This window comes from Sphingomonas sp. NIC1, assembly GCF_001638925.1.
GTDB classification, from domain to species: Bacteria; Pseudomonadota; Alphaproteobacteria; order Sphingomonadales; family Sphingomonadaceae; genus Sphingomonas; species Sphingomonas aquatilis.
This window is the reverse complement of record NZ_CP015521.1, coordinates 173,015-229,017: the sequence shown is the minus strand read 5'-3', so window position 1 is coordinate 229,017 and position 56,003 is coordinate 173,015. Positions and strand designations below refer to the sequence as shown.

The 56,003-nt window shown below is 67.6% G+C and carries 55 protein-coding genes (1 of these 55 cut by a window edge); 34 read left to right on the top strand and 21 right to left on the bottom strand.

What is annotated here, in order from left to right; all coding sequences use genetic code 11:
* Positions 1-86 precede the first annotated feature (86 nt).
* The 24 genes from A7E77_RS01190 to A7E77_RS17840 all read left to right on the top strand — a co-directional run bounded on the left by A7E77_RS01190 (position 87) and on the right by A7E77_RS17840 (position 22,475).
* The gene (locus tag A7E77_RS01190) at positions 87-1,097 is read left to right on the top strand and encodes a L,D-transpeptidase family protein (protein ID WP_063685320.1); all 1,011 of its coding nucleotides are present in this window, start codon (positions 87-89) and stop codon (positions 1,095-1,097) included.
* Between the two features lie 151 nt (positions 1,098-1,248).
* Complete coding sequence (locus A7E77_RS01185) at positions 1,249-1,848, top strand: M23 family metallopeptidase (protein WP_063685318.1); 600 nt, start codon at positions 1,249-1,251, stop codon at positions 1,846-1,848.
* A gap of 63 nt (positions 1,849-1,911) precedes the next feature.
* A complete protein-coding gene (gene efp / locus A7E77_RS01180) occupies positions 1,912-2,475 on the top strand; it encodes an elongation factor P (RefSeq protein ID WP_017979186.1) in 564 nt (187 codons plus the stop codon).
* A 148-nt stretch (positions 2,476-2,623) separates the two neighbouring features.
* A complete protein-coding gene (locus A7E77_RS01175; RefSeq protein WP_063685316.1) occupies positions 2,624-3,436 on the top strand; it encodes an inositol monophosphatase family protein in 813 nt (270 codons plus the stop codon).
* A gap of 223 nt (positions 3,437-3,659) precedes the next feature.
* Positions 3,660-4,034: an NADH-quinone oxidoreductase subunit A gene (locus A7E77_RS01170; RefSeq protein ID WP_017979184.1), complete on the top strand. Its 375-nt coding sequence runs from the start codon at positions 3,660-3,662 to the stop codon at positions 4,032-4,034.
* A gap of 5 nt (positions 4,035-4,039) precedes the next feature.
* Positions 4,040-4,591, top strand: coding sequence for a NuoB/complex I 20 kDa subunit family protein (locus A7E77_RS01165; protein ID WP_017979183.1), 552 nt, complete (start codon positions 4,040-4,042; stop codon positions 4,589-4,591).
* Positions 4,588-5,430, top strand: a complete 843-nt coding sequence (locus A7E77_RS01160; protein WP_063685314.1) for an NADH-quinone oxidoreductase subunit C — start codon at positions 4,588-4,590, stop codon at positions 5,428-5,430. Before A7E77_RS01165 ends, A7E77_RS01160 begins: the two co-directional genes overlap by 4 nt.
* A 20-nt stretch (positions 5,431-5,450) precedes the next feature.
* A complete protein-coding gene (locus tag A7E77_RS01155) occupies positions 5,451-6,662 on the top strand; it encodes an NADH-quinone oxidoreductase subunit D (protein ID WP_172436197.1) in 1,212 nt (403 codons plus the stop codon).
* The gene (locus A7E77_RS01150; RefSeq protein ID WP_063685312.1) at positions 6,659-6,997 is read left to right on the top strand and encodes a nuclear transport factor 2 family protein; all 339 of its coding nucleotides are present in this window, start codon (positions 6,659-6,661) and stop codon (positions 6,995-6,997) included. Before A7E77_RS01155 ends, A7E77_RS01150 begins: the two co-directional genes overlap by 4 nt.
* The gene (locus tag A7E77_RS01145; protein ID WP_043059727.1) at positions 6,997-7,665 is read left to right on the top strand and encodes a complex I 24 kDa subunit family protein; all 669 of its coding nucleotides are present in this window, start codon (positions 6,997-6,999) and stop codon (positions 7,663-7,665) included. Before A7E77_RS01150 ends, A7E77_RS01145 begins: the two co-directional genes overlap by 1 nt.
* A complete protein-coding gene (gene nuoF / locus A7E77_RS01140; RefSeq protein WP_043059758.1) occupies positions 7,665-8,969 on the top strand; it encodes an NADH-quinone oxidoreductase subunit NuoF in 1,305 nt (434 codons plus the stop codon). The genes A7E77_RS01145 and nuoF overlap by 1 nt, the downstream gene beginning before the upstream one ends.
* Positions 8,969-10,972, top strand: a complete 2,004-nt coding sequence (nuoG, locus tag A7E77_RS01135; protein ID WP_063685310.1) for an NADH-quinone oxidoreductase subunit NuoG — start codon at positions 8,969-8,971, stop codon at positions 10,970-10,972. The genes nuoF and nuoG overlap by 1 nt, the downstream gene beginning before the upstream one ends.
* On the top strand, positions 10,969-12,018 hold the full coding sequence (gene nuoH, locus A7E77_RS01130; protein WP_017979176.1) for an NADH-quinone oxidoreductase subunit NuoH: 1,050 nt from the start codon (positions 10,969-10,971) through the stop codon (positions 12,016-12,018). The genes nuoG and nuoH overlap by 4 nt, the downstream gene beginning before the upstream one ends.
* 94 nt (positions 12,019-12,112) lie before the next feature.
* Positions 12,113-12,601 carry an NADH-quinone oxidoreductase subunit NuoI gene (nuoI, locus tag A7E77_RS01125; RefSeq protein WP_172436196.1) on the top strand — a complete coding sequence of 163 codons (489 nt, stop codon included), beginning with the start codon at positions 12,113-12,115 and terminating at the stop codon, positions 12,599-12,601.
* Between the two features lie 43 nt (positions 12,602-12,644).
* Complete coding sequence (locus A7E77_RS01120) at positions 12,645-13,256, top strand: NADH-quinone oxidoreductase subunit J (RefSeq protein WP_063685308.1); 612 nt, start codon at positions 12,645-12,647, stop codon at positions 13,254-13,256.
* On the top strand, positions 13,253-13,558 hold the full coding sequence (gene nuoK, locus A7E77_RS01115) for an NADH-quinone oxidoreductase subunit NuoK (protein WP_017979172.1): 306 nt from the start codon (positions 13,253-13,255) through the stop codon (positions 13,556-13,558). The genes A7E77_RS01120 and nuoK overlap by 4 nt, the downstream gene beginning before the upstream one ends.
* Before the next feature lie 5 nt (positions 13,559-13,563).
* Positions 13,564-15,705, top strand: coding sequence for an NADH-quinone oxidoreductase subunit L (gene nuoL, locus A7E77_RS01110; RefSeq protein ID WP_063685306.1), 2,142 nt, complete (start codon positions 13,564-13,566; stop codon positions 15,703-15,705).
* Entirely contained in the window at positions 15,702-17,249 is a 1,548-nt protein-coding gene (locus A7E77_RS01105; protein ID WP_063685304.1) for an NADH-quinone oxidoreductase subunit M, read from the top strand. The genes nuoL and A7E77_RS01105 overlap by 4 nt, the downstream gene beginning before the upstream one ends.
* Positions 17,249-18,703 carry an NADH-quinone oxidoreductase subunit NuoN gene (gene nuoN / locus A7E77_RS01100; RefSeq protein WP_063685302.1) on the top strand — a complete coding sequence of 485 codons (1,455 nt, stop codon included), beginning with the start codon at positions 17,249-17,251 and terminating at the stop codon, positions 18,701-18,703. Before A7E77_RS01105 ends, nuoN begins: the two co-directional genes overlap by 1 nt.
* 41 nt (positions 18,704-18,744) lie before the next feature.
* The gene (locus A7E77_RS01095) at positions 18,745-19,407 is read left to right on the top strand and encodes a biotin--[acetyl-CoA-carboxylase] ligase (protein ID WP_063685300.1); all 663 of its coding nucleotides are present in this window, start codon (positions 18,745-18,747) and stop codon (positions 19,405-19,407) included.
* A 10-nt stretch (positions 19,408-19,417) separates the two neighbouring features.
* Positions 19,418-20,212 carry a type III pantothenate kinase gene (locus A7E77_RS01090; protein WP_063685298.1) on the top strand — a complete coding sequence of 265 codons (795 nt, stop codon included), beginning with the start codon at positions 19,418-19,420 and terminating at the stop codon, positions 20,210-20,212.
* Between the two features lie 57 nt (positions 20,213-20,269).
* Positions 20,270-21,922 carry a ribonuclease J gene (locus A7E77_RS01085; RefSeq protein ID WP_063685296.1) on the top strand — a complete coding sequence of 551 codons (1,653 nt, stop codon included), beginning with the start codon at positions 20,270-20,272 and terminating at the stop codon, positions 21,920-21,922.
* Between the two features lie 4 nt (positions 21,923-21,926).
* The gene (locus tag A7E77_RS01080) at positions 21,927-22,211 is read left to right on the top strand and encodes a DUF1467 family protein (protein ID WP_017979165.1); all 285 of its coding nucleotides are present in this window, start codon (positions 21,927-21,929) and stop codon (positions 22,209-22,211) included.
* A gap of 111 nt (positions 22,212-22,322) precedes the next feature.
* Complete coding sequence (locus A7E77_RS17840) at positions 22,323-22,475, top strand: hypothetical protein (protein WP_017979164.1); 153 nt, start codon at positions 22,323-22,325, stop codon at positions 22,473-22,475.
* 4 nt (positions 22,476-22,479) lie between these two features.
* Here A7E77_RS17840 and A7E77_RS01075 read toward each other — a convergent pair whose 3' ends face one another.
* Entirely contained in the window at positions 22,480-24,792 is a 2,313-nt protein-coding gene (locus tag A7E77_RS01075; protein WP_063685294.1) for a hypothetical protein, read from the bottom strand.
* 100 nt (positions 24,793-24,892) lie between these two features.
* Here A7E77_RS01075 and A7E77_RS01070 point away from each other — a divergent pair, with 100 nt between their 5' ends.
* From A7E77_RS01070 to A7E77_RS01055, 4 genes are read left to right on the top strand one after another with little or no spacing between them, the layout of a single operon-like run.
* The gene (locus A7E77_RS01070; protein ID WP_017979162.1) at positions 24,893-25,183 is read left to right on the top strand and encodes an Hpt domain-containing protein; all 291 of its coding nucleotides are present in this window, start codon (positions 24,893-24,895) and stop codon (positions 25,181-25,183) included.
* Between the two features lie 48 nt (positions 25,184-25,231).
* Positions 25,232-26,413: a hypothetical protein gene (locus A7E77_RS01065; protein ID WP_063685292.1), complete on the top strand. Its 1,182-nt coding sequence runs from the start codon at positions 25,232-25,234 to the stop codon at positions 26,411-26,413.
* 36 nt (positions 26,414-26,449) lie between these two features.
* Complete coding sequence (locus A7E77_RS01060; protein WP_063685290.1) at positions 26,450-27,550, top strand: hypothetical protein; 1,101 nt, start codon at positions 26,450-26,452, stop codon at positions 27,548-27,550.
* Positions 27,547-28,893, top strand: a complete 1,347-nt coding sequence (locus A7E77_RS01055) for a sensor histidine kinase (protein WP_063685288.1) — start codon at positions 27,547-27,549, stop codon at positions 28,891-28,893. Before A7E77_RS01060 ends, A7E77_RS01055 begins: the two co-directional genes overlap by 4 nt.
* A 28-nt stretch (positions 28,894-28,921) precedes the next feature.
* On the opposite strand, the gene A7E77_RS01050 is transcribed toward A7E77_RS01055, so the two are convergent.
* Genes A7E77_RS01050 through gltX form a run of 3 tightly spaced genes read right to left on the bottom strand, consistent with a single transcriptional unit; the run spans position 28,922 to position 31,843 of the window.
* Positions 28,922-29,125 (bottom strand): hypothetical protein, encoded by a 204-nt coding sequence (locus A7E77_RS01050; RefSeq protein WP_017979158.1) that lies wholly within the window; start codon positions 29,123-29,125, stop codon positions 28,922-28,924.
* Positions 29,125-30,408, bottom strand: a complete 1,284-nt coding sequence (locus A7E77_RS01045) for a citrate synthase (protein WP_017979157.1) — start codon at positions 30,406-30,408, stop codon at positions 29,125-29,127. The genes A7E77_RS01050 and A7E77_RS01045 overlap by 1 nt, the downstream gene beginning before the upstream one ends.
* Before the next feature lie 16 nt (positions 30,409-30,424).
* On the bottom strand, positions 30,425-31,843 hold the full coding sequence (gltX, locus tag A7E77_RS01040) for a glutamate--tRNA ligase (RefSeq protein WP_063685286.1): 1,419 nt from the start codon (positions 31,841-31,843) through the stop codon (positions 30,425-30,427).
* 80 nt (positions 31,844-31,923) lie between these two features.
* Here gltX and A7E77_RS01035 point away from each other — a divergent pair, with 80 nt between their 5' ends.
* Entirely contained in the window at positions 31,924-34,044 is a 2,121-nt protein-coding gene (locus A7E77_RS01035; protein ID WP_226341798.1) for a ComEC/Rec2 family competence protein, read from the top strand.
* Positions 34,045-34,315: 271 nt separating this feature from the next.
* Here A7E77_RS01035 and lexA read toward each other — a convergent pair whose 3' ends face one another.
* From lexA to A7E77_RS01005, 6 genes are read right to left on the bottom strand one after another with little or no spacing between them, the layout of a single operon-like run.
* Positions 34,316-35,008, bottom strand: a complete 693-nt coding sequence (lexA, locus tag A7E77_RS01030) for a transcriptional repressor LexA (RefSeq protein WP_063685282.1) — start codon at positions 35,006-35,008, stop codon at positions 34,316-34,318.
* A 58-nt stretch (positions 35,009-35,066) separates the two neighbouring features.
* Positions 35,067-36,248 (bottom strand): molybdopterin molybdotransferase MoeA, encoded by a 1,182-nt coding sequence (locus A7E77_RS01025; protein WP_063685280.1) that lies wholly within the window; start codon positions 36,246-36,248, stop codon positions 35,067-35,069.
* A 4-nt stretch (positions 36,249-36,252) separates the two neighbouring features.
* On the bottom strand, positions 36,253-36,720 hold the full coding sequence (gene moaC / locus A7E77_RS01020; protein WP_063685278.1) for a cyclic pyranopterin monophosphate synthase MoaC: 468 nt from the start codon (positions 36,718-36,720) through the stop codon (positions 36,253-36,255).
* Positions 36,717-37,493 carry an indole-3-glycerol phosphate synthase TrpC gene (trpC, locus tag A7E77_RS01015; protein ID WP_063685276.1) on the bottom strand — a complete coding sequence of 259 codons (777 nt, stop codon included), beginning with the start codon at positions 37,491-37,493 and terminating at the stop codon, positions 36,717-36,719. The genes moaC and trpC overlap by 4 nt, the downstream gene beginning before the upstream one ends.
* The gene (trpD, locus tag A7E77_RS01010; RefSeq protein ID WP_063685274.1) at positions 37,490-38,485 is read right to left on the bottom strand and encodes an anthranilate phosphoribosyltransferase; all 996 of its coding nucleotides are present in this window, start codon (positions 38,483-38,485) and stop codon (positions 37,490-37,492) included. Before trpD ends, trpC begins: the two co-directional genes overlap by 4 nt.
* Positions 38,482-39,066, bottom strand: coding sequence for an anthranilate synthase component II (locus A7E77_RS01005; RefSeq protein ID WP_063685273.1), 585 nt, complete (start codon positions 39,064-39,066; stop codon positions 38,482-38,484). Before A7E77_RS01005 ends, trpD begins: the two co-directional genes overlap by 4 nt.
* 163 nt (positions 39,067-39,229) lie before the next feature.
* Here A7E77_RS01005 and A7E77_RS01000 point away from each other — a divergent pair, with 163 nt between their 5' ends.
* Positions 39,230-39,661 (top strand): hypothetical protein, encoded by a 432-nt coding sequence (locus tag A7E77_RS01000; protein ID WP_017979148.1) that lies wholly within the window; start codon positions 39,230-39,232, stop codon positions 39,659-39,661.
* 150 nt (positions 39,662-39,811) lie between these two features.
* Here the strand turns inward: A7E77_RS01000 and trpE are convergent, their stop codons facing one another.
* Both trpE and A7E77_RS00990 read right to left on the bottom strand, forming a co-directional pair.
* The gene (trpE, locus tag A7E77_RS00995; RefSeq protein ID WP_063685271.1) at positions 39,812-41,314 is read right to left on the bottom strand and encodes an anthranilate synthase component I; all 1,503 of its coding nucleotides are present in this window, start codon (positions 41,312-41,314) and stop codon (positions 39,812-39,814) included.
* Between the two features lies 1 nt (position 41,315).
* Complete coding sequence (locus tag A7E77_RS00990; protein WP_063685269.1) at positions 41,316-43,256, bottom strand: peptidylprolyl isomerase; 1,941 nt, start codon at positions 43,254-43,256, stop codon at positions 41,316-41,318.
* A 128-nt stretch (positions 43,257-43,384) separates the two neighbouring features.
* Between A7E77_RS00990 and tpiA the strand changes: the two genes are divergently transcribed.
* The 3 genes from tpiA (at position 43,385) to A7E77_RS00975 (ending at position 45,429) form a co-directional block, all read left to right on the top strand.
* Complete coding sequence (gene tpiA / locus A7E77_RS00985; RefSeq protein ID WP_063685267.1) at positions 43,385-44,131, top strand: triose-phosphate isomerase; 747 nt, start codon at positions 43,385-43,387, stop codon at positions 44,129-44,131.
* A gap of 59 nt (positions 44,132-44,190) precedes the next feature.
* The gene (locus tag A7E77_RS18440; protein ID WP_063685265.1) at positions 44,191-44,952 is read left to right on the top strand and encodes an energy transducer TonB; all 762 of its coding nucleotides are present in this window, start codon (positions 44,191-44,193) and stop codon (positions 44,950-44,952) included.
* A 99-nt stretch (positions 44,953-45,051) separates the two neighbouring features.
* Positions 45,052-45,429, top strand: coding sequence for a VOC family protein (locus A7E77_RS00975; RefSeq protein ID WP_063685263.1), 378 nt, complete (start codon positions 45,052-45,054; stop codon positions 45,427-45,429).
* Here A7E77_RS00975 and A7E77_RS00970 read toward each other — a convergent pair.
* From A7E77_RS00970 to rimO, 4 genes are all read right to left on the bottom strand, one after another.
* Complete coding sequence (locus A7E77_RS00970) at positions 45,414-46,778, bottom strand: leucyl aminopeptidase family protein (RefSeq protein WP_063685261.1); 1,365 nt, start codon at positions 46,776-46,778, stop codon at positions 45,414-45,416. The genes A7E77_RS00975 and A7E77_RS00970 overlap by 16 nt on opposite strands.
* Position 46,779: 1 nt before the next feature.
* On the bottom strand, positions 46,780-48,192 hold the full coding sequence (locus A7E77_RS00965) for a serine hydrolase domain-containing protein (RefSeq protein ID WP_078462188.1): 1,413 nt from the start codon (positions 48,190-48,192) through the stop codon (positions 46,780-46,782).
* A gap of 30 nt (positions 48,193-48,222) precedes the next feature.
* Positions 48,223-49,380, bottom strand: a complete 1,158-nt coding sequence (locus A7E77_RS00960) for an AAA family ATPase (protein ID WP_192930001.1) — start codon at positions 49,378-49,380, stop codon at positions 48,223-48,225.
* A gap of 75 nt (positions 49,381-49,455) precedes the next feature.
* Entirely contained in the window at positions 49,456-50,781 is a 1,326-nt protein-coding gene (gene rimO / locus A7E77_RS00955; RefSeq protein WP_024310562.1) for a 30S ribosomal protein S12 methylthiotransferase RimO, read from the bottom strand.
* Between the two features lie 138 nt (positions 50,782-50,919).
* Here rimO and A7E77_RS00950 point away from each other — a divergent pair, with 138 nt between their 5' ends.
* Positions 50,920-52,005 (top strand): anhydro-N-acetylmuramic acid kinase, encoded by a 1,086-nt coding sequence (locus A7E77_RS00950; protein WP_063685257.1) that lies wholly within the window; start codon positions 50,920-50,922, stop codon positions 52,003-52,005.
* 3 nt (positions 52,006-52,008) lie between these two features.
* Here the strand turns inward: A7E77_RS00950 and A7E77_RS00945 are convergent, their stop codons facing one another.
* The 5 genes in view from A7E77_RS00945 to A7E77_RS00925 are tightly spaced (each overlapping or abutting the next) and all read right to left on the bottom strand, a layout consistent with a single transcriptional unit that may run on beyond the window.
* Positions 52,009-52,944: a glycosyltransferase family 2 protein gene (locus tag A7E77_RS00945; protein ID WP_063685256.1), complete on the bottom strand. Its 936-nt coding sequence runs from the start codon at positions 52,942-52,944 to the stop codon at positions 52,009-52,011.
* On the bottom strand, positions 52,941-53,831 hold the full coding sequence (locus A7E77_RS00940) for a polysaccharide pyruvyl transferase family protein (RefSeq protein ID WP_063685254.1): 891 nt from the start codon (positions 53,829-53,831) through the stop codon (positions 52,941-52,943). The genes A7E77_RS00945 and A7E77_RS00940 overlap by 4 nt, the downstream gene beginning before the upstream one ends.
* Positions 53,828-54,901, bottom strand: coding sequence for a glycosyltransferase (locus A7E77_RS00935; RefSeq protein ID WP_063685252.1), 1,074 nt, complete (start codon positions 54,899-54,901; stop codon positions 53,828-53,830). The genes A7E77_RS00940 and A7E77_RS00935 overlap by 4 nt, the downstream gene beginning before the upstream one ends.
* Positions 54,898-55,824, bottom strand: a complete 927-nt coding sequence (locus A7E77_RS00930; protein WP_063685250.1) for a galactosyltransferase-related protein — start codon at positions 55,822-55,824, stop codon at positions 54,898-54,900. The genes A7E77_RS00935 and A7E77_RS00930 overlap by 4 nt, the downstream gene beginning before the upstream one ends.
* A protein-coding gene (locus A7E77_RS00925) for a glycosyltransferase (RefSeq protein WP_063685248.1) crosses the window boundary here: on the bottom strand, positions 55,821-56,003 show its final stretch. It continues 960 nt past the right edge of the window; 183 of the gene's 1,143 nt are visible here — the last part of the coding sequence; its start codon lies off the right edge, out of view — the gene reads right to left on this strand; its stop codon occupies positions 55,821-55,823. Before A7E77_RS00925 ends, A7E77_RS00930 begins: the two co-directional genes overlap by 4 nt.

Genomic DNA, 56,003 nt, shown 5'->3' with positions numbered 1-56,003 from the left:
AGCGCCCCGCACAAAACCACTGTTCCACGAAACCCTTAGCCCCTCCGCCCGTTGATCCGCCTGCGTAACGGTCAGGGAGCGGATTGATGAAGGCGGCACTCACCACGGCACTCTTGGCGGGCGCCGCGCTCGCCGCGTCGGCGACGGCACAGGCACCGCAAGGCGCCCCGGCGGCCAATCCCGTCGACCGCAACCTGCTCCATGTCCAGGTCATCCTCGATTCACTCGGTTTCGGCCCCGGCCTGCTCGACGGAAAGGGCGGCCAGTCGCTCACCGCCGCGCTGAAGGGGTTCCAGGAGGCCAAGGGCCTGCCCAAGACCGGCAAGCCCGACGCCGCGACGCTCGCGGCGCTCTATCCCTATCGTGCCAAGCGCCCGACCGCGCGCTTCATGCTGACGCGCGAGGCGCTCGCCGGGCCGTATATCAACCCGCTGCCCAAGGATTACGGCGAGCAGGCGAAGCTGCCGACGATCGGCTATGCGACGCCGATGGAAAAGCTGGCGGAAATGTTCCACACCAGCCCCGAGACGCTGATCGCGCTCAATTCCCCCTCGACGCGGTTGAAGGTCGGCAACACGATCATCGTTCCCAATGCGCTGCCCGCGTCGCGTAACTATGACGCCAAGCTGCCCGATCACTGGCGCCAGACGCTCAACATGCTCAACGTCGACGCCAACCAGCCCGTCGCCGACCACATCGTCGTCGACAAATCGGACAAGGTGCTGCGCGTCCTCGACAAGGACGATAAGTTGATCGCGCAGTTCAGCGCGACGATGGGGTCGGAGCACGATCCGCTGCCGCTGGGGACGTGGAAGATCTACGGCGCCGATTACAACCCCAAGTTCCACTATAACCCTGCGCTGTTCTGGGACGCGAAGAAGGGCGACGAGAAGGAGCTGCTGCCGCCGGGGCCGAACGGTCCGGTCGGCGTGGTGTGGCTCGATCTGTCGAAGGAGCATTACGGTATCCACGGTACGCCCCACCCCGAACTGATCGGCCGAACGGAAAGCCATGGCTGCATCCGCCTGACCAACTGGGATGTCGCGCGCCTGGCGCAGATGGTGAAGCCGGGCACCAAGGCGGTCTTCCAGGCGTGAGGGGTGTGGCGGCGGTAGCCCCGCTCCCCCCGTCACCCCGGACTCGTTCCGGGGTCCACTCCGCGGCGAGGGGGGCGGCTAGAGCCTTCAGCCATCCCCTTGCTGCACGGTGGACCGCGGCAAACGTCCGGGGTGACGAAGGGGAGGGTGCATGACTCGCCTCGGCTGGGGCATCCTTGTCGGCTTGGTGCTGCTCGTCGCCGCGTTCGTCGCCATGACCCGCTTCGGCACCGCCGACCCCTCGGCGCGCCGCGTGACGGCCGCGGCGAGCGCCCCCGAACCGGCCGCGGAGGCCCCGGCACCGACCGGCCAACTCACTGTCCCCGTCGCCGGCATTGCCCGCACCACGATCACGGACAGCTGGAACGACCCCCGCGAAGGCGGCAGCCGCGGGCATCACGGCACGGACATTCCCGCACCCGCCGGCACCCCCGTTCTCGCCGCCGCGGCCGGCCGCGTCGAAAAGCTGTTCCAGTCCGGCCGCGGCGGTACGACGCTCTACATCCGCTCGCCCGACCGCCGCTGGGTCTATTATTACGCGCATCTGTCGGGCTACGCGCCGGGTATCGCCGTCGGCCAGCCCGTGCGTGCCGGGCAGACGATCGCCTATGTCGGCGACACCGGCGATGCGGGTGCGGGCAATTATCACCTCCATTTCGGCATGCAGCGCATGGGGGCGGGTGATCGCTGGTATCAGGGCGAGGACGTCAATCCGTTCCCGATGCTTGCCGCTTCGGCGCCTGCACGGTAAAGCGCGGCCACCCGGCGTGGCTCATCGCCCGCCAAACTCGCTCTTTCCAGTAGGTTCAATCCCATGAAGATCAGCGGCGTGGACATCCGTCCCGGCAACATCATCGAATATGAAGGCGGCATCTGGCGCGCGGTCAAGATCCAGCACACGCAGCCCGGCAAGGGCGGTGCGTACATGCAGGTCGAGATGAAGAACCTGATAGACGGCCGCAAGAACAACGTCCGCTTCCGCTCGGCGGAGACGGTCGAGCGCGTGCGCCTCGACACCAAGGATTTCCAGTATCTGTTCCGCGACGGCGACCAGCTGACCTTCATGGACAAGGAAAGCTACGAACAGATCACGCTCGACGCGGGCATCCTCGGCGATGCCGCGGCCTTCCTGCAGGATGGTATGGACGTCGTGCTCGAACTGTATGATGAAAAGCCGATTTCGGTCGAACTGCCGAGCACGATCGAAGCGACGATCGTCGAGGCGGATGCCGTGGTGAAGGGGCAGACCGCCTCGTCCAGCTACAAACCCGCCATCCTCGACAATGGCGTTCGCGTGATGGTGCCGCCGCATATCGGAGCCGGCACGCGCATCGTCGTCGACGTGTACGAGCAGACGTACGTCCGCCGCGCGGATTGATTGATGATCCCTCTCCCATCGGGAGAGGGTGGCCGAGCGTAGCGAGGTCGGGTGAGGGCAGGACCTTCATCCGACCCTCACCCTCCCACCGCCTATCGGCGGCGGGCCCCTCCCTCTCCCGCCGGGAGAGGGGTATAGAGATTATCCCATGCCCTCCCATTCCGGCCTCTTCACCGTCATCGAGCGCGCCGCCCGCAAGGCCGGCACCGCGCTGCGTCGCGACTTCAACGAGGTTCAGCACCTCCAGGTCAGCCGCAAGGGGCCTGCCGACTTCGTGTCGATCGCCGACAAGCGCGCCGAGCAGACCCTGTTCGAGGAATTGCGCAAGGCGCGTCCCGACTGGGGCTTCCTGATGGAAGAGGGCGGCGAGGTGAAGGGCGATCCCCACAAGCCGCGCTTCATCATTGATCCGCTGGATGGCACGTCGAACTTCCTCCACGGCATCCCGCATTTCGCGATCTCGATCGCGGTCGAGGAACTTACGCCGGCCGGCAAGCGCGAGATCACGACCGCGCTCGTCTACCAGCCGCTGACCGACGAGAGCTTCTGGGCCGAAAAGGGCCGAGGCGCCTGGCTGACCGACCAGCGTCTGCGCGTTTCGGCGCGCCGCGATCTGTCGGAAGCGCTGATCGCCACGGGTATCCCGTTCCTGGGCCATGGCGATTTCGTCCAGTGGAGCCGCATCTTCGGTGCGGTCGCCCCTGAAGTCGCCGGCATCCGTCGTTTCGGCTCGGCTGCGCTCGACCTCGCCTGGGTCGCGGCGGGTCGCTTCGACGGCTATTGGGAATCGGGCCTCAAGCCCTGGGATACCGCAGCCGGCCTGCTACTGGTCAAGGAAGCTGGCGGCTACGTCACCGACTTCCGCGGTGCCGACCGGGCGATGGAAAAGAACGAATTCCTCGCCGCCAACGACGGCCTGCACGTCAAGCTGCACAAGCTGGTCGCCGGCGCGCTGCGCTGATTGCAGGGCGGTCCGACCCGCTTTCACCCTTCTCAGGCTGCGCCCTCTTGTCCCTCTCCCGTCGGGAGAGGGAAGGGGCCCACTCCCGCAGGCAGTGGGAAGGGTGAGGGTGCGCGCCTGAACCGCGCCTTTCTGCGATTCATTCTCACGCCGCCACGGCCTTGCCCGACCCGGCGCGGAGGCCTAAAGCCACCCCATTCCTATCGCATGTGCGAGATGCCCTTTGGTTGACCTGTCGCAATATCTGCCGATCCTGCTGTTCCTGGGCGTTGCCATCGCGCTGTCGAGCACTTTCGTGTTCCTGCCGATGGCGGTGTCGCGGCTGACCGGCAGCAACAAGCCGAACGAGCAGAAGCTGTCGGAATATGAGTGCGGCTTCCCCGCATTCGAGGATCCGCGCAGCCAGTTCGACGTGCGTTTTTATCTCGTCGCGATCCTGTTCATCATCTTCGATCTTGAAGCCGCGTTCCTATATCCTTGGGCAGTCTCGGTTTTCAGCATCGGCTGGACCGCATGGATCTCCATGATGATCTTCATCGGCGAACTGGCCCTCGGCCTCGTCTACGCCTGGAAAAAGGGAGCGTTGGATTGGGAATGACCCCCATGTCCGGACCCGTTGAACTCGATCGCTCGGCCGCCGGCACCGCTCTGGTGCAGCCGGACCAGGGCTTTTTCGACAGCCTGAACGGCGAGCTGACCGACAAGGGCTTCCTCGTCACCTCGACCGAGGAGCTGTTCCAGTGGGCGCGTACCGGCTCGCTGTGGTGGATGACGTTCGGCCTCGCGTGCTGCGCGGTCGAAATGATCCACGTCAACATGCCGCGCTACGACCTCGAACGCTTCGGTGCCGCGCCGCGCGCCAGCCCGCGTCAGTCTGACGTAATGATCGTCGCGGGCACGCTGTGCAACAAGATGGCGCCGGCGCTGCGCAAGGTCTACGACCAGATGTCGGAACCGAAGTACGTCATCTCGATGGGCAGCTGCGCCAACGGTGGCGGCTATTATCATTACAGCTACAGCGTCGTGCGCGGTTGCGATCGCGTGGTGCCCGTGGACATCTATGTCCCCGGCTGCCCGCCGACCGCGGAAGCGCTGCTCTATGGCATCATGCAGTTGCAGCGGAAAATCCGCCGCAGCGGGAGCATCGAACGGTGAGGGCGCCCGCTCCCGCCTTTGCGGCGAACCTCAACGGGGAAACGATCGAAGCGGTCCGCGCGACGCTCGGCGCGGCGCTGATCGACGCGGTCGACCAGGTCGGCGAGGTCGCGCTCTACGTCGAGCGTGAAGCGATCGCCGACGCGCTGACCAAGCTGCGCGATACGCCCGGTCTCGAATACCAGCAGCTGATGGAAATCGCCGGCGTGGACTATCCCGATCGCGCGGAGCGGTTCGAGGTCGTCTATTGCCTGCTGTCCCTGACCCGGAACCACCGCCTGCACGTCCATGTCGCGACCGACGAGGACAAGCCGGTTCCCTCGGTCACGGGCATCTGGCCGGTCGCCGGCTGGCTGGAGCGCGAGGTGTACGACATGTACGGTGTGCTGTTCGCCGGTAACGCCGACCTGCGCCGTATCCTGACCGACTATGGCTTCCGCGGTCATCCGCAGCGCAAGGACTTCCCGCTCTCCGGGTTCGTTGAAATGCGCTATTCGGAAGAGGCGAAGCGCGTCGTCTATCAGCCGGTGCAGCTGGCGCAGGACTTCCGCAACTTCGATTTCCAGAGCCCGTGGGAAGGCGCGCAATATGTGCTGCCGGGCGACGAGAAGGGCATGGTCCCCGAAGCCAAGGGCGCGCCGACGCCGCTAAAGGCGGATACGATCGTTAAGGCCGATGCGCCGACGCAGCCGAAGGCGGCGCCGGTGACGAACGAACCGAAGACCACGGAGGCGCCGTCGCAGACCGGCGCGGGCGAACCGCATGCGGGCAACAAGGGCGGCGACAAGCCGGCCGCGTCCGACGTGATCCCGACCAAGGGCCAAGGACAGAACCAGTGAGCGACTATGTCGACGAACTGATGCACGTCACCGATGCCGCCGATCCGACGACCGGCGACGTGACGATTCAGAACTACACGATCAATTTCGGCCCGCAGCATCCCGCGGCACACGGCGTGTTGCGCCTCGTCATGGAGCTCGACGGAGAAATCATCGAGCGTGTGGATCCGCATGTCGGCCTGCTGCATCGCGGCACCGAGAAGCTGATCGAGTACAAGACCTACGCGCAGGCGCTGCCGTATTTCGACCGGCTCGATTACTGTTCGCCGATGTGCATGGAGCACAGCTTCGTGCTCGCGGTCGAGAAGCTGCTCGATATCGAGGTGCCGCTGCGCGCCCAGTATCTGCGCGTCTTCTTCGCCGAACTGACCCGCATCTCGAACCACATGCTCAACCTCGGCAGCCACGTCATGGACGTTGGCGCGATGACGCCGAACCTGTGGCTGTTCGAGATCCGCGAAGACTGCCTCAACTTCTTCGAGCGTGCCTCGGGCGCGCGCATGCACCACAATTACATGCGCCCCGGCGGCGTCCATCAGGACGTGCCGCTCAAGCTGCTGACCGATATCGCCGACTGGCTGGACACGCGCCTGCCGCGCCTGTTCGAGGACGCGATTTCGCTGGTCGCCGACAATCGCATTTTCAAGCAGCGCAACGTTGATATCGCGACGGTCAGCCGCGAAGACGCGATCGCCTGGGGCTTCTCCGGCCCGATGATCCGCGCCGCGGGCATTCCGTGGGACCTTCGCAAGTCGCAGCCCTATGACGCCTATGCGCGCATGGACTTCGACATTCCGGTCGGCACGCGTGGCGATTGCTACGACCGCTTCATGGTGCGCGTCGAAGAGGTTCGCCAGTCCGCGCGGATCATGAAGCAGTGCCTCGCCGAAATGCCGGAAGGGCCGATCGCCTCAACCGACCGCAAGGTCGTGCCGCCGAAGCGCGCCGAGATGAAGAGCTCGATGGAAGCGCTGATCCATCACTTCAAGCTCTATACCGAGGGCTATCACGTCCCGGCCGGCGAAGTGTATGTCGCGACCGAAAGCCCCAAGGGCGAGTTCGGCGTGTTCCTCGTCGCCGACGGATCGAACAAGCCCTATCGCTGCAAGATCCGTCCGACCGCGTTCAGCCACCTGCAGGCGATGGACTTCATGTCGAAGGGCCACATGCTGGCGGATACGACCGCGATCCTGGGCGCGATGGACATCGTGTTCGGCGAGTGCGACCGGTGAGCATCGACCGCCCCGGCATCGCGCACGCCATGATCGCGCGCTACAATGCGCAGTACGCCGACGCCTATGTCGCGTTCATGACCGACGATGCCTGCGAGGCGGGCTATCGCGGCGCCGTGCTGCGCGAGGGTCGGGAAGGTGTGCGGTCGGGCCTCAAGGCGATGTTCGCCCAATATCCGCAAAATCGTGCGGACATTCTCGCGACGTTCGAGCTGGGGGAGACGGTCGTCCTGCATGAGGCGGTCGAGCGTGCGCCCGGTGGCGAGACGTTCGAGGTCATGTCCGTCTATTCGTTTGAAGGCGACAAGGTGTCGCGCGTGGAGTTCATCCGCTGATGGCTGAAGCAGCCCAGATCCCCGACGAAGCCGAAACCCGCGCACGTTGGGGCGGTTTCGCGTGGACCGAAGAGAACCAGAAGAAAGCGAACGAGATCCTCGCGCGCTATCCCGCCGGCCGCGAACAGTCGGCCTCGATCCCGTTCCTCGACCTGGCGCAACGTCAGGTCGGTGCGGAAACGCAGACGCAAGGCTGGCTGCCGGTTCCGGTGATCGAGTTCGTCGCACGCCAGATCGGCGTGCCGTACATGCGTGTGTTCGAGGTTGCGACCTTCTACACGATGTTCAACCTTGCCCCGGTCGGCCGCTATCACGTGCAGGTTTGCGGCACGACGCCGTGCATGCTGCGCGGGTCGGACGACGTGCTGGCGGCGTGCAAGAACAAGGGGCTGATCAAGGGCAAGACGACGCCCGACGGCCTGTTCACGCTGACCGAGGTCGAGTGCCTCGGCACCTGCGCCAACGCGCCGATGGTCCAGATCAACGACGACAATTACGAGGATCTCGACTACGACCGCACCATCGCGGTGCTGGAGGCGCTGGCCAAGGGCGAACAGCCGAAGACCGGCTCCACCATCGGCCGCCAGACGAGCTGCCCCGAAGGCGGCCCGACGACGCTGACCGCGATGACGCAAGAGAACCACGATTACCGGAGCGAGTGGGCCTGATGCTTGCCGACAAGGATCGCATCTTCACCAACGTCTACGGGTTCCAGCCGTGGAACCTGCAGGCGGCGTTGAAGCGTGGCGACTGGGACAATACCAAGGCGCTGATGGCGCTCGGCCAGGACGCGATCATCGACGTCATCAAGGCGTCGGGTCTTCGCGGTCGTGGCGGCGCTGGCTTCCCCACGGGCACCAAATGGTCGTTCATGCCGAAGGAGCCGAAGCCCGATCGGCCGAACTTCCTCGTCATCAACGCCGACGAATCCGAACCCGGTTCGTGCAAGGACCGCGAGATCATCCGTCACGATCCGCACAAGCTGATCGAGGGCGCGCTGATCGCCGGCTTCGCGATGCGCGCGCGCGCGGCCTACATCTACATCCGCGGCGAATATATCCGCGAGGCGGAGACGCTGTTCGCGGCCGTCGCCGAGGCGTATGACGCCGGGCTGATCGGCAAGAACGCTTGCGGTTCGGGTTACGACTTCGACGTCTTCGTCCACCGCGGCGCGGGCGCTTACATCTGCGGCGAAGAGACCGCGATGCTCGAAAGCCTCGAAGGCAAGAAGGGGCAGCCGCGCCTCAAGCCGCCGTTCCCGGCGGGCGCTGGCCTGTATGGCTGCCCGACGACGGTCAACAACGTCGAATCGATCGCGGTCGGCCCGACGATCCTGCGGCGCGGCGCCGAATGGTTCTCCAGCTTCGGCCGTGAGAACAACAAGGGCACCAAGCTCTTCCAGATCAGCGGTCACGTCAACAAGCCCTGCGTCGTCGAAGATGCCATGGGCCTCACCTTCCGCGAACTGATCGAAACGCATTGCGGCGGTATCCGCGGCGGATGGGACAATCTGCTGGCAGTTATTCCCGGCGGCTCGTCGGTGCCGTTGGTGCCCGCCAAGGACATCATCGATGCGCCGATGGACTTCGATGGTCTGAAGGCGGTCGGCTCGGGTCTCGGCACCGCGGCGGTGATCGTCATGGACAAGTCGACCGACATCGTCCGCGCGATCAGCCGGATCAGCTACTTCTACAAGCACGAGAGCTGCGGCCAGTGTACGCCGTGCCGCGAAGGCACCGGCTGGATGTGGCGCGTGATGGAGCGGCTGCGCACGGGTGATGCCGACATCGCCGAGATCGACACGCTGCAGCAGGTGACCAAGCAGGTGGAAGGCCACACGATCTGTGCGCTGGGCGATGCCGCGGCGTGGCCGATTCAGGGCCTCATCCGCCACTTCCGCCCGGAACTGGAACGTCGCATCAACTCGCGCAACGGCGGCGATCTCGCCCCGATGCAGGAAGCTGCCGAATAATGCCGAAGCTTAAAGTAGACGGGATCGAGGTCGAGGTGCCGCTGGGAGCCACCGTGCTCCAGGCGTGCGAGGCGGCGGGCAAGGAAATCCCGCGCTTCTGCTACCATGAACGGCTGTCGATCGCCGGCAATTGCCGCATGTGCCTCGTCGAGGTGAAGCCGGGGCCCCCCAAGCCCCAGGCGTCGTGCGCGCTGCCTGCCGCGGACAATCAGGAAGTGTTCACCACCACGCCGATGGTGAAGAACGCGCGCGAAGGCGTGATGGAATTCCTGTTGATCAACCATCCGCTCGACTGCCCGATCTGCGATCAGGGCGGCGAGTGCGACCTGCAGGACCAGTCCGTCGCCTACGGCAAGGGCCACAGCCGCTACACCGAGAACAAGCGGGCCGTGACCGAGAAGTATATGGGTCCGATCGTCAAGACGATCATGACCCGCTGCATCCAGTGCACCCGCTGCGTCCGCTTCGCGGAAGAGGTTGCGGGCGTGGAGGAAATCGGCGCGATCTATCGCGGCGAGGACATGCAGATCACCAGCTACCTCGAACAGGCGGTGACCAGCGAGCTGAGCGGCAACGTCGTCGATCTGTGCCCGGTCGGTGCGCTGACGTCGAAGCCCTACGCCTATGAAGCGCGGCCGTGGGAGCTCAAGAAGACGCTGACGATCGACGTCCAGGACGCGGTCGGCACCAACATCCGCCTCGACAGCCGCGGCCGTCAGGTGCTGCGCTGCGTTCCGCGCATCAACGAAGACGTCAACGAGGAATGGGCGCACGACAAGACGCGCCACCATGTCGATGGCCTGGTGCGTCGTCGCCTCGATCGTCCCTATGTGCGTCGTGACGGCAAGCTCGTGGCGGTCAGCTGGGATGAGGCGTTCGGCGTCATCAAGGATCGCGTCGCCGCCGCCGGGTCGAATGTCGCCGCGGTTGCGGGCGATCTCGTCGATTGCGAAACGATGTATGCCGCCAAGGCGTTGCTCGCGATGCTCGGTTCGACCAAGCTCGAAGGCCGTCAGACCGGCATGGACTATGATACGTCCAGCCTCGCCGCGGTGAACTTCAACACCACGATCGCGGGCGTCGAACAGGCGGACGCGATCCTGCTGGTCGGTACCAACCTGCGCTGGGAAGCGCCGCTGATCAACACACGCATCCGCAAGGCGATCAAAAAGGGCGCGAAGGTTTTCGCGATCGGGCCGGAGACGGAGCTGACCTACAAGGTCGAATGGCTCGGCGCCGATCTGTCGCTGCTCGGCAATCTGCCGGAGGCTGCCGCCAAGATCTTCACCGACGCCAAGGCGCCGATGGTGATCGTCGGTGGTGGTGCGCTGAAGGGTGGCCATGGTGCCGCGCTGGCCTTCGCCAAGCAGTTCAACCTGGTGCGTGACGGCTGGAACGGCTTCAACGTCGTTCACATGGCGGCGAGCCGCATGGGCGGACTGATGCTCGGCTATGCGCAGATGGGCGGCATCGCCGATCTGCGCGACGCGGGCGTCACCTTCTTCCTGGGCGCGGACGAGGTCGATTTCACCGCGTTCGGCGGCTTCAAGGTCTATGTCGGCCATCACGGCGATCAGGGCGCGCATCATGCCGACGTGATCCTGCCGGGTGCGACCTATGCCGAAAAGTCGGGCACCTGGGTCAACACCGAAGGCCGTGTCCAGCGTGGCGAGCGCGCGGTGTTCGCACCGGGCGACGCGCGCGAAGACTGGACGATCTTCCGTGCCTTGTCGGAAGTGCTCGGCCACACGCTGCCGTTCGACACGCTCGCCGGTTTGCGCGAAGCGATGGCGACCGAGGTGCCTGCGCTGCGCCATGTCGGCCAGCTGGCCGGCTACGAATGGAACCCGCCGGCGCTGGATGGCGCGGGGCAGGGAACCCTTTCCGGCTATCCGATCAAGGACTTTTATCTGACCAACGCCATCTGCCGCGCGTCCCCGACGATGCAGCGCTGCTCGGCCGAACTGGTCCATGGCGAGACGTTCGCGGAGGCGGCGGAGTGACCGATTTCTTCAACACCACGGTCGGGCTGCCCTATGGCTGGGCGTGGTTCGTCTCGACCATCATCGGCATCCTGGTCATCGCGCTGCCGCTGATGCTCGCGGTCGCGATGATCATTTACGCCGATCGCAAGATCTGGGCGGCGATGGCGCTGCGCCGCGGTCCGAACGTCGTCGGCCCGCTCGGCCTGCTGCAGTCGTTCGCCGACGGCCTGAAGGTCTTCCTGCAGGAAACGATCGTGCCGGCCGCGGCCAATCGCACTCTGTTCCTGCTAGCGCCGATTATCACCTTCACGGTGGCGTTGATCGTATGGGCGGTGGTGCCGTTCGGCGCAGGCGTCGTGCTCTCCGACATCAACGTCGGCCTGCTCTACGTGCTCGCGGCCTCGTCGCTCGGCGTCTACGGCATCATCCTGTCGGGCTGGGCGTCCAACTCGAAATATCCCTTCTATTCGGCGCTGCGTGCGGCGGCACAGATGGTCAGCTACGAAGTCGCGATCGGCTTCGTCCTCGTCACCGTCGTGCTGTGGGCGGGCAGCTTCAACCTGTCGGCGATCGTGCTGGCGCAGCAGAATCTGTACGGTCTGCCGATCAACGGCTTCGTGCTGAACCCGCTGCTGTTCCCGATGTCAGTGGTGTTCCTCATCTCGTCGATGGCGGAAACGCAGCGCGCGCCGTTCGACCTGACCGAGGCGGAGAGCGAGCTCGTCGCCGGGTATCAGACCGAATACAGCTCGATGAGCTTCGCGCTCTTCTGGCTCGGCGAATATGCCAACGTGCTGCTGATGTGCGCGCTCAACGCGACGCTGTTCTGGGGTGGCTGGCTGCCGTTCTTCAACTTCGCGCCGTTCACCTGGGTGCCGGGGATCATCAACCTCTTCATCAAGATGCTGATCTTCTTCTTCATCTTCAGCTGGGTGAAGGCGACGGTCCCGCGCTACCGCTACGACCAGCTGATGCGTCTGGGGTGGAAGGTGTTCCTGCCGCTGTCGCTGCTCTGGGTGTTCCTGGTGTCGGGCGTGCTGATGTGGATGCGGGTGCCGCTGTGAGTAGCGTCTTCACCAGCAACCTGTGGCGCCGTGCTCTTGGCGGCGTGATTATCGGATTGACGGTCGTCGCCATCGACCGGGTTATGGGGTTCGGATCGTGACCGTAGGTCAACTCGTCAAATCGTTCACGCTCTGGGAGTTCGTGAAGGCGCACGCCCTCACGCTGAAGTATTTCTTCAAGCCCAAGGCGACGATCAACTATCCCTACGAGCGCAACCCGATCTCGCCGCGGTTCCGCGGTGAGCATGCGCTGCGCCGTTATCCCAACGGCGAGGAACGCTGCATCGCGTGCAAGCTGTGCGAGGCGGTGTGCCCGGCGCAGGCGATCACGATCGAGGCCGAACCGCGCGACGACGGCAGCCGCCGCACGACCCGCTACGACATCGACATGACCAAGTGCATCTATTGCGGCCTGTGTCAGGAAGCCTGCCCGGTAGACGCGATTGTCGAAGGGCCGAACTACGAATTTTCGACCGAAACGCGCGAAGAGCTGATCTACGACAAGGCCAAGCTCCTCGACAACGGTGACCGCTGGGAGCGGGCGATCGCGGCGAACCTTGCCGCCGATGCGCCGTACCGTTAATGCGCGCCGCACTTGATTCCGGGCTGAGGGGGCCGACCAACTCGTGATCCAGGCCATAGCCTTTTATCTCTTCGCGATCGTCGTGATCGGGTCGGGTGCGATGACGATCTCGTCGCGCAACCCGGTGCATTCGGTCATGTGGCTGATCCTCGCCTTCTTCAACGCGGCGGGGCTGATGGTGCTCGTCGGCGCTGAATTCATCGCGATGCTGCTCGTCATCGTCTATGTCGGTGCGGTCGCGGTGCTGTTCCTGTTCGTCGTCATGATGCTCGACATCGAGGTCGCACAGCTGCGCGCCGGGTTCGCGCGCTATGCGGCGCTGGGCCTGGCGCTGGCGGTGGCGCTCGCCGCCGAGATCCTGATCGGCCTCGGCGCGTGGAGCGCCGGCGGCCTGAAGATCAGCCAGCGCATCGCGCCGATCGACGGCACCGTGCCGAACATCCAGGCGATGGGGCAGCTGCTCTACACGCGCTATCTGTTCGTGTTCGAGGCGGCGGGCTTCGTCCTGCTGGTCGCGATGATCGGTGCGATCGTGCTGACGCATCGCCAGCGTGGCGGCGTGCGCGGGCAGAATATCGCCCGCCAGAATGCGCGCCGTCCCCAGGATGCGACGCGCAACACGCAGCCGACGGTCGGCCAGGGGGTCCAGCTGTGATTGGTCTGACGCATTATCTGGTCGTCGCGGCGATCCTGTTCACCATGGGGGTGCTCGGCATCTTCATGAACCGCAAGAATCTGATCGTCATCCTGATGGCGATCGAGCTGATCCTGCTCGCCGTGAACATCAACCTCGTCGCCTTCTCGGCCTTCCTCCACGATCTGGTCGGCCAGATCTTTGCGATGTTCGTGCTGACCGTCGCGGCGGGTGAGGCTGCGATCGGGCTGGCGATCCTGGTGATCTATTTCCGTGGCCGCGGCACGATCGCGGTCGATGACGTCAACCGGATGAAGGGCTGATTTCGGTGCACGCCATCTTATTCATCGTATTCCTGCCGCTGCTCGCGGCCGCGGTCGCGGGGCTGGGTAACAAGGCGATCGGCTTCGTGCCGGCTAAGGTCATCACGACCGGCGCGCTGTTCGTATCGTGCCTGCTGTCGTGGCCGATCTTCCTCGGCTTCCTCGCGGGGACCAGCACGGCGCAGGTCGTGCCGGTGCTCACCTGGATCGTCAGCGGCGACATGGCGGTCGATTGGTCGCTGCGCGTCGACCAGCTGACCGCGATCATGCTGGTGGTCATCACCAGCGTGTCGGCGCTCGTTCACCTCTATAGCTGGGGCTATATGAGCGAGGATCCGGACCAGCCGCGCTTCTTCGCCTATCTGTCGCTGTTTACCTTCGCGATGCTGATGCTGGTGACCGCGGACACGCTGGTCCAGATGTTCTTCGGGTGGGAAGGCGTGGGCCTCGCCTCATACCTCCTGATCGGCTTCTGGTTCCGCAAGCCGTCGGCCAATGCGGCCGCGATCAAGGCGTTCGTCGTCAACCGCGTCGGCGATCTGGGCTTCATGCTCGGCATCTTCGGCACCTTCCTGGTGTTCGGCACCGTCTCGATCCCGGCGATCCTCGCCGCGGCACCGAACATGGCGGGCTCGACGATCGGCTTCCTGTGGTTCCGTGCCGACACGATGACCGTGCTCTGCCTGCTGCTGTTCGTCGGCGCGATGGGTAAGTCGGCGCAGCTCGGCCTGCACACCTGGTTGCCGGACGCGATGGAGGGCCCGACCCCGGTGTCGGCGCTGATCCACGCCGCGACGATGGTCACCGCGGGAGTCTTCATGGTGTGCCGCCTGTCGCCGATGTTCGAAATGTCGCCGACCGCGCTGCATTTCGTCACCTTCATCGGTGCCGCGACCTGCCTGTTCGCCGCGACCGTCGGCATGGTGCAGACCGACATCAAGCGCGTCATCGCCTATTCGACCTGTTCGCAGCTCGGCTACATGTTCTTCGCCGCGGGCGTCGGCGCTTATGGTGCGGCGATGTTCCACCTGTTCACCCACGCCTTCTTCAAGGCGCTGCTGTTCCTGGGGGCCGGGTCGGTCATCCACGCGATGCACCACGAGCAGGACATGCGCTATTACGGCGGCCTGCGGAAAAGCATCCCGCTGACCTTCTGGGGCATGATGATGGGCACGCTGGCGATCACCGGCGTCGGCCTGCCCGCGGTGTTCGGCAATCCGCTCGGGATCGGTTTCGCAGGCTTCCATTCGAAGGATGCGATCATCGAGGCAAGCTGGGCGGCCGGCGAGCCGGGTGTTTGGTTCGTCGGTGTGCTCGTCGCGCTGATCACCAGCTTCTATTCGTGGCGCCTGATGTTCCTTACCTTCTGGGGCAAGCCGCGTTGGGCCGCATCGGAGCATATCCAGCACGCGCTCCACGACGCGCACGGCCACGGCCATGACGATCACGCCCACGGTCATGACGCCCATGCGCATGACACGCATCACACCGATGAGGCGCACGGCAACCCGGCGCAGGCCGAGGACGCGGGCGACCATCCCTCGACGCACGGGCCGGCGCAGCACGATCTGCCGGCGGGGACGGGTGGCTATCACCCGCACGAAAGCCCGCTGCCGATGCTGATCCCGCTGATCGTCCTGTCGATCGGTGCGATCGCGGCTGGCTTCGTCTTCCACGGCTATTTCATCGAGCCGAGTGCGGGGGAAAGCTTCTGGAAGGGCGACATCGCGTTCCGCGAACATCTGATGCACGCGATGCACGAGGTGCCGACCTGGGTGAAGCTGTCGGCGACGGTGGCGATGCTGACCGGGCTGTTCACCGCATGGTACGCCTATATCAAGGCGCCGACCTTCCCCGCCGCGGTGGCGGAGCAGTTCCGCGTCCTGTACCGCTTCCTCACCCACAAATATTATTTCGACGAGCTGTATAACCTGCTCTTCGTCCGCCCCGCCTTCGCGATCGGCCGCTTCCTGTGGCATCGCGGTGACGAAAAGACGATCGATCGCTTCGGGCCGAACGGCTCGGCGTGGATCGTCGAGCGGTCCAGCCGCATCGCCGGCCGGCTCCAGAACGGATATGTCTATACCTATGCCTTCGTCATGCTGATCGGTCTGACCGCCGTCGTCACCTGGGCGATCGCACAATGAGCGGCTTCCCCATCCTGACGATCATGCTGTTGATCCCCGCGCTCGCGGCGATCGCCTGCCTGTTCGTCCCCGCCGCAACCGCGCGGATGGTCGCACTGGGCGCGACTTTTGCCGACTTTGCGCTGGGCATCTTGCTCTGGGCGAACTTCGACATCGGCGGAGCGCAGTGGCAGTTCGTCGAGCACGGCCCGCGCCTCGGCTTCTTCGCCTGGGACCTCGGCATCGATGGCTTCGCGCTGATGCTGATCATGCTCAGCGTCTTCCTGATGCCGATCTGCATCGGGGCGAGCTGGCGGTCGGTGACGAACCGCGTGCCGGAATATATGGCCGCGTTCCTGCTCACCGAAACGCTGATGATCGGCACGTTCGCGGCGCAGGACCTGTTCCTGTTCTACCTGTTCTTCGAAGCCGGCCTGATCCCGATGTATCTGATCATCGGCATCTGGGGCGGCGTGAACCGCATCTACGCGTCGTATAAGTTCTTCCTCTATACGCTGCTCGGCTCGCTGCTGATGCTGATCGCGATGCTGTACATGGTGCAGACCGCGGGTACGTCCAGCATCCCGGCGCTGCAGACCTTCGACTTCCCGGCGCATGTGCAGACGTGGCTGTGGCTCGCCTTCTTCGCCTCGTTCGCGGTGAAGATGCCGATGTGGCCGGTCCACACCTGGCTGCCCGACGCGCACGTGCAGGCGCCGACCGCGGGGTCGGTGATCCTGGCGGGCGTGCTGCTGAAGCTCGGCGGATACGGCTTCCTGCGCTTCAGCCTGCCGATGTTCCCCGAGGCGTCGGGCCAGCTCACCTGGCTGATCTTCGGCCTGTCGGCGGTCGCGGTGATCTACACCAGCCTCGTCGCGCTGGTGCAGTCCGACATGAAGAAGCTGATCGCCTATTCGTCGGTCGCGCACATGGCGATCGTGACCATCGGCCTGTTCGCCTTCAACCGGCAGGGCATCGAAGGCGCGATGATCATGATGCTCAGCCACGGCTTGGTGTCGGGCGCGCTGTTCCTGTGCGTCGGCGTCATCTACGATCGCCTGCACACGCGTGAGATCAGCCGCTACGGCGGTCTGGCGATCAACATGCCGCGCTACGCCCTGTTCTTCCTGTTCTTCACCATGGCGTCGATCGGTCTGCCGGGGACGAGCGGCTTCGTCGCCGAATTCCTGTCGCTGATGGGCACGTATCAGGTGTCGACGTGGATCGCGCTGCTCTGCACGACCAGCATCATCCTCGGCGCCGCGTACATGCTCTATCTCTACCGTCGTATCGCCTTTGGCGAGATCAAGTCGGACGAGGTTCGCGCGATGGAAGACCTGTCGCATCGTGAGCTTTGGCTGCTGGCCCCGATCGCCGCGGTGGCGCTGTGGATGGGCGTCTATCCGGAAAGCTTCATGGCGCCGATGCGGAAGGACGTTGCCGTCCTGCTGACCCGCGTCGATCGGGCAGCGCCGCCGTCCGATTCCAAGCCGGCCGCCGGCAAGCCCGCCGCGACCACTCCTGCCGCGGCGCACGCCGCCGCTGCCCACGGAACCACGCACTGATGGATTACGCCGCCAATCTCGCCATGACGCTGCCCGAGGTGATCCTCGGCGTCGGCGCCATCGTCCTGATGCTGGTCGCCGCCTGGGGTGGGCCGTCGTCGACCCGCGCGGTGTCCTGGGCTGCCGTTGCGATCCTGGCCGGTGCGTGCGTCGCGCTGATGGGGCCTGCGGGCTCGGGCGGTAGTGCGTTCGACGGGCTGTACCGCGCCGACGCCTTCGCCGCGTTCGCCAAGGTGCTGATCTTCGTCGCCGCCGCCGTTGGTATCCTGATGGCGCCTGACTTTTTCCAGCGCACCAGCGGCGACGATCTGCGTCCCGAATATCCCGTGCTCATCCTGCTGTCTGCGGCCGGCATGGGCATGATGGTATCGGCGAGCGACCTGCTGACGCTGTATGTCGGCCTCGAATTGCAGAGCCTGTCGGCCTATGTGCTGGCGAGCTTCATGCGCCGCGACACGCGTTCGGCGGAAGCGGGCCTCAAATATTTCATCCTCGGCGCGCTGGCGAGCGGCATCCTGCTCTACGGCATCAGCCTGGTCTATGGCTTCTCGGGCACGACGCTGTTCGGCGGGATTGCCGCGGCCTATGCCGGCACGAAGTCGCTGGGCCTGCTGTTCGGGCTGGTGTTCGTCTTTGCCGGCATCGCCTTCAAAATTTCCGCCGTGCCGTTCCACATGTGGACGCCGGACGTGTACGAAGGCGCGCCGACGCCGGTGACCGCCTTCTTCGCTTCGGCGCCGAAGGTCGCGGCGATGGGCCTCGCCGTCCGCGTCGCTGTCGAGGCGATGGGGCCGGCGACCGACCAGTGGCGTCAGATCGTCATCTTTGCCGCGCTCGCCTCGATCATCCTCGGCGCGGTCGCCGCGATCGGCCAGAGCAACATCAAGCGCCTGCTCGCCTATTCATCGATCAACAACGTCGGGTTCGCGCTGGTCGGCCTTGCGGCGGGTACGCCGGAGGGCGTGGCGGGCGTGCTGACCTACATGACGATCTACATCGCCATGACGCTGGGCTCGTTCCTCATCGTCCTGCAGATGCGTGACGATGCGGGGCATCCGGTGGAGAGCATCACCTCGCTGTCGGGGATGTCGCGGACCCGTCCGGGCCTCGCCGCGGCGCTTGCGATCTTCATGTTCAGCCTCGCCGGCATTCCGCCGCTGTTCGGCTTCTATGCCAAGTTCGCGGTGTTCGACGCGGCGGTGAAGGCCGGACTGTTCCCGCTCGCGGTGATCGGTATCGCGGCGTCGACGATCGGCGCCTATTATTACCTCCGCGTCGTGAAGACGATGTACTTCGACGAACCGGCACCGGCGTTCGTTAAGGGCAACAGCCCCGTCGAGGGCGGCCTGATCGTGCTGACGGCTGCCTTCGTGTCGCCGCTCGGCTATCTCGCGATCCCGCTGCTCGGTGGCTGGACGATGGCCGCAGCTCGCGCATTGTTCCCCGGCGTTTGACCATCCGCTTCATATCAGAAACGGGATCAACCAACGCCGATATGCTCCTCCTCGCCGCGCAGGGGGCGGAGGAGGGGCTGTGGCTCCGCGCAGAGCGGCAGACGGCGGGGCGCGGCCGGCTGGGACGGGCATGGAGCGCTCCGCCGGGTAATTTCTCGGGATCGACGCTGGTCCGTCTCCGGGCCAGCGATCCACCGCCCGCGACGCTGGCGCTGACGGCTGCCGTTGCTCTCCACGATGCCTTGGGCGTTTTTCTTACGCCATCCGGAACGGCTTGGCTCAAATGGCCGAACGACGTCGTCATCGCTGGTGCGAAGCTATCAGGCATTCTGCTGGAGCGGAGCGGCGATGCGGTGGTCATCGGCATCGGCGTCAATCTGGCGCATCATCCCGACCTCTCCGATCGCCCGACGACGAGCCTTGCCGCGCATGGCGTCAGCGTCGATCCGGCGACCTTTGCCGAAGTGCTCTCCGAAGCGTTCGCGCGATGGCTTGCGCGCTGGCGTGGCGAGGGGATCGCAGCCATTCGCTCGGCATGGCTTGCGGCGGCGCATCCGCTCGGCACGCCGCTCACCGCCCGTCTGCCCGATGGAAGCGCGGTCGACGGCCTGTTCGACGGCTTGGATGCCGACGGCGCGCTGATCCTGCGCTTGGCGTCGGGTGCCCGGCATGTCATTCATGCCGGCGACGTTTTTCTGCTGTGAAGGAGTGAGGATGCTGCTCGCCGTCGATGCCGGCAACACCAATGTCGTGTTTGCGCTGGTGGACATGAGCGAGGCCGGTGGCCGCACGATCAAGGCGCGCTGGCGCATCGCCACCGATCCGCGGCGGACCGCGGACGAATATGCCGTATGGCTGAGCCAGCTGCTTGCGCTGGAAGGCTATGACCGGTCGCAGATCGACGGCGTCATCATCGCGACCGTCGTACCCCGCGCCCTCCACAATTTGCAGGTACTCAGCAGCAAGTATTTCGGGTCGGAAGCGCTGATCGCCGGCCGGGCGCCGGTGGAATGGGGGATCGCGCTGGATGTCGACGAGCCGCAGAATTTGGGCGCGGACCGCGCGGTCAACACCATCGCGGCACATGCGCTGCATCCAGGTGACCTGATCGTCATCGATTTCGGCACCGCGACGACCTTCGACGTCAGCGACTATAGCGGCGCCTATAAGGGCGGCATCATCGCGCCGGGTATCAACCTGTCGCTGGATGCGCTGGTCAGCGCCGCGGCCAAACTGCCGCGCATCGCGATCGAAGCGCCGGCGAACGGCAGCGTCATCGGCCGCAATACCGTCGATCAGATGACGATCGGCGTGTATTTCGGGTATATCGCAATGATCGAGGGACTGGTCGCACGCATGAAGGCGGAGATCGGCCGCCCCGCCAAGGTGATCGCCACCGGCGGTCTCGCAACCTTGTTCGAACAACATACCGACGTCTTCGACGTCATCGAGCCGGACCTGACCATCCAGGGGCTGGCGATCATGTACCAAAACGCCCATATCGGCTGAGACGCGCTCGCGCCATTCACCGGCCTGCGGGCGCTACGCAATTCACGAAAGACATCAATGACTCCCAAAACCAACGAACTTCTCTTCTGCGCCCTGGGCGGCTCGGGCGAGATCGGCATGAACGTCAATCTCTATGGCCACGCCGGCAAGTGGCTGATGGTCGACCTGGGCGTGACCTTCGCCGATGCCGCATATCCCGGCATCGATATCGTCCTGCCCGACCTGTCCTTCATCGAGGATCGCCTGAACGATCTCGTCGGTATCGTCCTGACGCACGGGCATGAAGACCACATCGGCGCACTGCCCTATCTCGCAGAAGACTTGGGTGTGCCGCTGTATGCGACGCCGTTCACGGCCGGCCTGATCCGCGGCAAGCTGGAGGAAGAGGGCAACGCCCATCGCGTCAAGCTGCGCGTGATCCAGCCGGGCAAGAGCGGCGTCGCGGGCGCGCAGATCGGCCCCTTCGGCGTCAGCTTCATCGAGCTGTCGCACTCGATCCCCGAACCCAACGCGCTGGTGATCGAAACCAAGGCGGGCCGCGTGTTCCACACCGGCGATTGGAAGCTCGATCCCACGCCGGTGATCGGAAAGCCGACCAGCCCCGAACGGCTGACCCAGATCGGCGATGCCGGCGTCGACGTGCTGGTCTGTGATTCGACCAACGTCTTCAACGCGGAAGCATCCGGTTCCGAAGCATCGGTGCGTCGCGGCCTGGCGGAGCAGATCGCGCGCGCGAAGGGGCGGGTGCTTGTCACCACCTTCGCGTCCAATGCGGCACGCCTCCACACTTTGGGGCAGGTCGCGCGGGAGACGGGGCGTAAGCTGTGCGTCACTGGCCGCTCGCTCGACCGGATACTGAAGGTCGCGCAGGCGACGGGCTATCTGACCGATTTCCCTGAGACGGTGGATCCCGACACCGCGATGCGGCTGCCGAAGAACAAGGTGCTGATCGTCGCCACGGGCGGCCAGGGTGAGCCTCGCGCGGCGCTGGCACGGGTCGCCGATGGCTCGCACACGATTAAGCTCGACCTGGGCGACACGGTGATCTTCTCGTCGAAGCAGATTCCCGGCAACGAAGTCGCGATCGGCAAGATCCAGAACACGCTGGCGTCCAAAGGCGTGGTGATGATCACCGAGCGCCAGGCGCACGTCCACGTCTCGGGCCACCCCGGTCGGCCGGAACTGGCACAGATGTACAAGTGGATTCGTCCGCAGACGTTGGTGCCGGTCCATGGCGAGATGCGTCACATGATGGAGCATGCCCGCTTCGCGCTGAGCGAGGGCGTGCCGCAGTCGATCGTGCAGAGCGATGGCGACGTCATTCGGCTGCTGCCCGGCAAGCCCGAGAAGATTGGCAATGCCGGTGTCGGCCGCCTGGTGCTCGACGGTGACGTGATCCTGCCCGCGGATGGATCGACGATCAACGAACGCCGCAAGCTGGCGATCAACGGCCAGATTTCGGTTGCGGTCGCGATCGGCAAGGATGGGCGGCTGCTCGGCCGGCCGCAGGTGCGCGTTCAGGGCGTGCCGGTCGAAGAGGATCGCGCGGCTTTTATCGAAGATGCCGCCGAGGCCGCTGCCGAAGCGTTGAAGGGCCAGCGGCGCGAACTCGATCGACGCCGCGAGGACGTCCGGCTCGCGGTGCGGCGCATCGCGACCCGCTGGACGGGCAAGAAGCCGATCGTCGATGTGCTGATCATCGAGGCCTGATCCCATGCGCTGGACGTCGATGCTTGCGATCTACGTCCTGTTCTGGGCGTTCTCGGTGTTCCTCGTATTGCCCTGGGGCGTGCGCACGACCCATGAAGTGGGGGGTGAGCACGTCGCGGGTCAGGCGGAAAGTGCGCCGCACGAATTTCGCCTCGGCCGTCTCGCGGTCCGCGTAACCATCGTGGCGACGATCCTGTTCGGCCTGTTCATTGCCAATTACGAATTCGGCTGGGTCACGCCGCAGATGCTCGACCTGTTCGATCGCGAGGCCGTCTACAATCGCAGCTAGGCGCGATCGGCCTGACTTGATTGTCATGTTCGTGTCAGGTTCGCGCAAGTCGTTGCCTGATAGGCTTTTGCCGCCGCCACAGAGGGTGGTGACTGACGAAAGGCCCGATCGGTGTACGACAGGCACGGCCAAGCGCTCGATTTGCTCGAACGCGCGCTCCACCTGATGGATGAAGAAGGGCGGCCGCTGGTCGCAGCGCGCATCGCCGCCGCGATCGACGATCTGCTACGCGACCCGAAGGTCCGCGAGCAACACCCGAACTGACGCCCTAGCGCAGCCGTTCGATCGCCTGCGCGAGTGCGACGTACAGTTTGCCCATGTCCGACGACAGCAAGGTCACGCTGAGCGGCGAGCCGTCCCGCTGTGCAAGGATCGTCCGGAGCATCCCCTCGAAATCGTGGATGTAGCGATTGACCGACTCCCGGAACCGGGCGTCGTCGTCGTACAGCCGTGCGATATCGCGGGCGTCACCCGGTTCCAGCACGCGCACCGCACGGCGGGTGAAGACCCCGCGATCGCCCTTCAGATAGGCGGCCCAGGCGCTGTCGGACACTTCGGGCGCAAATGCCTTCGTGATGTCGATCGCTGCCGAATTGAGCGATTCGATCAGCAGCGAGGCGCGGCGAGCGAATGTATCGCGCTCCGCCTCTTCGCGCTCGGTGCGGGCATCCTCGAGCCGCGTCTCGACCAGCGCCGTCTGATCGAGGATCTGCTGAACCTGCGCGGATAGCCGTTCGGTCGCGCGGGTGGCGGCGTCGACGGCATGCCCCGTCGCATCGGCGATCGCCCGCACCTGCCGTTCGACCGTGTCGCCGGTGGCGCGGCGCATCGCCTCGGCGCTCGCTTCCTCCATCTGGCTGGCCGCATCGGGAATGACGCTCGCCAGCGTCTCGCGCGCCTTGTCCGCCGCGACGGACGCGGTGTCGCGGACGCGGAGCAGCGCGTCGACGAGCCGCGGGGCTGCCTCTTCGGCGAAGCGATGCGTGCGATCGATCGTTTCGTCGACCATCATGCCGAGCGCGTCGGCCTTGGCGCGGCCGTCGTTGAGCGTCTGGAGCAGGGTGCCCGACAGGCGATCGAGCGTCGTCGTCTGTTCGGCGATGACGCCCGCGATCGCCTCGATCGCATCATGCGTGCTTTCAGCAGCGGTCACGAGCGCGAGCAGCTCCGGCTTCGCGGCGACGACGACCTGCTTGCTGGAGGCGATGCGCGAATCGAGTCGCGCGAGCGCTTCGGGCAGCGTCTCGTCGATCTCGCGCGCCGCGGCGTCGAGCGCGATGAGCAGCGATTCGGTGGTGCCGATGGTTCGCGTCGCCATCGCTTCGCCGGTGCGCAACGCTTCGGTCATCGCATCCGCCGAGCCACCCAGCGCGCTGATCGACGCCGCGAGCAACTGCGAGCGGTCGACTCCCTGTGCGTGCAACGTATCCAGCCGCGCCTCGACCCGCTCGATCCCGGCGTCGAGCCCGGCGAGCAGCGATTCGCTGGCCCCGCGCTGGTCGTGCAGGCGCAGCGTCACGCGGTCGATGACGTCTTCGACGGCAGCGATCCGTTCGCCCAGAGCGTCTGCGCTCTGGCGCGCGGCGGTGTCGAGCGCAGCCTGGTTGGCGCGCAGCATCGCCAGCATCGCCTCGCCCTGCGCGGCGATGCCCTTGCGCGCCTCGTCCACGGCATCGGCCGTGCGGCCGAGCAGCGCGTCGACCGCGTCGGACATGTCGCCCGTGACCGATTCGAGCCGCGCGCCCGCGGTTTCGCTGGTCGCCTCCATACGGGCAATATGCGCGGCGAGCTTCTGCGCGGCGCCGCCGGCAACGAGGTCCGCCTCCCGGCCCCGATCAGCCAGCGCGGCGAGCTTCGCCTCCAACGCCGCGGCATGTTCGCCGGCGGCCAGGCCGGTGTCGTCGAGCAGCCGGCCGGCCTCCGCCACCTCGGCCTGCGCACGCGGCAGCGAGGCGAGGAGGACGCCGAGGTGCGTCTGCGCCTCGGCTACGGCTTCGGACAGCGCGCGGGCGTGCGCATCGGCCTGGCCGATCTCCAGCGCCATGCCGCGTCCGACGGCCGCCAGCCGTTCGTTGGCGCCATCGCCCATCGCCATCAGCGTGGTGACCTGGTCGGCGAGCTGGCGGCGGTTGGCGTCGAGCGATCGGGAGACGGCCGCGACCGTCCGTTCCAGACTGGCGGCCTCGGCACGCATCGCCTGGGCGGTGCTGCGGAATCGGGTCGCCTCGCGCCGGCTGGTGCGCATGGCGAGCAGATAGACGATGCCGATGAGGGCGGGGATCACCGCCAGCGCGGCGATATATTGGGCGAGGGGGACGGGCAGCAGGAACGGAAGCTGGTCACGGGCGAGCCAGAGCATGCCGCCGATCCAGGCGACGGAGGCGGTGATCGCCAGCGTCGGCGCCAGCCACGTCGCGCGGCGCGGCTCGACCTCGACCTCGACCGCCTCGGTCCAGGCGAGCGGTTCGCCGCCGTGATAGTCGCCGTGGCCACCCATCGATTCGGGCGTAGGCGGTTCCAGCTCGTACCGGCCCAGGGCATCGTCGGTGGCTGCGGCTTCCGCCCGCATGTCGATAATCATGGAACCCCCGTTCGTGTCCGCCGGGCTTAACCATGTTCGGCACCGTCATAAAGCGAAACTGCAACACTTGATTAAGTGGTGGTGCGCTAAGCGGCCTCTCATGGCGTATGATCCCGGAGCGATCGACGCGGCGCTGGCCGCCGCAGTGGGTGACGAACCCGGGTTGATCGCCGAATTGCGGCTGGCCTTTACCGAAAGCGCCGAACGGGCGCTGGCGGCGATGGACGCGGCGACGACCCGCGACCAATGGCGTGACGCGGCCTCGCGATTGAAGGGGCTGGCGGCGAGCTTCGGGGCAGTCCGGCTGATGGCCCTCGCCGCACAGGCGGCCGACGGTGCGCGCGATACGGCTATCCTCGGCAAGCTACGTCGATCGGTGATGCGCCTTTAGCCGCAATCCGCCCTAGGCAGGGGGAAGATGACCCCTTAACAGCGCCAGATGCTCGCCGGCCTTCTCTTCGCCATGCACGACGCGGACGATCGGCCCAATATGCTGACCGCGACGCTGCCATTCGGTGGCGTGACGCTGATCGAATATCAGGCGCGGCTGCTGATCGCCGCTGGCGCATCGCAGATCATCATCGTCGTTGCCCGGCTGACGCCTGAATTGCTGGGTGCGATCAATCGGATAGGTAAACGTGGCATCGCGGTCGACACGGTGCGGACCGCCGCCGAGGCGGCAGAGACCTTGCACCCGCTGGCCCGCGTGCTGATGCTGGCCGATGGGCTGACCACGACCGGCGATACGCTCGCCGTACTGGCACGGGAAGGCGGCGATGCGCTGCTTGTCGTGCCGGAGGATCAGGTGGGGCCGGGCTATGAGCGGCTGGGCGGTGGCATGGTCTGGGCCGGGGTTGCCCGGCTGGAATCGCGTCGCCTAGCCGAGCTGGCGGCGATGCCACGCGACTATGACGTGCCTTCGACCCTTGTCCGCCTCGCGTCGCAGGCCCGGGCAACACATATCCTGCTGCCGCAAGAGGCGGTCCGCGCAAGCCATGGCGTCGGTCATTCCGCGCAGGCGCTCGACGCGCGAAGCCGGCGCGCGATGGCGGCGATGGTGTCGTCGCGTAGTGGGTGGTTCGAACGCTATGTGACTGCCCCGCTCGCCCGGTCGGTCATTCCGTTGCTGGTGCCGCGGACGGTGCCCGTCGCCGCCGTGGCAGCCGCCGGCGGCGTTTTGGGGCTGCTCGGTACGACGCTGACCGCGTTCGGGCACGATGTGTCGGGGTTGCTGTTGGCCTTGGTAGGCACGCTGGGCCTGTCGCTCGGTGCGATCCTCGCCGATCTGCGAGACGAATCGGGCAGCGCGACATGGCTGGCTCGGGCCGCCGCGATCCTGCCGGCCCTGGCGGTGTTGGCCTATGGCCATGATGCGACCCAATTATCCGTCGATGGCAGCGAGCAGATGCTGGCGATCGCCGGTGTCGTGCTTGCGGGCCTTGGCGAGCGTGCGCTGGGGCCGGCGCCGCGCGCCATGTGGTGGGGCAGTCCACCGGCGTATCTGCTGCTTGTCTGGATCGGGGCGCTCCTGTCGTCGCCCATTCTGGGACTGGGGTTTGCAGCGACCTACGCCGCCGCAACATTGGCCGCTGGAATCGAGCGATTGCGGACCCTTGCATAACGCTGTCTTAATGATGGAAGCGTAGGCAACCACATCATGGCGGTCGGAACGGATCAGGCGGAGCGGGATGCGCTCGCCACGCGCATCGGCGCTGCGACCCGTCTCGCGGCGCGCGCCGACGCACGCCTGACCGGTGCGATCGACGATTTCTTCGTGGCCGAGGATTCGCGGCTGGATGAGCGGACGCGCGTGGCGCTGGGGCGTATGCTTGCCGCGGTGGTGCAGGGCGTCGAGACGGACATCCGCCGTCACGCGGCCCGCGTGCTCGCAGGGCAGGGCGCCGATACGCAGGCCGAACAGCTGCTGAAAGGGCATGAGGACGTGGTGCGACGCCTGTCGCGTGCGGGCCTGCTGCGCGATCGCGGTCTGATGGACGAACTGATCGCGCAGGTGCGATGCGACCGAATCGCTGCCGCTCTGCCGTCGCAGGCGGGTGCGCCCGATCAGCCGAGCCTGCTCGTCCGCCTGGCGGAGGTCGACGACGGCGTCGTCGCCGCCGCGGCAAGGGCGTCGATGACCGCGGAGGCTCGCCGCCGCGCCGCGGTGGAGCAGGGCGGCGCGATGGCCGGCCTGCTGCCCGCTGAGCGGCATCATCAGCTGGTTTGGTGGGTCGCGGCCTCGATTCGCGAAGGTCGCATCGCGGTATCGGGCGAGGATGCCGCCGTCGATCGTGCGATCGTCGAGGCAGCGCAGCGCAGCCTTGCCGCGCATGACGAGGGCCAGCGGGTCGAAGCATTGGCGGTCCGCTTGGCGAGTGCGATCGATGCGCGGGCGCACGAACTCGGCGACCTGCTGGTCGAAGCCCTTGGTGATCGCCGCCTGATCCTGTTTATCGCAATCCTCGGCCGCGCCGTCGATCTCGACTTCACCGGCGCGCGCGCAATCGTGCTGGAGCCTGAGGGCGACCGGCTTTGGCTGGCGCTGCGGGCGGCGGCGCTCGATCGCCCGACTATCGCGCGGATCGCGCTGGCACTCGCCGACGCCGATCCACGGCGCGACATCGATATCTTTGCCGAGGAACTCGACGCCATTGCCGCCGTTCCAGTCGAGGCTGCGCGATCGGCGCTGGCTCCGCTGACGCTGCACCATGACTTGCGTCTCGCGATCGATGCTTTGGCGCGAGAGGCTGGACGATGAGGCTGGACGGTATTCCCGACGTTCCCGTCAGCCATGCGATGATCGATGGCGACGGACGGCTAGTCGCGGCCGACCCGGCTCTGCTTGCGCTCAACGAAGCAGCCGGCGGCACGATGGGTGCCGCACTCGCAGTGCCACAACTGGCGACGGTGGCGCGTCTCGCGCGGCGGCTCGGCATTCTCGTGTCGCGCGGCGTCGTGGTCGCCGATGGTGATACCGACCTCGACCTGTGGGTACGTGCCCAACCGGATGGCGATGGGGTACGCATGGCCGTTAGTGGCTGGCGTGAGATACGGGCGCGGCCGGTCGTCGCAGCACCCTCGGCCCGATTGGTCGAATCGGACGATCTCGCTTGGGATACGGATGGCGGGCTTCGGCTGACGTTCGTGCCGATCGATGCGGCGCGGCGGCTGGGGTTCGACGCCCTGTCGCTGCTCGGGCAGCCGCTGACCGCGTTGTTCACGCTCGACTCCGATGGCGACGGTGCGCTCCCGATCCTCGAGGCGGTGGCGCGTCAGCGGCCGCTCGAGCGCCAGCGTGCGCGTGTGCGCGGCGGCGACGTCCGCGTCCTGCTGACCGCGCAGGTGCGCCGTGACCCCTCGGGGCAATTTGCCGGTCTGTCCGGCATCGCGCGGGCTGAGGAAGAGGCGCCAGCACCTGCCGCCCCGTCGCCGATCGCGCCGGCCTTTACCGAAGGGCTCGACAAGGCGCTGCGCACGCCGCTTGCCCGGATCATCGCGCACGCCGACACGATCCATGCCGAGGCCGAGGGGCCGGTGCAGCGCGACTATGCCGATTATGCGTCGGACATCGCCAATGCCGGGCGGCATCTGCTCGGACTGGTCGACGATCTGGTGGATCTGCAGGCGATCGAGCGGCCCGATTTTGCGCTGGAAACCGATTCGATCGATCTCGCCGACGTCGCGCGCCGCGCGGCGGGGCTGCTCTCCGTCCGCGCCAGCAACGCGGGCGTCGCGATCGCGCGGCCGCTGCCCGAACTGCGTATGCCGGCGCAGGGCGATTTTCGCCGTGCGTTGCAGATCATGGTCAATCTCGTCGGCAATGCCGTGCGCTACTCGCCGGAGGGTGGCGTAGTGAGCGTCACCGCGCTGCGCACCGGTAGCATGGCAGAGGCGGTGGTCGCCGATCAGGGCAAGGGCATCGCGATTGAGGATCAGGCGCGCATTTTCGAGAAGTTCGAACGCGTCGATCCGACCGAGGCGGGCGGCAATGGCCTGGGCCTCTATATCGCACGGCGTCTGGCGCGGGCGATGGGCGGCGATCTCACGGTAGAAAGTGCGCCCGGTGAGGGCGCGCGGTTCACGCTCAGCCTCCCGGTCTGAGCGGGGCCCCTAAGCGTTCTGCAGGGCGTCAGCGTCGGATGCGGCGTGCGACCAGGATCAAGAGCAATCCGCCGACTGCGAGCGCGGCACCACGGTCCGCCCATGGCCGCTGGTCGAGCATGAAGCTCTCCTGCGGCCAATGGACGTAGCCGAGGCCCTGGCCGACCCACAGTAACCCGACCAGCGTCAGCATGACGCCGATCGAGATGAGGACCGGCCGGGCGCGGCGCATCAGCGCTGCTCGACCGGAACGTACGACCGCTGCGTCGGGCCGGTGTACAGCTGACGCGGACGGCCGATCTTCTGGTCGGGATCGGTGATCATCTCGTTCCACTGCGCGACCCAGCCGACGGTGCGGGCGAGCGCGAACAGCACGGTGAACATCTCGGTCGGGAAGCCGATCGCCGACAGGATGACGCCCGAATAGAAGTCGACGTTCGGGAACAGCTTCTTCTCGATGAAGTAATCGTCCGACAGCGCGAGCTCTTCCAGCCGCAGCGCGGTGTCGAACAGCGGATCGTTGACCTTCAGTGCGTCGAAGACCTCACGCACGGTCTTCTGCATCACCGTCGCGCGCGGATCGTAGTTCTTATAGACCCGGTGACCGAAGCCCATCAGGCGGAACGGATCGTTCTTGTCCTTGGCGCGCGCGATGAATTCGGGGATACGCTCGGGCGTGCCGATCTCGCGCAGCATGTTGAGCGCAGCTTCGTTCGCGCCGCCATGCGCCGGACCCCAGAGGCAGGCGATGCCCGCCGCGATGCACGCGAACGGGTTTGCGCCCGACGAACCCGCCAGACGAACGGTCGAGGTCGAGGCGTTCTGCTCGTGATCGGCGTGCAGGATGAAGATGCGGTCCATCGCCTTTTCGACGGCCGGGTTCACTTCATACGGCTCGGCCGGAACGCCGAAGGTCATGCGTAGGAAGTTGCCGGTGTAGGACAGCGAATTGTCCGGGTACAGGAAGGGCTGGCCCACGCTGTACTTGTACGCCATCGCCGCGATCGTCGGGATCTTGGCGATCAGGCGGTGCGAGGCGATGGTGCGCTGCACCGGATCGTGGATGTCGGTCGAATCGTGGTAGAAGGCCGACAACGCACCGACGACGCCGCACATGATCGCCATCGGGTGCGCATCGCGGCGGAAGCCACGGAAGAACGCGGCCAGCTGCTCATGCACCATGGTGTGGCGCGTGATCGTGTTGGTGAAGCCCGTCAGCTCATCCGCCGAGGGCAGCTCGCCGTTCAGCAGCAGATAGGCGACTTCCATGAAGCTCGACTGTTCGGCGAGTTCGCCGATCGGATAGCCGCGATGCAGCAAGACGCCTTCGTCGCCGTCGATATAGGTCAGCTTCGACTGGCACGACGCCGTCGAGGTGAACCCCGGATCGTAGGTGAAGTCCCCGGTCTGCGCGTAGAACTTGCGGATGTCGACGACGTCCGGTCCGACAGTGCCGGACATGACCGGGTAGTCGAAATCCTTGCCGTTCACGGATACCTTTGCGGCTTCGGTCATCTGGTTGTCCTTCCTATCAGACTTGCATCTGGTCCGCGATGCGGCCGAGGCTTTCCTCTTTGCCGAGCAACGCGAGCACGTCGAAAATGCCGGGCGAGGTCTTGCGCCCGGTGAGAGCGGCGCGGAGCGGCTGGGCGACCTGTCCGAGCTTCACGCCCGTGCTGTCCGCCACCTGCCGTACCGCTGCTTCGATTGTCTCCTGATCCCACTGCTGCACCGCGTCAAGCGCGGCGTGCAGCGCAGCGAGGAGCGCACGGGCGTCGGCGGTCAGCAGGTCCGAAGCTGCCTGATCCATCGCGAGTGGCCGGACCGCAAACAGGAAAGCGGCGCCGTCGCTCAGTTCGTTGAGATTGGCGGCGCGCGCCTTCAGCACCGGCATCGCGCGCGTGAGCAGATCGACGTCGGTATAGCCGCCGATCCCCGCGACCAACCCTGCCAGCCGCGCATCGTCGGCGGCACGGATATAATGGCCGTTGAGGTTTTCGAGCTTCTTCAGATCGAAGCGCGACGGGCTCTTGCCGACCGCATCGAGGTCGAACCATTCGGTCGCCTGTTCGCGGCTGATAATCTCGTCGTCGCCATGGCCCCAGCCGAGGCGGAGCAGGTAGTTGTCGAAGGCTTCGGGCAGGATGCCGAGCTCGTCGCGATACGCCTCGATCCCCACTGCGCCGTGGCGCTTCGACAGTTTGGCGCCGTCGGTGCCGTGGATCAGCGGGATATGCGCATAGACCGGCTCCGGCCAGCCATTCGCCTTGTAGATCGGTAGCTGGCGGAAGGCGTTGTTGAGGTGATCGTCGCCGCGGATCACATGCGTCACGCCCATGTCGTGATCGTCGACCACCACCGCGAGCATATAGGTCGGCGTGCCGTCCGAGCGCAGGAGGATGAGGTCGTCGAGCTCGCTGTTCTGAACCGTCACCGACCCCTGCACCTGGTCGTCGATCGTCGTCGCGCCGTCACGCGGCGCCTTGAGGCGCACGACGAAGGGCTGGCCGTCCGGCGCGGTCGCGGGATCGGCGTCGCGCCAGGGCGAGCGGATGCGCAGCGGCTGCTTTGCCGCCTGCGCCGCTTCGCGCTGCGCGGCGATCTCGTCCTGCGTCATGTAGCAGCGATAGGCATGGCCGTTCGCCACCATCTGATGCGCGACCTCGGCATGGCGATCGGCGCGCGCGAACTGGAAGACGGCGTCGCCGTCCCAGTCGATGCCCAGCCATTGCAGCCCGGCGAGGATCGCATCGATCGCCGGCTGCGTCGAGCGGGCACGATCGGTATCCTCGATCCGCAGCAGGAACGTGCCGCCATGGTGACGGGCGTACAGCCAATTGAACAGCGCGGTGCGCGCGCCGCCGAGGTGCAGATAGCCGGTGGGCGAGGGGGCGAATCGCGTGACTATTCCCGCGCCGTCGCCCGAACGATTTTCAACTGTTGCGCCCAACCGCGCTTGCTCCCAAAGTTTGAAACCTGATGGCCAGTCCAGCCGCCGCGGCCTCTAGCACGCGCTCCGTGCGCCTTCAAATGCCCCAGGGGTGGCATCGGTTGCGCGATCGTGTGGAAGCGTGGTTGCACGCGGAGCGCGATCGGATTGCTTTATGGGTGCCGGTGGCGTTCGGGGCGGGCGCCGGCGGCTGGTTCCTGTTGCTCGACCCCAACCAGTGGATCGCGGCGATGCTGGCGGCACTCGCCATCGCCTGCGCTGCCGCGGCGATCGGCCGGGGCGGGCGGGCGGCGCATAGCGTCGCTGTCGGCGCTGTTCTGATGGCGGCGGGCGTGGCGACAGCGTGGTGGCGCGCGGAGCAGGTCGCGGCCCCGGTGCTGGCGCGGCCGGTCGTCGCCGTCGTGACCGGCCGAGTGGTCGGAATGGAGGCCCTCGTCGCGCGCGATCTGGTGCGGCTGACGATCGAGAGCGATCCGGGGTTGGGATTGCCACCGCGGGTGCGGGTCAACCTGGCGACCGACGATGTGCCGAAGGGGCTGGGCGAGGGCGCGCGGATCCGGCTGCGCGCGCGGTTGATGCCGCCGGCGGCGGCTTCGGTGCCGGGCGCATATGACTTTGCGCGGGCCGCGTGGTTCGCCGGGATCGGCGCGACCGGTCGAGGGTTCGCGCCGGTGGAGCTGGTGTCGCCCGGCATGCCGGAGGGCAGCCTGCGGCGACGCCTGACGGCACATATCACCGATCGGCTGGAGGGGAGCCGGGGCGGCATCGCGGCGGCGCTGGCGACCGGAGACGAGGGGGCGATCAGCGAGCCCGATGCGGAGGCGATGCGGCGGGCGGGGCTGGCGCATCTGCTGTCGGTCAGCGGGCTGCACATCACCGCGGCGGTGGCGGCGACGATGTTCGTGACGTTGCGACTACTCGCGCTGTGGCCGTGGCTCGCCATTCGCGTCCGGTTGCCGTTGGTCGCTGCTGGGATGGGGGCGTTGGCCGCCATCGGCTATACGTTGCTCACCGGATCCCAGGTTCCCACGATCCGATCGTGCGTCGCCGCGCTGCTGGTGCTGGCGGCGCTGGCGATGGGGCGGGAGGCGATGACGCTGCGGCTGGTTGCGGCGGGCGCGATGGTCGTGCTGGCGGTGCGGCCAGAAGCGCTGGTCGGGCCGAGCTTCCAGCTGTCGTTCGCCGCGATCGTGGCGATCGTTGCGCTGCACGAGCATCCAAGGGTGCGCGGGTGGTTCGAGCCGCGGGAGGAAGCGCGCGCACGCCGTCTGGTACGCGGGCTCGGGTCGCTGTTGCTGACGGGCGTGGTGGTGGAGGCGGCGCTGATGCCGATCGCGGTCTATCACTTTCACAAGGCGGGCCTGTACGGGGCTGCCGCCAATATCGTCGCCATCCCGCTGACGACGTTCGTCGTCATGCCGCTGGAGGCGGGCGCGTTGGTGCTGGACACGGTCGGGCTGGGCGGGCCTGTGTGGTGGTTGACCGATGGGGCGCTGCGCGGGCTGCTGTGGCTGGCGCATGTGGTGGCGGATGCGCCGGGCGCGTCGCTGGCGGTGCCGTCGATGCCGCTGGGGGCGTTTCTGTCGATGATCGCCGGTGGGCTGTGGCTGGCGCTGTGGAGTACGCCCGTACGCTTGGTCGGCGTGCTGCCGATCGTCGCCGGTGCCGTCTGGGCGGCGTCGACCCCGCCGCCCGATCTGCTGGTGACGGGGGACGGGCGGCATATGGCGATTCGGGTGGGCGGTCGGCTGGCGCTGCTGCGCGATCGCGCCGGGGACTATACGCGGGCGATGCTTGCCGAAAATGGCGGGACCGATGGCGAGCCTTGGCTGCTCGACGATCTGCCGGAGGCGCGGTGCAGCCGCGATGCGTGCGTGGCGGTCCTGCGGGACGGGGGAGGGCAGTCGTTCCGCGTCCTGGCCACCCGCAGCGGCTACCAATTGGCATGGCGGGATGTGGTCGCGGCCTGCGGGAGGGCGGACGTCGTGGTGAGCGACCGGCGGCTGCCGCGGGCGTGCCGGCCGCGCTGGCTGCGGCTAGACGCGCCCGTGCTGCGGCGGACCGGCGGCGTCATGCTGACCCTGGCGAGCGGGTGTGTGCGGACCGTGACGCAGCCAGGGGATCGGCATCCGTGGCTGGTGGGAGCCAAGGTCGCCCCGCCTCGGCCGGACGATATCCCGACGGCCATGCCTCCGCGATGACCCCAGTCTGCGCGCTGGTCTCGGTCTGAGCCTTTGCGACGGGGCGCTGCTTCCCGTAGCGGCATGGAGTTCGGGTCGATCCTTCATTGCTTCGCTACGCTCGCAATGATGCCCCTGTCTGAACATCTGATATTAAAGGACTTTCAGCCACCCAATGAGCGGGAAGCCGAGATGCCCTACCCTCGACGGAAGGCTGAAGGCGCCGTTTGGAAAGTCACAAAAGTCTCACGGACGATCGTATGTTGCGGCGCGCCACCACGCCGGGATCGTGTCAGTCGTAGCGGCGCAGGATACCCGACAACTTGCCCTGCACGCGGACGTGCGAGGGAACGTAGCGCTGCGGCTCATAGGCGCGGTTGGCGGGATCGAGACGGATCATCGCGCCTTCGCGACGGAAATATTTGAGCGTCGCCTCGCTATCCTCGATCAACGCAACGACGATCTCGCCATCGCGGGCGATGTCGGTGCGGCGGATCAGCGCATAGTCGCCGTCGAGAATGCCGGCTTCGACCATCGAATCGCCGGACACTTCCAGCGCATAATGTTCGCCGGTGCCGAGCAAGGCCGCGGGGACGGCGAGCATCGAACTGCCTTCGAACGCCTCGATCGGCACGCCGGCTGCGATCCGGCCGTGCAGCGGGATTTCGACGACGTCGTTCGCGGGCGGGGGGGCGGGACGCACGTTGCCCGTAGCCGGCGGGCTCGGCGGCGCAGCGGGAGCGGGCGTTTCCGGCGCCTTGCGTTCGGAGCGTTCCGGCATGCGCAGCACTTCCAGCGCACGCGCGCGGTTGGGCAGGCGGCGGATGAAGTTGCGTTCCTCGAGCGCGCTGATCAGGCGGTGGACGCCGGACTTGGACTTTAGGTCGAGCGCGTCCTTCATCTCCTCGAACGACGGCGAGATGCCCGTCTCCTCGAGCCGGTCGTTGATGAAGCATACAAGCTCGTGCTGCTTGCGCGTGAGCATAAGCGGTCCTTCCCCGTCAGAACAGACGCGGAACTTCTAGGGAACAATTCGTGGGGCGTCAAGCGATGACGAGGATTTCCGCCGAGTCGCCCGCGCGCGCGACGGGGGCACCGACCGGCCGCACGATCAGGCAATGCGAGCGCGCCAGCGTTAGCAGCATCGAACTGTCCTGAATGGTCGAGGCAAAGGCGCGGCCGTCGCGCAGTTCGGCGCGCAAATAATCGGTGCGCGGGCCGTTGGCCGGCAAATCTTCGCCCAGGATCGCCATCGTGCTGCGCGGCAGCGGGTTCGCAGCGCCGGACAGGTGCGCGATCAATGGTTTGACGAAGAGTAGGGCGGTAACGAAGGCGGATACCGGGTTGCCCGGCAGGCCCAGCACCTGCATCGCGCCACGCCGTCCCGCCATCATCGGCTTGCCCGGCCGCAGTGCGATCCGCCAGAAATCGATGACGCCGCCCGCCGCCTCCAGTGCCGGCCGCACGAGATCGTGGTCGCCGACGGACGCGCCGCCGGTGGTGACGAGCAGATCGGCGTCGACGCGTCCGAACGCGTCGCGCAGGCGATCGAGGTCATCGGGCAGGATGCCGAGGTCGATCAGCTCGATCGGCAGGTCGGCGAGCATCGCCGCCAGCATTGCGCGGTTCGATTCGGGCAGCGCGCTAGGGTCGCCGCCGGTGCCCGGATCGACCAGTTCGTCGCCCGTCGCGCAGATGGCGACGCGCACTCGGCGGTGGACCGCGATCGTGCCGATGCCGCCGGTCGCGGCGACGGCGATGCGCGCGGGCGTCAGCCGCTCGCCCCGCGCGATCAGGCGATCCCAAGCGTGAAAGTCGAGGCCGCGGCGGCGGGTGTTGCGGCCGAGCGTTGCCGGGCCTTCGCCAGTCAGGTGGATCGTGGTGCCGTCCGCGCCCACCTCTTCCTGCACCATCACCGTGTCGGCGCCGGCGGGCATGGCCGCGCCGGTGAAGATGCGTACCGTTTCGCCCGGCCCGACGGTGCCGGTAAAGGGGCGACCGGCGGCGCTTTCGCCGATCAGCGTCCAGGGTCCGGGCAGATCGGCGAAGCGGATCGCATAGCCGTCCATCGCCGACAGGTCGGCGGCGGGCTGGGTGCGGCGGGCGGCGATGTCGTCCGCCGCCCAGCGGCCGGCGGCGGCGGCGAGCGGCACGGTTTCGGTCCCGACTGGCGGGGCGTGCGCGAACAGCCGCGCCTGGGCTTCGTCGATCGGGAGCAGCGCCATGGCGTCAGGCGCGCCAGTCGCCCGACGCGCCGCCGGCCTTTTCGAGCAGGCGGATGTCCGAGATCGTCATCGCGCGGTCCATCGCCTTCGCCATGTCGTAGATGGTGAGCAGCGCGACCGACACGGCGGTCAGCGCCTCCATCTCGACGCCGGTCTTGCCGTCGGTGGCGGTGAGCGCAGTCGCGGTGATGCCGGCATCGTCCAGCGTCAGGTCGAGCGTGACGCGGGTGAGGGGCAAGGGGTGGCAGAGCGGGATGAGGTCCGCGGTCTTCTTCGCCGCCATGATCCCGGCGACGCGGGCAACGGCGAGCACGTCCCCCTTCTTCGCGGCGCCATCGCGGATCGCGGCCAGGGCGTCGGGGGCGATCGCGATGCGACCGGTGGCGACTGCGCGGCGCTGCGTCACCGCCTTGTCGCCCACATCGACCATATGCGCGGCGCCGTCGGCGTCGAGATGGGTGAGGCGGCTCACCCGACCAATGCCCGCGTCGCGGCCTCGACGTCGTCGGCACGCATCAGCGCTTCGCCGATCAGGAAGCAGCGCACGCCATGCGCCGCCATCGCATCGAGGTCGGCGCGGGTTTCGAGGCCGCTTTCCGCAACGAAGGTGCAGCCCTTGGGCGCCTTGCCGACCAGCTCGTAGGTGCGGGCGAAGTCGACGGAGAAGTCGTGCAGATTGCGGTTGTTGACGCCGATCAGCCGCGACTTGAGGCGGAGCGCGCGGTCCAGTTCGGATTCGTCATGTACCTCGACCAGCACGTCCATGCCGCAATCGAGCGCCGAGGCCTCGATCTCCGCCATCTGTTTGTCGTCCAGCGCGGCAACGATGATGAGGATGGCATCGGCGCCGATCGAGCGGCTTTCGGTCGCCTGCCAGGGATCGACCATGAAATCCTTGCGGATCACGGGCAGGTCGCAGGCGGCGCGCGCGGCGATCAGATAGTCGTCGCTGCCCTGGAACCATTGTTCATCGGTGAGCACCGACAGGCAGGCCGCGCCACCCGCCTGATAGGCGCGCGCATGGGCGGGCGGATCGAAATCGGCACGGATCAGCCCCTTGGACGGGCTGGCCTTTTTGATTTCGGCAATGAGCGCATGGCCGGATCTGGCGTCGAGCGCGGCGCGGAAGCCGCGCGGCTTCGTCACCGCGGCGATGCGCGCGTCCAGATCGGCGAGGCTGATCGTCGCCTTGCGCGCGGCAACCTCTGCACGCTTGGTTTCGATAATGCGGGACAAAATGGTCATCGGTAGGCGATCCAGCGGTCGAGGAGCGCGGCAGCGCGGCCGGCGTCGAGCGCTTCGGCGGCGGCCTGTGCGCCCGCAGTGAGATTGGGTGCGTGGTCGGCGACGACAAGCGCCGCCGCCGCGTTGAGCAGCACGGCGTCGCGATACGCGCCCGCCTCTCCATCGAGCAGGCGGCGCAGCGCGGCGGCATTATAGGCCGGATCGCCGCCGCGGATGGCGGCGAGCGGGTGGCGGGGCAGGCCGGCGTCTTCCGGCGTGATGCGCGATGGCAGCGCCGCGCTACCGACATTCACCGCGAGGCTGGGGCCGGCGGTGGAGAGTTCGTCCAGGCCCTCTTCGCCCGAAATCACCGCGGCGCGCGCGGTGCCGAGCTGTTCCAGCGCCTCGGCATAGAGGCCGGCGTAATCGGGGCGGGCGATGCCGATCAGCTGGTGCGACACGCGCGCCGGATTGGCGAGGGGACCCATCAGGTTGAAGATCGTACGCTTGCCGATGCGGCGGCGGATCGGCGTGATCCGCGCCATCGCCGGGTGATGGTTGGCGGCGAACAGGAAGGCGATGCCGATATCGGCGAGGCTCGCCTCCGCGGTCGCGCCGGCGATCTCCATGTCGAGGCCGAGCGCCTCCAGCGTATCGGCGGCGCCGGCTTTCGAGGAGGCGGCGCGGTTGCCGTGCTTGGCGACCGGTACGCCGCAGGCCGCGACGACGAGCGCGACGGCGGTCGAGACGTTGAGCGTATGATGCCCGTCACCGCCCGTACCGCAGACGTCGATCGCGCCATCGGGGGCGGCGATCGGGATCAGGCGGGCACGCAGCGCGCGCGCGGCCTCGGCGATTTCGATGCTGGTTTCGCCGCGATCGGACAGAGCCAGCAGAAAGTCGCCGATCGCCTCTGCCGAGACGCGCGCGTCGAGGATATCGGCAAACGCCTGCGCCGCGCTTTCGCGCGACAGCGGCGACGATGGATCGGGAAGCAGGACGACGCTGGTCACGGGCGCTCGCGCACCGGAATGCCGGCGATCGTCAGGAAGTTGGCGAGCATGGCATGGCCGTGTTCGGTCGCGATGCTTTCGGGGTGGAACTGCACGCCGTGGATCGGCAGGCGTTCGTGGCGGAAGCCCATGACGATGCCATCCCGGGTGCGCGCGTTGACGACCAGGGGCGACGCCACGTCGTTGACGATCAGACTGTGATAGCGCGTCGCCATGAAGGGCGAGGGCAGCCCTTCGAACAGGCCGGTGCCGTCATGGTCGACCGGGGAGGTCTTGCCGTGCATCAGCCCGCCGCGTTCGACCTTGCCACCGAAATGCTGGCCGATCGCCTGATGGCCCAGGCACACGCCGAGCAGCGGTCGCCCCGCATCCGCGGCCGCGGCGACGAGATCGAGGCTGACGCCCGCTTCCGTCGGGGTGCAGGGGCCGGGCGAGATGAGGAAGGCGCTGGCGCCCGATGACAGCGCCTGCCCCGCCGAAATGGCGTCGTTGCGCACCACCTCGACCTCGCTGCCCAGCTCCATGAGGTAGTGGACGAGGTTCCAGGTGAAGCTGTCGTAATTGTCGACGACGAGGATCATCGCGCCGCCATAGCCGAAGAGCGCGGGCGTGCAACCTGTCGCACCCTCTTGCGTCGCGGCAATCCTGTAGCAATGTCGGTTCGGTTAGACCCGAGAAACCATGCCACGCCGGCGGGAGCCATGGCGGCGGCTGCACGTTGAACGACCTGAAGGAGTGCCCGTCATGATCCGCCCGTTGCTGCTCGCCGCCCTCATTGCCCTGCCGGCGGTTGCCTCCGCGCAGACCACCCCCGCCACCGGGACGGACGGGACGGCGGAGGCGGGATCGCCGCCGCAGCGGGTGCGCAGCGTGACGCTGGGCGTGGGACAGAAGTGCCCGCAGAGCACCTCGACCGAGATCGTCGTGTGTTCGACGCTCGACCAGCCCTATCGCATCCCGAAGCAGTTCCGCGACAGCGGGCCGATCCCCGCGCAGAACCAGGCATGGTCGAACAAGGTGGCGGTGCAAGACCAGATCGGTCGCGCCGCGGCCGGGTTGCCGGACACGTGTTCGCCCGTCGGCACCGGTGGGCAGAGCGGCTGTGCGCTGATGCAGAACCGGCAGTGGGCGGCCGAGCGGCGCGCGCAGCGTGATGCGCAGGCGCAGATTCCTTGAGGCTGGGACTGCGTTCCTAGTTTCGTTCGTCACCCCAGCGGAGGCTGGGGTCTCTTGCGGCTCTTGATGCGCGCACGCCAACCGAGGAATCCCGGCCTTCGCTGGGATGACGGATTGGCTGAAGTTTCGTCGGAGCGCAGAGCCTAGGGCCTACTGCCCGAACCGCCCAGCCGCCGCGCGCGCCACGGCGTCGCGGGCGGCCGCGAGGATCGCTCCAGCCTTCGCTTCGCACTCGCGCTGTTCGTACGCGGGCACGCTGTCGGCGACGATGCCGGCGCCGGCCTGTGCGTGGATCGTGCCGTCCTTCACGATCGCGGTGCGGAGGACGATGCACGAATCCATCGATCCGTCCGGCGAGAAATAGCCGACGCCGCCGGCATAGGCGCCGCGCCGTTCGGGCTCGAGTTCGGCGATGATCTGGCAGGCGCGCACTTTCGGGGCGCCGCTGACCGTGCCGGCGGGGAAGCCGGCGAAAAGGGCGTCGATCGCGTCGGCGGCGGGGGACAGGTCGCCCACCACATTCGAGACGATGTGCATGACGTGGCTGTACAATTCGATGCCGTAGCTCGACGTGACGCGCACCGTGCCGGGCGCCGCCGCTCGGCCGACATCGTTGCGGCCGAGATCGAGCAGCATCAGATGCTCGGCGCGTTCCTTCGGATCGGCGAGTAGGCTTTCGCGATTCGCTTCGTCCTCCGCCGCGGTCTTGCCGCGCGGGCGGGTGCCGGCGATCGGGCGGATCGTCACCTGACCGTCGCGCACCCGGACGAGGATTTCGGGGCTCGACCCGATCAGCGCAAAGCCGGGCAGATCGAGGTGATAGAGGAAGGGCGAGGGGTTGATGCGACGCAGGCTGCGGTACAGTTCGAACGGCGGCAGCGCGAAGGGCGCGGAGAAGCGCTGCGCCAGCACCACCTGAAAGATGTCGCCCGCGGCGATATAGTCCTGCGCGCGGGTGACCATCGTCGCATAGTCCTGCGGCGCGATGGCGGGCGTATAGGCGGGCTCTTCGGGGTCCGCGGTGACGGGCGCCGGCAGCGGGGTATGCGCAAGGCGGGCAGCGACGTCGTCCAGCCGATCTTCCGCCGCGGCGACCAACTTCTCCGGCGTGCGCGTGGCATCGGGCCATACCGGGGCGACCAGATAGAGCGCATCGGCGAGGCGATCGAACACGCAGATCACCGTCGGCCGGACGAACAGCATGTCGGGCAGACCGAGCGGATCGGCGGCCGGGGCGTCGAGCCGCTCGACGAGGCCGATCGTCTCATAGCCGAAATAGCCGACGAGGCAGGCGAGCGCGCGCGGCAAGTCCGCAGGGACCTCACCCTGGCATTCCGCGACCAGCGCGCGCAGCGCGGCGAGCGTCGGCGTCCCGGTCGGCTGGAATGCGGCGCGATCCGTAGCCCAGTGGCGGTTGATCTCGGCGGTGTCGCCATACGCACGGAAGACGAGATCGGGCGCGAGGCCGATCAGGCTGTGCCGCCCGCGCGTCGCGCCGCCTTCGACCGATTCGAGCAGGAAGTCGCCCCGGCCCGGCTCGATTAGCTTGAGCGCGGCGGCGACCGGCGTTTCGGTGTCGGCGACCTGCCGCCGCCAGACGAACGCCGGGCGCCCGGCGGCGAGGGTCGCGATCGCCGCGGCGCTGGCGCTCATCTCAGTTGCCGGCGCCGGTCAGATCGGCGCGCACCTTGGCGAGCGCGGCCGCATCGGTCTTCACGCCGACGGCGTTGCGGACGGCGCGGGCGAACTGTTCGGCATATTCGCGGCCGACGAGCTGCGCGATGCTGGCGCGGGCACCGGCCACCGCCTGCGGCACGCCCTTGGCATCGCCGGGCACGATCTGGTCGAGCTTGACGATCAGCCAGCCGGCGTTGTTCGGCGCTTCGAGCAGCTTCGCATTGCCCTTGGCCATCGCGAACATCAGCGCGAGCGGCGCCTGCACCTGACCCTGCGCGGACGCGAGCTGCGCGCGCGTCGCCACGGCGGGCTGGACCGGCGGCAGCGGACGGCCCGCGGTCGCCATCGCCTGCGCCAGCGGCGTGCCCTTGTTCACCTTGGCAAGGATGTCGGTGGCGAGCTTGCGCGCGGCGGCACGGGCACGATCGGCGGCATAGTCCGCGGCGACCTGTGCGCGCACCTGATCCAGCGGGCGCGGCGCGGCGGGGACGACACGGCCGAGCGCGACCACGGCAAAGCTGCCGTCCTGGCCCGTCGGCACCAGCTGTGCGGGGTCGCCCTCCGCCATTTGGAAGGCTGCGCCGACGATCGGGGCGATCGCCGGATCGGCGGCGGTGCCGGGCGAATCGGGGTTGGTGCCGTTGGCGAGCAGCGCGGGCGTGGTGGTGGCGCTGAGCTTCTGGTCGGCGGTCACCTCGTCGAACGTCGCGCTCTTGCCGAGCGCATCGTCCAGCTTGTCATGCAGGTCCGACAGGGCGCGGGCGAGCTTGTCCTTCGACAGCGCCGCGACCAGTTCCGGCTTCGCCTGCTCCAGCGTCTTGCCGGGCGATTGTTCGATCGATTCGACCTTGGCGACGACCCAGCCGAGCGGCCCGCGCACCGGACCGATCATACCACCGCGCGGCGCGGCGAAGGCGGCGTCGGCGATCGCGGTGCTGGTCGTGCCGGCGTAGGCCGACTTGGTGACGGCGGTCTGCGTCGCGGCTTCCAGGCCGGCGGCGCGGGCGGCGTCGGTCAGCGACGTGCCGCCCTTCACCTTGGCGGCGATGGCGTTGGCGCCGGCCTGATCGGCGACCACGACCTGAGCGATCGTGCGCTTTTCGGCAGCGGCGAAGCGCGGCGCCTGGCTCTTGTAGGCGGCGGCGATCTCAGCATCGGTCGGCGTGGCGGCGGCCTTCACCATCTCGGGCGTGACGCGGGCGTAGCGGATCACGCGGCGTTCCGGCACGGTGAAGCGCGCGACGTTGCGGCGATAGAAAGCCTGCAGTTCGGCGTCGGTCGGCGCAGGGCCGCCGGCGAGCGCGGAGGCGGGGACGAACGCGATCTGGCCGGACCGCTTTTCGAGCATCAGCGAGGCATAGGGCAGCGCGACCTTCTGCGGCACCTGCGTCGCCCCCTGCGTCGGCAGCATCAGCTGCTGCGCGATTATGTCGCGCGCGATGTCGGTGCGGACCTGCGCGTCGGTCAGCTTCTGGTCGGCGAGCAGCTGCTGGTAGCGGACGGGATCGAACTGGCCGTTGGGACCGCGCAGGCCGGGGATGCCGGCGATGACGCCGTCGATCGACCGCTTGCTGACGACCATGCCCTGGTCCTGGCCGAAGCGTTCCAGCGCGACGCCGTTGACCGCGCGGTCCAGCGTGGATTGCAGGCCGCCCTGTTCGAGCAGCTGTTCCATGGTCAGCGTCGGGATGCGCTGGCGGGCGCCGGCCAGCTCGGTCTGGACGCGCTGGCGCAGCTCGGCGGGGGAGATCTTCGTGCCGCCGACGGTGGCGACGCTGCCGCCCGACAGGCTGGGGCCGTTGCCCGCGAGGCCGGTGATGTCGCCTGCGGCGAAGGCGAGCGCGATGACGCCCAGCACGATGAAGGTGACGACGACGCCGGCCTTGGAATTGATGATCCGGCGGAAGAAGCTGAGCATGGAGTGGCCGATCGTCCCTGAAAGATTTGGTCCACGCTTTAGGGGGGCAGTGCCTTGCCATCAAGCGCGCGGGCAGGCATGACGCGTTTAACGTGTAAAACGACTGATAAGGCAGGACGGGAGGTCGGATGACTCGGCGCAAGTTCGTGGCGGGAAACTGGAAAATGAACGGATCGCGCGCGGCGCTTGCCGAACTGGACGCGATCGCCGCCGCGGCAGAGGCAGCACCGGGGGTGGACGTGGCGGTCGCCGTGCCCTTCACGCTGATCGCGGGCGCGGCGGACCGCGTGCCCAACCTGTCGATCGGTGCCGAGGACGTGCATGAGGCGGACAGCGGCGCGCATACCGGTTGCGTCTCGGCGGGCATGGTCGCGGAGGCGGGCGCGCGCTTCACCATCGTGGGCCATAGCGAGCGCCGCGCGGACCAGGGCGAAACCAGCCATGACGCTTGGGCGAAAGCGGCGGCGGCGCGGCGCGCGGGGCTGCACGTCATCTCCTGCTGCGGCGAGACCGAGGCCGAGCGCGACGCCGACCGCGCGGAGCGCGTGGTGCAGGCGCAGATCGAGAAATCGGTGCCCGACAATGCCGACGGCAGCTGGTTCACGCTCGCCTACGAACCGCGTTGGGCGATCGGCACCGGCCGCACGCCGACGCTGGACCAGATCGCCGCGATCCATTCGATCGCCCGCGCCAAGCTGCGCCAGCTGGTCGGCGACGCGGCGGACGGGATCCGCATCCTGTACGGCGGATCGGTGACGGGCGATAACGCGGCGACGATCCTCGCCTGCGAGAATGTCGACGGTGCCCTGGTCGGCGGCGCGAGCCTGACCGCGGCGAAATTCGTGCCGATCATCGAGGCGGCGGCGACGCTGTAACGCTCGATCCACACTGCCAGTCAGCGTTGCGAAAGGCGCCATGCGACATCATCTGTCGCATGGTGACGACCTATGGCCCTTCGCAATACGGCGCTTCGCGACGCGAGCGGATCGGTGCGGCGCTCCTGACCGGGGGCGTCGTGGCGACGCTGGGCTATGCCTTGGTGATGGGGCTGGCCTTTCACGGCGCGCCGCAGGCGGTGCAGCAGGCGTTGGCGACCTTTACCGTGATGCCCGATCCACCGCCGCCCGAACGCGTGGTGCCGCCGCCCAAGAAGATCAACCGGCCGAGCGGCAAGGCCTCGCCGCCCAACCTGCGGTCCAAGGCGACCGAGGTGACCGCGCCGGTGCCGATCATCCAGGTCGCGCCGCCGCCGCCGGTGATCGTCGCGCCGCTGCCCAATATCGGCGTGCAGGCGACCTCCGGTGCGTCGGACAAGCCGGGGCCGGGCACGGGTGCCGGCGGGATCGGCAACGGCAATGGCGCGGGCGGCGACGGCGATGGTGACGGCAGCGGCTGGGAACGCGTGCCGCGGCTGATCAACGGGCGGATCAAGGGATCGGACATTCCCGATTCGATCCTCGACACCGGGTTTCGCGGCGTGGTGAGCGTCCGCTACCGGGTCGAGACCAATGGCCACGTCACCAATTGCCGGATCGCGCAATCGAGCGGCAATGCGCTGATGGATCAGGCGACGTGCCGGGCGATCGAAAAGCGCTTCCGCTACGATCCGTGGCGCGATGCGGCGGGCAAGCCCGTGGCGTCGACCGTGCTGCGCGACCAGCAATGGGATATCGACCCGCCCGCGACCGATCGGTGATGCGTTGACAGTTTGGGGCGCGCGGCGCAGCTAGGCGACGGACACCGCTCCATCACCCGGCATGCGCACCGCCGCCGCTGCCCGACAGGATGAATTCCGATGGATGAGCCGGTCACGTTCGGGCGTGCGGCGCCGACGATCTGCGTGCGCGATATGCAAGCGGCCTTGCGCTTTTATGGCGGCATGCTGGGGTTCGCGACCGTCTTCGAAAACGGCGATCCGCTGGGCTTTGCGGTGCTGAAGAAGGATGCGGCCGAGGTGCATCTGACCCGCAAGGCCGATCACGTCGCCTCCACGGCCAACGTCATGCACCTGTTCGTCGACGATGCCGATGCGCTCTATCGCCGGCTGGAGGCCGCGGGCACGCGGATCATCAAGCGGCTGGCCGACAAGGACTATGGCCAGCGCGCCTTCGTCTTCGCGGACCCCGACGGGAACCGCATCGATGTCGGCGCGCGACCTCAGCCGCGCGGATAGCGCGCCTTCAGCACCGCATAACATGCCCGCAGCGCATAGGCCTCGCCGCCCTTTGGCCGGCCGGGCTTGGCGGTCGGGCGCCAGGCGAAGACGTCCATATGCGCCCAGGCGACGTCCTGCGGCACGAAGCGGCGGAGGAACAGCGCGGCGGTAACGGCACCGGCGAAGCCGCCGTCGGGCGCGTTGACCATGTCGGCGATGTCCGACTTCAGCATGTCGTCGTAGGCGCCCCACAGCGGCATGCGCCACAGCGGATCGCTGAGCGCGTCACCGGCGGCCAGGATATCGCGCGCCAGATCCTCGTCGTCGGTGAACAGCGGCGGCAGGTCGGGACCGAGAGCGACGCGAGCCGCGCCGGTCAGCGTTGCGAAGTCGAGGATGAGTTCGGGCTTTCCTTCGCCCGCCTTGGTCAGCGCATCGCCCAGGATCAGGCGCCCCTCTGCGTCGGTATTGGTGTTTTCGACCGTCAGCCCCGCGCGGCTGCGCAGCACGTCGCCGGGGCGGAAGGCGTTGCCGGCAATCGCATTTTCCACCGCCGGGATCAGCAGGTGGAGCCGCACCGGCAGCCGTGCCGCCATCACGAGGCTCGCCAGCGCCAGCGCATGTGCGGCGCCGCCCATATCCTTCTTCATCAGCCGCATGCCGGCGGACGGCTTGATATCGAGACCGCCGGTGTCGAACACGACACCCTTGCCGACGAGGGCGATGCGCGGATGCGCGGGGTCGCCCCATTCCAGCTCGATCAGGCGCGGATGGCGTTCCTTCACCGCGGCCTGCCCGACCGCGTGGATCATCGGATAGTCGGCGGCGAGCGTGTCGCCGCGCGTGACGGTGAGCGCCGCATGATGCTCGCGCGCCAGCTTCTCGGCAGCCATTTCCAGCTCGGCCGGCCCGAGGTCGCCGGCGCCGGTGTTGACGAGGTCGCGGACCAGCGCGGTCGCGGCGGCGACGCGCAGCACCTCCTCGATCCCCGCCGCATCGCGGGTCAGCAGGATACGAGGCCCGGTATCGTCGGGGCGGCGATAGCGGTCGAAGCGATATTGGCCTAGCACCCAGCCGAGCGCCGCCGGGCCGATCTCGCCCGCGACGCGATAGGTGCCCGCCGGCAGCGTCTCGGCAAGCTTGGCGAGCGACCACGGGTCGGCGGGACCGGCGATGGCGATGCCGTGGACGTCCTCGTCGACGAATACCGCCGCGCTGCCCGCCTTGCCGGTAAAGCGCTGCGCGGCGAGCGCGGTCCGCACCCGTTGCGGCTGGCCACCCAGCCAAGCGTCATAGGCATCGGGGGCGATCAGGTCGATCGTGCGGGCGGCCTGGCCACGGTCGGGCTGGAGCAGGGTATCGGGCATGTCAGTTGGCCGGGAACACGAGGAATTGTTCGTAGCGCTGCGCGCCATCCGGTTCCGCGAAGGTCGCGATCGACAGCTTCCGGTCGGGATAGGTCACGACGTAGCGGCGCTGGACGAAGCCACCGCGCAGCCGCTTGGGGCCGGCGAGTTCGAAGCTGGTCGGCGCGCCTAACGGGGCGAGGCTGCTCTTATAGTCGGCGAGCACCTGCGGCGTGAAATAATAGGACGCATTGGGCGTCAGCTTCGACCGGTCGAGCGTGCCGGACCGCAGCGAATCGAACAGCGCGCGCGCCTGCGCGGTCTTCTGGACTTCGGCCGCATCCGCCGTCGCCGGCAGCACGACCTTCGCAATGCCATTGGCGATGGTGACGAAGGCGTCGCCGAAATCGGCGTTGGTCAGCACGACCACCGCCGCTTTCTGTTCGGGGAAGACGATGTTTTCGGACAGGAAGCCGACCGCCTCGCCGCTATGCTCCACATAGGGCACGCCGGCGCGTTTGCCGAGGCTGACGCCCAGGCCGTAATTGGTCGTGCTGCCGTCGTTGAGCAGCACCGGCTTTTCCTGCGCGGCCCAGTCGGCGGCGGGCAGCAGGCTGCGATCCATACGCGCGACGTCCCATTTCGCGAGATCGGCGGCGCTCATCGACAGCTCGCCGGCGGCGAACAGCCAGCCCTCCGCGGGCGGCGGCGCGACGCGGACGGGGCCCAAAGCGTTGCGGTGATAGCCGACGGGGAAACCGTTGCCGACCGCCTTGTCCTGGTCGATCGCCTTGATCCCCAAAGGCGCGAAGATGCGCCGTTGCAGGAAGGTCATCAGTGGCTCGCCCGCGGCCTTTTCCGCGATCATACCGGCGACGACATAGCCGGTGTTCGAATATTGCCACTGCGTGCCCGGCGCGAAATCGAGCGGCTTCTTCGCCCAGCGATCGACGATCGCCTGCGGCGTCGTCGGCTTTTCCATCGCGGCGAAGCTATAGTCCTGCGGCCAGTAATCCTGCAGGCCCGAGGTGTGGCTGAGCAACTGGCGGATCGTGATTTTATCGCCGCCGCTGATGCCGGGCAGCCATTTGGCCACCGTATCGTCCATCGATAATTTGCCGTCGTCGGCGAGCAGCAGCAGCGCCGCGGCGGTGAACTGTTTCGAGATCGACGCGATCTGATAGGGCGCGTCGGTGCGGGCGGGCACGCCCTTCGCCTGCTCGCCATAGGCCTTGACCAGCACGATCTTGCCACCGCGCACGATCGCGACCTGCGCAGACGGCGTGGCCGTGGCGGCGAGGCCATCGGCAACGACCTTGTCGACCGCAGCGAGTTCGGTGGGGGACAGCGCCTGCGCCTGCACCGATGCGGGAGCGATGGCGAGCACACAGGCTGCGGCAAATGTCGGGAGCTTCATCGCGCCTAGCTGCCACATCGGCCGCGATGGGCGAAAGTGAAATCGACGTCAGCGTTTCGGCCACGCCCATTGCGGGCCGAAGCGATCCTGCGTGCGCGTTTCGCCCAATTCCTTTTCCAGCGCGATGTCGCCGACGTCGCCGCTGGCGCGCAACGCATCGAGCAAGGCGCTGCTGTGGGAGACAACGATGATCTGGCAGGAGCGGGCGGTGGCGGTGAGGAGTCGGGCGAGCGGCAGCAGCAAAGACGGGTGGAGGTTCGCCTCAGGCTCGTTCAGCACCATCAGTTCGGGCGGACGAGGCGACAGTAACGCTGCGACCAGCAGGACGTACCGCAGGGTGCCGTCGGATAATTCGCGTGCGTCGAGCGCCCGAAGCATACCGGGTTGGCGCAGGCCGAACGACGGACGAGCGCCCTCGCCACCGATAAGCGTGATCGTCGACCCGGGAAAGGCGTCGTCAATCGCCGCTGCCAATGCCTCCCCATCGCCAAAGAATTGGATGGTCGCGATCGCGGCAACGAGGTCCGATCCATCGCCCGCCATGACGGGCGTATAGGTGACGATCTGCGGCCGTCTAACCGGCGCGTCCATATCCGTGCGCAGGCTGTCATAGAAGCGCCAGTTGCGCATGCGCTCCCGCATCAGCAGCAACTCCAGGCCATCGACGGGATCGGCCGCGTGCGTCACCATCGATTCGAAGCCCGACAGGTCGATGGGGCTTCGTCGCCATTCGCCGGTGTCGGCCGTGCGCAGGTTGACGACGCGTCCTCGACGCTCGGCGAAGGCATTGGCGCGGCCGAGCCTTTCGCCCGTCCACATCGCCTCTACCTTGATCTCAGGATCGCCCGCGAAGCCGGTGCCGGGGATCGGCGGCCCGATATCGATCGCATAACCGAAGTCGGGACCGGAGAAACCGAGCCTGAGGCTGACCGGTCCGGTCCGCACCGTTCCCTGCACAGGCACGCGCCCGGCGCGCATGTCGCGGCTGATCGTCTCAGGACCAGCCCATAACACCGACGCCAGTCCGCCGTCCTGGGCGAGCGAGGAGATGAGCCGGCCCTGCGCTACGTCGGCCAGCAGACGCAACGCGCGATACAGGCTGGATTTACCCGAACCATTCGGTCCGGTGACGATCGTTAGCGGCGACAGCTCCAGCGTAAGGTCGCGGATCGAACGATAGCCGCCGATCGCCAGCCGCGTCATCATCGCCATCGTCTCCCGCCGCAGACCGATGACCTTTGCAGGGGAGCGCTGCGGCGTCCAGCGTGGACCGCTAAGTGCTTACGCCGGCACGCCGTACAGGTCGTGTTCGTCGGCGTCCTCGATCGTGACCGGTACGATATCGCCGACCGACAGATGGGCGGCGTCGCGCAGGAAGACCTGACCGTCGATTTCGGGCGCATCGGCCTGGCTGCGGCCCGTCGCGCCTTCCTCGCCGACCTCGTCGATGATGACGGGCAGGGTGCGACCGACCTTGGCGGCGAGCTTTGCGGCGCTGATCGCGGCGGTCTTTTCCATGATCCGCTGATAGCGCTCTTCCTTGACCTCCTCCGGCACCGGATCGGGCAGCGCATTGGCGGCGGCGCCCTCCACCGGCTCGAAGCGGAACGCGCCGACGCGATCGAGCTGTGCCTCATCCAGCCAGTCGAGCAGATACTGGAAGTCGGCTTCGGTCTCGCCGGGGAAGCCGACGACGAAGGTCGATCGGATCGCGATGTCCGGGCAGATGTCCCGCCACTGGTGGATACGCTGCAACACCTTGGCGTCGTTGCCCGGGCGCTTCATCGCTTTCAGCACCGACGGCGCGGCATGCTGGAACGGGATGTCGAGATAGGGGAGCACGAGCCCTTCCGCCATCAGCGGAATGACCTGATCGACATGCGGATAAGGGTAGACGTAGTGCAGCCGCACCCAAGGCGCGATCTGGCCGAGTTCGCGGGCGAGATCGGTCATGTGCGGCACGACCTCGCGCCCCTTCCACATCCGCGGTTCCTTGCGGATGTCGATGCCGTAGGCGCTGGTGTCCTGGCTGATGACGAGCAATTCTCGCGTGCCGGCGGCGACCAGTTTCTCCGCCTCGCGCAGGATGGCGTCGGGGCGGCGGCTGACGAGGTCGCCGCGCAGGGATGGAATGATGCAGAAGGAGCAGCGGTGGTTGCAACCTTCCGAAATCTTCAGATAGCTGTAGTGGCGCGGCGTCAGCTTCAGCCCGGCGTCGGGGATGAGGTCGATATAGGGCGACAGGTTCGCAGGCGCCGCCTCATGCACCGCCTCGACCACCTGTTCGTATTGATGCGCGCCGGTGACGGCGAGCACCTGCGGGAAGCGGGCGCGAATGACCTCCGCCTCTTTCCCCATGCAGCCCGTCACGATCACGCGGCCGTTTTCCGCGATCGCTTCGCCGATCGCCTCAAGGCTTTCTTCCTTGGCGGAATCGAGGAAGCCGCAGGTGTTGACCAGCACGACGTCGGCGCCGGCATAATCGGCGGACATCTGATAGCCGTCGGCACGCAGCTGGGTGAGGATGCGTTCGCTGTCGACCAGATTCTTGGGACAGCCGAGCGACACCATGCCGACGCGCGGCGGAGAAGGAAGACGAGTTGCCATGAGAGCGCGCGACATAGTCGATTTCGCGCGCTTTCGCCAGATGGCGCGGCACGGGCGGCCATTCGTCGCATCCGGGGGCGATGCCGCTCGACAGCCTGCCGCGCAGCCGCCACATCGAACCGACGGGAGTGATCGTGCATGCTGGCAATAGGATTGATGTCCGGGACGTCGCTCGACGGGATCGACGCGGCGCTGATCGAGACGGACGGCGAAGGAGAGGTGCGGCCGCTGGCCTTTCGCGGCGAGCCCTATTCGGACGCGGCCCGCGAGCAGCTGGCCGCGGCGACCGCGCTGGCGCTGACCTTCGATCGGCCGCGCGCTTCGCCCGATCTCGTCGCGGCAGGTGAGCTGATCGATCGGACGCATGCCTTTGCCGTCCACAAGCTGCTACGCGATGCGGGCGTGGCGGCGGCGGACGTGGCGGTGATCGGTTATCACGGGCAGACCGTCGCGCACCGGCCCGACCGCGGCTGGACCTGGCAGATCGGCGATGGCGCAGTGCTGGCGCGCGCCACCGGCATCGCGGTGGTCAGCGACCTGCGCAGCGCGGACGTTGCGGCAGGCGGGCAGGGGGCGCCGCTGCTCCCGATCTATCACGCCGCGCTGACGGCCGGGCTGGAGCGGCCTGTGGCGGTGCTTAATCTCGGCGGCGTCGGCAATGTGACCTTCGTCGGCGCGGATGGCGCGCTGGTCGCCTTCGACACGGGGCCGGCGAACGGCCTGATCGACAGCTGGGTCGAGGCGGAAACCGGCGCGCGTTACGACGCCGATGGTGCGCTTGCCGCGTCGGGGCATGTGGACGAAACGGTGCTGACCGCGATGCTCGACCACCCCTATTTCTCCGCGCCGTCGCCCAAGAGCCTCGACCGCAACGACTTCACCATTCAACCGGCGCGCGGCCTGTCGGCGGCGGACGGCGCAGCGACGCTGACCGCCTTTACCGCGGCGACCGTGGCCGAGGCGCTGGACCAGCTGCCCGCGCGGCCGAAGCGCCTGATCGTCGCGGGCGGGGGCCGTCACAATCCGACGCTGCTGCGCATGATCGGCGAGCGCACCGGCATCGCACCGGAAGCCAGCGATACGCTTGGCTGGGATGGCGACGCGATGGAGGCGGAGGGCTTCGCCTATATGGCGGTGCGGACGCTGAAGGGGCTGCCGATCAGCTTCCCCGGCACGACCGGCGTGCCGCATCCACTGCCGGGCGGTCGCGTCGACCGGCCCTGACGCTTATGCCCGGCCGTAGTTATCGGCAGGGCGCCGGCCGGGTCTGACGCTTGCCGCCAGGAAGGCGGCCATGCCGATCAGCTTGTGGCGCAGGCAGAACGTGTAGAATGCCCGAATGCTCTTATGTGCGCGGACCGGGCGCAGCAGGTCGAGACGCAGCGATCCGACGTCCTGCATGAGGTAGCGCAGCACCCGTCGGTCCTTGAACAGGAATTTGGCGTAGAGCGCGCCGTCGCCGACGCTGTACCCCGCCAGCAGGGCGCGTTCCTCGGCGGCGAGGCGGCGTCCGTGGTGATGGTCGACGACGAAATGGGGCTCGTAACGCAGCGCGATCCCTGCCGCCTGCGCACGCAGCAGATAGTCGGTGTCCTCGGCGGCGCGGAACGGCGCGCCTGCGCCGAACCGCTCGTCGAAGTCGCCGACCCGATGCAGCACGTCGCGCGTCATCGCCAGATTGGCGCCCATCACGAACCCGCCCGGGAACCGATCGGGCGTCGCGATCATCGGATGGTCTTCCAGCTTGATCGTAATCGGCAAGTCGTCGGGATCGCCGGGCAGGATGCGGCCGCCGACGATCGCCGATCCGTCGAGCGCTGCGAAACAGCGGGCGAGCGCGATGAAATAATCGGGGTGGAGGCGGCAGTCGTCGTCGGTCATCGCGACGATCGCGCCGCGCACGGCGGCGAGACCGACGTTCCGCGCGCGCGCCAGGCCGGGCCGGTCGCTGTGGAGCAGGTGGACGGGGAAGGGCTGTTGCGCCTGCCACGTTGCCAGCCGATCGGCCGTGGCGTCGGTCGAGCCATTGTCGACGATGACGACCTCGATCGCAGGCGCGCCCTCCTGCGCGGCGGCGTGGGTGATCGAGGCGAGCAGGCGCGGCAAAGCGGCGGCGCGGTTACGCGTACAGACGAGCAGGCTGATCGCCGGGATGGCGGTCATGCCGCGACGGATCGCGGCGGCGACGGCAGTGTGTGGAGCAGGCGCGGGCTGTCGCGGGTCCATGTCGCGACGTAGCGGCCGATCTTGCCGTAATCATTGTCGAAAACGACGTGGGGGATGTCGAGTAGCAGCGCGAGGATGTGGCCGTGCAGGCGATCGGTGGCGATCGTCTGTCCGCGCGACAGCAGGCGCAGGCCGCGCGCGACGCGCGCTGTGGCGAGGGCGGCGTGGTCGCCGGACAGGTCGTCGTCGTCTTCCAGCCAGTCGCAGACGATCGCGTCCGCCGGCAGCGGCGACGCGGTGTCGACTCGCTCCTTGTCGGTGCGCATGAGCGCCAGCACCGGCACGTCCGGCTCCCGGCGCGCCTGCCACCCGAGCGCGAAGGCGGAATCCGGGGCGAGCGAAGCGACCGTCCCGACCATCTGTTGTGCGATGGCGAGGCTGGCGGTGTCGCGCGCGTAGAGCGTCAGCTGCGGGTGCCGTGCCGCGATCCCGGTGAACCGCGCCGCTGCCGACGCGTCGCGAAAGTGGATCGACTGCGGTAGTTGCACCACGATGCGGTCGCGCAGCCGCTCGAGCACGGTTTCGCGCAATTGCTGGTGGTGCGGCCAGATATCGCCCAGATTCCCGCCCCCGTGCAGGAAGACGATACCGTCCGGGCAGGCGGCGCGCAGCGCGTGCTCGTCGAAATCGTGCCACGTGCAGACATAGTCCGGATCGCGCCCGGTGATGCCGCGCAGCATGACCAGTTCGCCCAGCCAGATCGTGCTGTCGCCGACATTGGTGTGATCGGGAAAGTCCAGCAGTGCATAGCGGCTGCCCAGCGTCAGGTGCCGACGATAGAGGGTATCGAGCGCGGCCCGCTGCGCCGCGACGACGTCGGTCATGCCGCCAGCCTGACGTCGCCAGCGATCACGGTGCGGTACAGCGCCTCGCAGCGGTCGAGCCAGCGATCGTGCGTGAACAGCCGCTGCACGCGGTCACGCGGGACGTCGGGGGGGATCGCCATCGCCTCGCGCATCGCCGTGGCCAGCGCGGCGACATCGCCCGGGGGCGCGAAGCGGCCGGCGTCGCCGACGACCTCGCGCGCCGCGCCCATGTCGAATGCGGCGACGGGCAGGCCGCACGCCATCGCCTCTGCCGCGACCAGTCCGAACGGCTCGTCCCAACAGGGGGTGAAGACGAACAGCGAGGCGCGGCCGAGCTCCACCGCCAGATCCTCGGCGTTGCGGTGCCCGGCATAGACGACGCCGTCGCCGAGCAGCGGCGCGACCTCTGCGCTGTAATAATCGGGATCCTCGATCCCCCCGAACAGCGTCAGGCGGATGCCGGCGGCGCGTGCGGCCTGGGCGGCGAGATGCGGTCCCTTGTTGGGCGTGATGCGCCCGCACCAGACCGCCTCGCCGTTGCCGTGCGGGCGATAGGGCCAGCGATCGATATCGATGCCATTGTGCAGCACCGATACCTCCGCCGGTGCGCCGTTCGGCCACCAGGCCTCGCGCTGCCGTGCCGAGGTGACGGTCAGATGATGGCGCGGCGACGGGCTCTGCTGCACGAACCAGTGCAGCGCGTCATAGGGGGGTACGTGCAGCGAGGTGACGGTCGGCACCGCCTCCGTCCGGCGTCGCTCCAGGGGGAAGCGGTGCAGGCTGTTGTTGTGGACGACATCGAAGCCGCCCGCCGCGATCCGGTCGCACGCCGCGGCATAGCCGGCGTCGAGGTGCGCGATCAGCGGCGCCGAGCCGCGATGCTCGGCCCAGGGAAAGGTGCGCTCATAATGTTCGTCGAGTACGGGATCGATCGCGAAGCGCGGATCGCTGTCGCCCGAGGCGAACAGGACGACGTCATGCCCGCGACCCTGCAGCCCGGCGGCGAGGTGCCAGCAATGCGCCTCCATGCCGCCTGCGAACGGCTGTGCGATACGCTGGCGGACATGCGCGAGGATGGCGATCCTCACGCGGCGACCGCCTCCGGCGCGCGGGCGGCGGCGGCTTCCAGTTCGCGCAGCACGCGCGCGGTATTGGCATAGGGCTGATGGCTCTGCTGGCCGGTCAGCGCGCGGTCGCCGTCATGGGCTTCGCGCAGGATGCGGATCGGCCGGCCGGGCGTGTCGTCGATCAGCCCCATCAGGCGGAACGCGTGCAGCCAATGGCCCATCGTCCGATAGCCCCATTTCGCCTCGAACAGCTGCGCGTTGCGGACCACGCTGTCGATATGGTGGACGGGCGGCATGTGGTGCGGGTGATATTGGTGATAGGCGAGCCCGCCCTTGATCCAGGCGATCGTGACGTTCGCCTGATCCAGCGTCTTGCCGAAATCGGTATCCTCGCCGCCGTAGCCGACATAGCGTTCGTCGAAGCCGCCGACACGCAGGAACGTCTCGCGGCGCATCGCGAAATTGAGCGACCAGAAGCAGCGATAATCGGCACACACTTCCAGCCCCTCCGCAGGCGGCCCGCGGCGGTCCGAGTGCCGCTCGGCGACCGCGGCGAAGCCGGGATAGGACCAGTCGCCCGCCGTCGCGCCGCCCGGCAAATACATCACCTCGCCCATCAGCAGGCCGTCGAACGTGGCGGCGAAACCGGCATAATCGGCGACCAGCTCCGGCGTCGGGATACAGTCCATGTCGAGGAAGACGAGCACCTCGCCCTGCGCCGCGCCCGCCGCGACGTTGCGTGCCATCGCGAGCGGCAGCGCATCGGCGTCGATCCGGATCTGGCGGATGGGAAAGGGCGCGTCGGGCAGATCGTAGAGGGTGTCCTGCATCACCGCGACGATCAGCTCAACCGGCCGCATCGTCTGCTGCGATAGCCCGCGCACGACGTTGACGAGGTGATCGGGGCGGCCCTTCGCCAGGGTCACGACGGAGACGGAGGTCATAGGATGCGGGGCTCCAGGGAGAGGGAAGGGGTGGCGGCGAGCGGCGTCCACAACCGGTCGGCGAGCGCTTCGAGCCAGAGGGCGGCGCGGTCGGCCGGCGTGTCGTCGATCATCGCGCGCTGGCGATCGGGGCGGTGGTCGCGCAGCGTGTCGGCCAGTGCCGCGATCCAGCCATGCGC

Bases quoted from the DNA above. Each gene is read 5' to 3' on its own strand.
- trpE (WP_063685271.1), bottom strand. From the start codon at position 41,314: ATGAGCGCCAGCGCCGCGGCGATCGCGACCCTCGCCGCCGGGCGCCCG.
- A7E77_RS00930 (WP_063685250.1), bottom strand. From the start codon at position 55,824: ATGACCTCCGTCTCCGTCGTGACCCTGGCGAAGGGCCGCCCCGATCAC.
- A7E77_RS00950 (WP_063685257.1), top strand. From the start codon at position 50,920: ATGCTGGCAATAGGATTGATGTCCGGGACGTCGCTCGACGGGATCGAC.
- A7E77_RS01045 (WP_017979157.1), bottom strand. From the start codon at position 30,408: ATGACCGAAGCCGCAAAGGTATCCGTGAACGGCAAGGATTTCGACTAC.
- lexA (WP_063685282.1), bottom strand. From the start codon at position 35,008: ATGCTCACGCGCAAGCAGCACGAGCTTGTATGCTTCATCAACGACCGG.
- A7E77_RS00975 (WP_063685263.1), top strand. From the start codon at position 45,052: ATGGATGAGCCGGTCACGTTCGGGCGTGCGGCGCCGACGATCTGCGTG.
- nuoF (WP_043059758.1), top strand. From the start codon at position 7,665: ATGCTTGCCGACAAGGATCGCATCTTCACCAACGTCTACGGGTTCCAG.
- A7E77_RS01025 (WP_063685280.1), bottom strand. From the start codon at position 36,248: ATGGCGCTGCTCCCGATCGACGAAGCCCAGGCGCGGCTGTTCGCGCAC.
- A7E77_RS00940 (WP_063685254.1), bottom strand. From the start codon at position 53,831: ATGACCGACGTCGTCGCGGCGCAGCGGGCCGCGCTCGATACCCTCTAT.
- A7E77_RS01035 (WP_226341798.1), top strand. From the start codon at position 31,924: ATGCCCCAGGGGTGGCATCGGTTGCGCGATCGTGTGGAAGCGTGGTTG.
- A7E77_RS01070 (WP_017979162.1), top strand. From the start codon at position 24,893: ATGGCGTATGATCCCGGAGCGATCGACGCGGCGCTGGCCGCCGCAGTG.
- A7E77_RS01060 (WP_063685290.1), top strand. From the start codon at position 26,450: ATGGCGGTCGGAACGGATCAGGCGGAGCGGGATGCGCTCGCCACGCGC.
- A7E77_RS01080 (WP_017979165.1), top strand. From the start codon at position 21,927: ATGCGCTGGACGTCGATGCTTGCGATCTACGTCCTGTTCTGGGCGTTC.
- A7E77_RS01050 (WP_017979158.1), bottom strand. From the start codon at position 29,125: ATGCGCCGCGCCCGGCCGGTCCTCATCTCGATCGGCGTCATGCTGACG.
- A7E77_RS01155 (WP_172436197.1), top strand. From the start codon at position 5,451: ATGCACGTCACCGATGCCGCCGATCCGACGACCGGCGACGTGACGATT.
- A7E77_RS01095 (WP_063685300.1), top strand. From the start codon at position 18,745: ATGCTCCTCCTCGCCGCGCAGGGGGCGGAGGAGGGGCTGTGGCTCCGC.
- A7E77_RS01105 (WP_063685304.1), top strand. From the start codon at position 15,702: ATGAGCGGCTTCCCCATCCTGACGATCATGCTGTTGATCCCCGCGCTC.
- A7E77_RS00965 (WP_078462188.1), bottom strand. From the start codon at position 48,192: ATGTGGCAGCTAGGCGCGATGAAGCTCCCGACATTTGCCGCAGCCTGT.
- trpC (WP_063685276.1), bottom strand. From the start codon at position 37,493: ATGACCATTTTGTCCCGCATTATCGAAACCAAGCGTGCAGAGGTTGCC.
- efp (WP_017979186.1), top strand. From the start codon at position 1,912: ATGAAGATCAGCGGCGTGGACATCCGTCCCGGCAACATCATCGAATAT.
- A7E77_RS01065 (WP_063685292.1), top strand. From the start codon at position 25,232: ATGCTCGCCGGCCTTCTCTTCGCCATGCACGACGCGGACGATCGGCCC.
- A7E77_RS01190 (WP_063685320.1), top strand. From the start codon at position 87: ATGAAGGCGGCACTCACCACGGCACTCTTGGCGGGCGCCGCGCTCGCC.
- nuoG (WP_063685310.1), top strand. From the start codon at position 8,969: ATGCCGAAGCTTAAAGTAGACGGGATCGAGGTCGAGGTGCCGCTGGGA.
- A7E77_RS01175 (WP_063685316.1), top strand. From the start codon at position 2,624: ATGCCCTCCCATTCCGGCCTCTTCACCGTCATCGAGCGCGCCGCCCGC.
- A7E77_RS00990 (WP_063685269.1), bottom strand. From the start codon at position 43,256: ATGCTCAGCTTCTTCCGCCGGATCATCAATTCCAAGGCCGGCGTCGTC.
- A7E77_RS01075 (WP_063685294.1), bottom strand. From the start codon at position 24,792: ATGATTATCGACATGCGGGCGGAAGCCGCAGCCACCGACGATGCCCTG.
- A7E77_RS01055 (WP_063685288.1), top strand. From the start codon at position 27,547: ATGAGGCTGGACGGTATTCCCGACGTTCCCGTCAGCCATGCGATGATC.
- rimO (WP_024310562.1), bottom strand. From the start codon at position 50,781: ATGGCAACTCGTCTTCCTTCTCCGCCGCGCGTCGGCATGGTGTCGCTC.
- nuoN (WP_063685302.1), top strand. From the start codon at position 17,249: ATGGATTACGCCGCCAATCTCGCCATGACGCTGCCCGAGGTGATCCTC.
- A7E77_RS01000 (WP_017979148.1), top strand. From the start codon at position 39,230: ATGATCCGCCCGTTGCTGCTCGCCGCCCTCATTGCCCTGCCGGCGGTT.
- A7E77_RS00970 (WP_063685261.1), bottom strand. From the start codon at position 46,778: ATGCCCGATACCCTGCTCCAGCCCGACCGTGGCCAGGCCGCCCGCACG.
- A7E77_RS01145 (WP_043059727.1), top strand. From the start codon at position 6,997: ATGGCTGAAGCAGCCCAGATCCCCGACGAAGCCGAAACCCGCGCACGT.
- A7E77_RS01005 (WP_063685273.1), bottom strand. From the start codon at position 39,066: ATGATCCTCGTCGTCGACAATTACGACAGCTTCACCTGGAACCTCGTC.
- A7E77_RS01165 (WP_017979183.1), top strand. From the start codon at position 4,040: ATGTCCGGACCCGTTGAACTCGATCGCTCGGCCGCCGGCACCGCTCTG.
- A7E77_RS18440 (WP_063685265.1), top strand. From the start codon at position 44,191: ATGGTGACGACCTATGGCCCTTCGCAATACGGCGCTTCGCGACGCGAG.
- A7E77_RS01185 (WP_063685318.1), top strand. From the start codon at position 1,249: ATGACTCGCCTCGGCTGGGGCATCCTTGTCGGCTTGGTGCTGCTCGTC.
- A7E77_RS00945 (WP_063685256.1), bottom strand. From the start codon at position 52,944: ATGACCGCCATCCCGGCGATCAGCCTGCTCGTCTGTACGCGTAACCGC.
- A7E77_RS01085 (WP_063685296.1), top strand. From the start codon at position 20,270: ATGACTCCCAAAACCAACGAACTTCTCTTCTGCGCCCTGGGCGGCTCG.
- tpiA (WP_063685267.1), top strand. From the start codon at position 43,385: ATGACTCGGCGCAAGTTCGTGGCGGGAAACTGGAAAATGAACGGATCG.
- A7E77_RS00960 (WP_192930001.1), bottom strand. From the start codon at position 49,380: ATGATGACGCGGCTGGCGATCGGCGGCTATCGTTCGATCCGCGACCTT.
- A7E77_RS01090 (WP_063685298.1), top strand. From the start codon at position 19,418: ATGCTGCTCGCCGTCGATGCCGGCAACACCAATGTCGTGTTTGCGCTG.